We start from the raw sequence: 55,162 nt of genomic DNA on the forward strand, positions 1-55,162 counted from the left end.
CGCCTGCACCACGGCAGCCGCGACACCTACTGCGCCGCCGCCCCCGCCTACCGTGCCGCCGCCCGCCGCATCGCCGGCGTGCTCGCCGACCGGTACGCCGAACACCCGGCCCTGGCCATGTGGCACGTGCACAACGAGTACGGCACCAGCTGCCACTGCGAACACACCGCGGCGGCCTTCCGCACCTGGCTGGCCCACCGCCACGGCGACCTCGACGCGCTCAACGCCGCCTGGGTGACCAGCTTCTGGAGCCAGCACTACTCGGACTGGGCCCAGATCGGCACCCCCCGCGCCACCCAGTACCTGGCCAACCCCGGCCAACTGCTCGACTTCCGCCGGTTCTGGTCCGACACCCTGCTCGCCGCCTACGTCGAGCAGCGGGACCTGCTGCGCGCCGCCAACCCCCGGGTGCCGATCACCACCAACTACGTCCTCGGCGACTGGGTGCCGGTCGACCATGCCCGCTGGGCGCAGGAGGTCGACCTGGTGGCGATCGACCACTACCCGTCGGCCGTCGACAGCGGCGCCGAGGAACAGACCGCGCTCGCCGCCGACCTGGCCCGAGGCTGGGCCCGACACGCCGCCGGCGGCGGATCGCCTGCCTGGCTGCTGATGGAGAGCGCCGCGAACCAGATCTACACGCGCCGGCGGATGCACACCAAGGAACCGGGCCGGATGATCCGGCACAGCCTCTCCCACGTCGCGCGCGGCTCGCGCGGGGCGATGTTCTTCCAGTGGCGGGCCCCGGCCGGCGGGGCCGAACGCTTCCACGCCGCGCTGGTGCCGCACGCCGGCCCGGACAGCCGGGTCTTCCGGGAGGCGGTGGAGTTCGGCGGGACACTGGAGCGGATCGGCGAGTGCGACGCGGGAGCCGTCGAGGCCTCCGTTGCGATCGTCCACGACGCGGCCAGCAACTGGGCGTTGCAGCACCCCGGCCTGCCGTCCGAGGAACTCGACCACCAGGCCGAGGTCGCCGCCGCGCACCGGGCGCTGTGGAGCGCCGGGTACGCCTGCGACATGGTCGTCCCGGGAGACGCCGTCGAGGCGTACCGGCTGCTGGTGCTGCCCGCGCTCTACCTGGCCTCCGACGCCACCGCCGACTGGGTCCGCGGGCACGTCGCGCGTGGCGGACACCTGCTGGTGACCTGGCTCAGCGGCGTCGCCGACGAACACGCCCGGGTCCGCCTCGGCGGCTACCCGGGCGCCTTCCGGGACGTGCTGGGGGTCCGGGTGGAGGAGTTCCATCCCCTCGCCGACGGCGAGCAGGTGCCGCTGTCGCGGGGCGGCACCGGGCGGATCTGGGCCGAGACGGTGCACCTGGCCGGCGCGGAGATTGTCACCGCGTACGTCGGCGGGACGCTGGACGGCCAGCCGGCGGTGACCCGGCACCGGTCCGGCGCGGGCGCCGCCTGGTACGTCTCGACCCGTCCCGACGACGAGACGTACCGACAGTTGATGGTCGAGGCCGCTCGCGCGGCCGGCGTTCACCCGGTCTGCCCGGACGCGCCACCCGGCGTCGAGGCAGTCCGCCGCCGCGCCGGCCAGACGAGTTGGCTGTTCCTGATCAACCACACCGACCGGCCGCAACCGGTCCCGGCCGACGGGGTGGACCTGCTCACCGACACGGCGGTCGACGGCAAGGTGATGGTGCCGGCCGGCGGTGCCGCCGTAATCCGCGAGACCTGACCCCCGGGTCGCCCGGACGAGGTCAGGGCACCGCGACGGCGGCGCGGGAGCGGTCCGCGGCGATACGCACCGCAAGGCCCGCCAACACGGTGCCCATCACGTACCGCTGCGCCCGCGCCCACCCGGGCCGCCGGGTCAGGAACGCCGACACCGACCCGGCGGTCGTCACGATCAGCCCGTTGACCGTCAGCGCGACCGCGATCTGGGTGAGGCCGAGCAGCAGGCTCTGCACCGCCACCTGCCCGCGCGCCGGGTCGACGAACTGCGGCAGCAGCGACACGTACAGGATCGCGATCTTCGGGTTGAGCAGGTTGGTGACCAGACCCATGGTGAACAGCCGGCGGGGCCGGTCCGGCGGCAACGGCGTCGGCGTGAACGCCGAGCCGCCGCCCGGGCGCAGCGTCCGCCACGCCAGCCAGAGCAGGTACGCCGCCCCGGCCAGCTTAACCGCCGTGTACAGCGGTGGCACCAGCACGAACACCGTGGCGATGCCGGCCACCGCGGCCGCCAGGTAGACCAGGAAACCGACGGCCACCCCGAGCAGGGAGACGAACCCGGCCCGCCGGCCCTGGGTCACCGACCGGGACACCAGGTAGACCATGTTCGGCCCGGGCGTGAGCACCAGGCCCAGCGCCACCAGGCCGATCCCCGCCAGCGCACCCACCGTGACCATCAGCGCCCCCGTCCTCGTTGGGCGTGACCATAACCCGCCCCACCGCGGCGACCCGACAGCCAATTCGGGACTGCCGGCCCGGGGTGACGGTGGGTCACACTGCACGGATGTCGATGACGTTGCCTGTCCCGGCCACCGGGTCCACCCCCGCGCTCGTCCTGCGCCCGTGGCGGGCCGACGACGTCGAGGCGCTGGTGGCGGCGCACCGTGACCCGGTGCTGCGATCACATACCCGGCACCCGCTGCGGGACGCCACGGAGGCGCGCCGCTGGGTGATCCGCGCCGGCCAGGGTTGGGCGGCGGGACGCCGGTTCAGCTTCGCGGTCTGCGAGGTGACCGGCACCTCCGAGCGCCTGGTCGCCCACGTCCTGCTCAAGGAGGTCGTGCCCGGCCGGCCGGACGCGGAGGTGGGCTACTGGACCGCCGCCGACGCCCGCGGCCGGGGGGTGGCCTCCCGAGCGCTGGAGGCGCTCTCCGACTGGGCGTTCACCCGGTTCGCGGCCGCCGGGCTGACCCGGCTCGAACTGCTCCACCAGATCGACAACCCGGCCTCCTGTCGGGTGGCGGAGAAGACCGGGTACGCCTTCGTCGAGGTGCTGCCGGCCCGGCCGCCGTGGCCGTTGGACGGGCACCGCCACGTACGCCTGCGCCGTACACCTCCGGCCTCGACGGCTGCTCCGGCCTCCGGTCGCTGCCCCGCCCCCGCCGTCCCGTCGACGGCCCGATGACCACGAGCTGACGGCTGGCCTGCCGACGGTCAGGCCGGTGCCGGGCCGAGCAGACGCAGCAGCAGTCGCGGCTCGCCGGGCCAGGCGGCCAGCAGCACCTCACGGGGCACCTGCCGCCCGGCGTAGCGCAGCGCCAGGGCCACCACGACGATGTCGTCCAGCGGCCCGATGACCGGTAGGAACTCCGGGATGAGGTCGATCGGGCTGGCGAGCCACAGCCCGGCCAGCACGATTGCCACCCTGGCCCGCCGAGGCACGCGCGGGTCGGCGCGCAGTCGCCGCACCGTGGTCAGGCAGTCGGGGATGAACGCCGCCAGATCCCGCAGCACGCCCGGGGGCAGCCGCCGGGCGAGCAGCACCAGCATCGCCCAGCTGGCGACCACGCACCCCGTTGCCACACCGAGGCCCGCCAGCCAGTCCCGCATGTGCCCTCCTCCACCGGTCCCGGCCGGAATCTACGCCGTGTCCTCCCGTCCTTGGTCCGGCCGGGGATGCCCGCAGACCGCGGCGGTGCCGCGCGTCCCGGGTGGTGGCTACCGTGGGAGCGGGAGGTGTCGGGGTGAGCAGCGGCATAGAGGCGAGAGTCGAGGCGCAGATCCGCTCCGCGCTGGAGCGCGGCGAGTTCAACAATCTGCCAGGCGCGGGCAAGCCGATTCCCGGCCGGGATCTGCCCTACGACGAGTCGTGGTGGATCAAGAGCTTCCTGGAGCGCGAGGCGCTGCCGACCGACCTGCTGTTGCCCACGCCGCTGCAGTTACGTCGCAAGATCGAGAAGCTTCCCGACGAGGTTCGCGACGTGCCCACCGAGCAGGCCGTCCGGGCGGTCGTCGCCGACCTCAACGCCCAGATCGTCGCCTGGCTGCGCAACCCGGACGGGCCCCGTGTCGTCGTGCGTCCGGTCGACGTCGAGGACGTGGTACGGCGGTGGCGCGCACAGCGGCAGCCGCCGGCGACGGCACCGACCGCGACGACGACCGCGCCGCCGGCCACCGCCGCACTCGCCCGCCGGCGGTGGTCGTGGCGGCTGCCTTGGCGCCGCCGCTGACCAGCGGCATCGCGGGCCACGCGGCGCTGATGGACAGCACGCCTGACGGCAGCAAGATCTCGACCGGCCTGCTGCGGCGGAGGATCGCGGCCGAGGTCGGCCTGTGGCCTGTCACGGCATCGCTGCGACGTTCGGGATAAAGAGGGGGGACGCCCCGAGCAGGTTGTTGCTAGGGCTGGGTACGGACCATGCTCGCCGAGTTCCGCGCCGTTTCCCAGCGCCTCCCTCGCGGACCGCACCTCGTCCACGGCACCACAAAAATGGAGAGCGAGCGCCGCGCGATATCGCCTAGCCTCGCGAGGAGAACCACGCCCACCGGCACGAAGAGGAGACGGGTCATGAGGACATCCGGCGGTTTCCCCGGTTCCCTGTCTGTCTCCACCGCCGGAAAGGCCCTTCGTGCTAGGTCTGTTCGAAAACCCTGTTGATCCCTTCCCGACCGGCGACAACCGCACCCCGGCCGCCGACGTCCGACGGTTCCTCCTGACCGAACTCCGGCCGCTACGACCGGTCGTCGCCGCGGCCGTCGCCACCACGATCCTGTGCGCCGCGATCGAGGTGTGGCTCATCGGGTACGCCGGCCGCCTGGTCGACACGCTCGCCGCCGGAAGCCCGGACACACTCTGGGCCGACCACGGCACCGAGCTGCTCATCGTCGCCACGTTCGTACTGCTGATCAGGCCCCTGATCAATCTGGCCGGCGAGGCGCTGGACGACATCGCGTTCCGCGCCAACGCCCGCCCGCTCGCCCGCTGGCGGGCACACCGGCACGTGTCCAGGCAGTCCGTCGGCTGGTTCCGTGACGACCTCGCCGGACGGATCGCCAGCTGGGTCCGCGACGGCGGCGACGCCGCCAGCACCGCCGCGTACTCGGTCGTCCACACGCTGGTGTTCGTGATCGCCTACATAGCCGGCTCGGTGTGGTTGATGTCCGCGATCGACGTACGCCTGCTGCTCCCGCTGGGCGCCTGGATCCTGGCGTACGCGCTGCTCATGTGGTGGGCGGTGCCGCGCTACCGGCGCGCGTCGGAGCGCCTGCAGGACGCGGAGTCCGCGCTGACCGGCCTGCTCGTCGACTCGTACGCGAACGTCGACACGCTCGCGCTGCTCGGCGACCCGGACTCTCGTACCGAGCACGACCGCCGGGTGTTCGCGGCGGCCAGGCGCGCGCACCTGGACGTGCAGCGGGTCGAGGTGACGATCAACAGCAGCATGATGGCGCTCGGCAGCGCGCTGCTCGTCGGACTCGTCGGGTACGGGATCGCGCTCTGGCGTACCGATGCGGCGCCCATGGGTCTGGTCGCCGCCGCGCTGGCGCTCAGTTTCCGGATCACCGCCATGGCGGAGTGGCTGCTGGATGCCGTGTCGTCGTTGTTCGGCTCCGTCGGCGCGCTGCGACGGGCCCTGCGGACCATCGCGCAGCCGCTCGCGGTCGCCGACAAACCTCAGGCAACCCCGCTGCGGATACGGGGTGGAGCCATCAGCTTCTCGCAGGTCAGCCACCACTATGGCCGACGCGGGGGTGGGCTCGACCGGCTGAGCCTCGACGTGGCCGCCGGTGAGCGCGTGGGCATCGTCGGCAGGTCCGGTGCGGGCAAGTCCACGCTGGTCGGCCTGCTGCTGCGGTTCCATGACGCGGAGTCCGGCAAAATCATGATCGACGGCACCGACATCACGGACGTGACACAGGAGAGCCTGCGAGGCCATATTGCGATGGTCGCCCAGGAAGCCACGCTGCTACACCGCTCCGTGCGGGAGAACATCGCCGGCCCCGGCAGCGCCGACGACGCACAGGTCGAAACGGCGCTGCGCCGGGCATCCGCCGACGGATTCGTCGCCGCACTGCGGGACGCGGACGGCCGGACCGGCTTGGACGCGCACGTCGGTGAGCGCGGCGTGCGCCTGTCCGGGGGGCAGCGGCAGCGGATCGCACTGGCCCGCGCGTTCTACCGGAACGCGCAGATCCTGGTCCTGGACGAGGCCACGTCCGCGCTCGACTCCGAGGCAGAGGCCGCCATCCACGACACGCTGGACGAGGTGATGACGGGCCGTACGGTGATCGCGATCGCGCACCGGCTCTCCACCATCGCCCGCATGGACCGGATCGTGGTCCTCGACGCCGGCCGGATCGCCGAGCAGGGCACCCACGCCGAGCTACTGGGACGCGGCAGACGCTACGCGGACCTGTGGTCGCGGCAGTCCGGTGGATTCCTCGGCACGGCCGCCGGCCAGGATGGACACGGGCGCGTCCGACAGATCCTCGAATCCGAGGCCGAGCGGCATACCGTCGCCGGTCCCAGCGAGTCCCCAAGTCGCCCATGAGCTCTGACATGGGCCGGTAGCGTTACGGGATGTTGGCGCTGCCACAACTCCTTGCCGAGACCGGCTACCGCCCCGACGAACCTGTCGTGGTCGGCCTGGACACCACCAGCGCGATCGTCCTACAGGCGTCGGCTGGTGAACAGCTTGGGCCGGACACCCTCACCTACACCGCATCGCTGGCCAAGCAGTTCACCGGCGCGAGCGCCGCCCTTCTCGTCCAACGTGGGCTTCTTGATATCGATGCACCGCTGGCCCGTTGGCTACCGGAATTGCCCAGCTGGGCGCAGCACGTGCGCCTGCGCCATCTGCTGCACCACACAGCGGCACTGCCAGCCGAGTCCCAGATACGGGCTGCGTTAGCCACCGCCGGCCAGATCGACTGGACCAGTCAGGCGGTGCTCACCGCGTTGGCCACCTGCCTGACATTGCCCGGGGTCCCAGGAAGCGAACACGCGTACTCCAACATCGGCTACATCTGCCTGGCCGCGACCCTCGAACGAGCTACACAAGTGCCACTTTCGACGTTTGCGCACCAAGAGCTGTTCGCAAAGCTGAACATGACGAAAACCCGATTCTGGTCAGGGCCAGCACCCGCACCGCCGGGTGCGACGCCGTTTCCGGCTCGACCCGCACCATTGTCGGTCGGCGACGGCGGCCTGTGGAGCACCGTGGGAGACCTGCTGCGCTGGAACCAGGCGCTGCACACCGACGAACTCGGGATCTCCGCACTCCTGCACAGCACCGGCACCCTCGACGACGGCACTCCGTTAAAGTATGGATGGGGCGTCGCGGTCCGCGAGCACAACGGCTACACCGTTCACTCCCACGGCGGGGCATGGCCCACCCTGACCAGCAAACTCGTCCGGCTCCCCACAACCGGCCAGAGTGTCGCCGTCATCGCGGCGGCCGACGGCATCGAACGAATGGTCACCCTCACCGACCGCCTGCTGGACCTCCTGGCCGCCGACATCAGACGCTGAACCAGCACGCACACCACCAAGCTCAGAGTTTCCTCGAACCCAGGGATCCGTCAGCGCTGCCAGACACCACAGACACCCGGGTTGCCCCCGAAGGGGCGCCCGTAGCTTCCAGCGAGAAAACAACGCTAAGGATCTGAGCGGACGGTGCTGGACTGGGTGTTGCCAGCCGGTCACGATGGGGTGATGGGTGAGGTACGTCCGCGGTGGGCGAAGGCTGTCACCGGCAGAACGCGAACGTCGTCTGGCGCAGAGCGCCGCTGATGGCCCGTCCGTAGTTTTCAGACCAAAAACAACGCTAGGAACTGAGGGGGTTGAGGGAGTGTGTCGATTTCCGTGTTTGGGCCTGTGGTGTGATCGAGATTGTCAGATGGCGATCCGGTCGCTGTAGGCGAGGATCAGGGCGTTGAGGGCTTTGGCCCAACCGTGGACCCGGTCGGTGGTGCTGCCGCCGCCTCGGCGTTTCTGTTGGACGGCGAGGTAGAGGATCTTCATGGCGGCCTGCTCGGTGGGGAAGTGTCCGCGTCGTCGGGCGGCTTGCCGGAACCGGGCGTTCAGGGACTCGATGATGTTGGTGGTGTAGAGAACCTTGCGGACCTCGTGGTCGTTGTCCAGGAACGGCACGAACTGCGGCCAGGAGGCCCGCCACAGTTTGATGACGGCCGGGTACTGGTCGCCGAACTCGGCGGCGAACGTCTCGAAGCGGGCTTCTGCGGCGGCGACGGTGGGGGCGGTACCACACCCAGGTCAAACACGGAAATCTACGCAGTCCCGCCACCGACCGCTGCGGCTGACCGAGGTCGCCCCGGCAAACAGCTGATCACCTGGGTTGAGGAAGATCGGTACTGCGTCTAGCGGTAGTGATGATCTTGCTCGTTAGCCGATCGGCGTGCGTGATGCGCCGGGTGTCACTGCTCAGCTACCGTGACCGCGCCATGAGCGACACGGCTCACCAGCAGCGGCAGCGGGACGCCGAACGAGAGGCGGAACGAATCCGCAGCCTGCTCCGACAGCACGGCGGCCACGAGTACGACCCCAGCCGCGAAGAGGAACACTACGAAGGCGGCTTCGAGGTCGCAGTCGGGAAAATGGAGGCCCCCATCGCGTTGGCGGCTTCCAGTCGAAGAGATCTTCGCCGCTGTTGCCGACGATCCGTTCGACGAGTGGGTACAGAAGCCGCCAGACATCTTCCACCTCACCCAAGCGTGACGATACCTCCCGCGAGGTCGTTGCGCTAAGCCATGTCGAGCTGCCCCCGGAAGCACCCGCGATGAACGAAAGGCGTACGGCAGGCTTCTTCAGCACCAGGTCCAGCGTGACTGCCGCGGCCGATCGACAAGGTCTGGCGATGGTCACCAAGTACGAGCAGTTACTTCGGCAGCCACTTCGTCGCCGAACTCCGCCGTGGAGCAGCGTTTCGCTACCAGTTCCCGAGACGGTCACGTCACCTACATAACCGGCCCGGCCGGCCTGCGCTCTACGGTTCGATGAGTGCGGTGGAGCGCAGGAAGCGCACGACGGCAGCGGTTTCCGTGTCGACTTCGGTCTGGATCTGAGGTGGCCAGGGCTGGAACGGCTCCACCTGGATCGTGCGTCCGCCGGAGCGGCGCGTCCAGGTGGCGACGGCCAGGCCGTCGGCGACTACGGTAGCTCGGATGGTTCCGCCTCCGGGCCAGACCCGGGCTTGGTGGGCCGCGGGGACGGAGCCCTCGCGGGTTCGGGAGCCGGTCAGGTAATTGTCGTAGGCCGGGAGCAGACGTACGTCGGGCGTGCGGGGCGTGTCCAGGGGCTGGTGGCCGTGTCGGGCGAGCGCGGTCAATCCGGCGTCCGTGGTGATCGTGCCGGATTGCGCGAGTTTCTTCCATGTGCTGCGTGCCCAGGTGATGGGTAGCCCTGACCAGGCTGCGAAGTCTTCGACGCCTGCGGGCGCGAAGGCGATCAGGTAGCGGCGGGCAAGCTCGGCGAGGGCGGCGTCCTGCTCGAGGTGACTTCCGGTGCTGGGCAGCCAGTCGTCGAGCAGGACGTAGGTGGCGTCTGCGGCGCGCTGCGGGCCGTGGCAGATGATGCCGGCGAGTGCCGCGTGGCGGATCAAGTGGAAGGGCGCCTGTCCGTCAGGGGAAATGCCGAGGGCGGTGAGGTGTTCGGTCAGCTCGGCTCGAGTCAGCGGCCCGTGCGTGCCCAGTACGCGTCGGATCAGGTGGTCGGCGCGCTGGCGTAGGTCGTCGTCCAGGCCGAGCTGCTGGTAGCGGCGGCTCGTCGCCGCGAGGAAATGCGGGCCGAGCAGGCGCAGCGCCCAGCGGGCGTCCTCGCCGGGGATGGTGTGCAGGGTGCCGCGCATGAACCAGTTGCGGACGATGCTTCTCTCGTCCTCGTACGCGGTGCGAATGGCGCTGGCCGTGATGTCGCGGCCGCGCGCGCGGATGCCGAGGTCGGCTGCCGTGGCGTCCTGCGCTTGGATGGCGAAGACCCGCCGCACGACCGCCGCGGCGCAGTCCTCCCGGACGCCGTCGGCCAGTGCTTGCGCGCGGGCGCGCATCCGGCGGACGCGCTCCTGGTGAAGCATCGGATGCATCTGCTGCTCTGCGCCGTCAGGAGACGGCCGAGCCGAGAACGTGTGCGAGTTCGGCTGGGGCCGACAACATAGGCCAATGCCCCGTCGACAGGTCGAAACGCCGCCACGGCGGCTGGTTGAGGAACGCCAACATCGGCACCCCGGCGTCCAGCAGGTTCTTGAAGTCGTTGCAAGCGACCAGGACGCGGTCGACGTCTGGGCTGGGTTCGGCCGGGCCGGCGAGCCGCTGCTCGAAGGTGCCGAACGGCTGGGAGGTGGCACCTGCGCGCAGAAGCCCCCGCTTGTTCTCGTCGAGTCCGTAGAGGCTGCTGGACAAGCCCAGGACGTCAAAGGGCGGCATCGGCAGTCGCCACCCGTCGCCGAACTCTGCTACCTGCTGGCGCAGCTGGTCGACAGCCTCGGGTGGCATGAGGTCAAGCATGCACATGCCAGCGGCGAACGGGGCGCTGTCCACGTAGACCACACGCTCCAGCCGATCGCCAAGGCGCCCGGTGGCCCCGGTGACGGGAGCAGCTGCGTAGCTGTGGGCGACCAAAGTGACTTCGCGCAGATCGCGTCGCTCGACGAAGTCAGTGATGTCCGCAATATGGGTTTCCAGGTCCGTCTCCGGGGTGCCCCGGTCGGCGTACTCGCCGAGACCGGTCAGCGTCAGCGGCAGCGCCGTATGCCCGCGCTCACGCAGAGCCTGCGCGGTGTCTTCCCAGGCCCACGCGCCGAGCCAGGCGCCGGGAACGAGTACGAAGGTAGCCATGTGATCTCCCTGAAGTGAGGTGCCGCCGCGAGCGTAGGATCAATACAGGACAAGTTCCGCCCTGAAATGGTCGAGTGATCCATGTCGCATCCCCTCACCCGCGTATTGACCCTGCTGGAACTCCTCCAGTCGCACACGCGGCTTCCCGGCTCCGAGCTGGCCGATCGGCTCGGCACCGACGTCCGCACCGTGCGCCGGTACGCCGCGCACCTGCGCGAACTTGGCATCCCGGTGGAGGCCGAACGAGGACGCCACGGCGGCTACCGCCTGGCCCGCGGCTACCGGATGCCACCCTTGGTGCTCACCAACGACGAGGCCCTCGCCGTCGTCGTGGGCCTGCTTGCCGCTGAGCGGCTGGGCATGAGCATGACCACCCCCGCGAATTCGGGCGCACTGGCCAAGATCGAACGCGTCCTACCGCACAGCCTGCGGGAGCCGCTGGCCGCCATGCGAGAGACCTTGTCCTTCACGACGAACGCGGTGACCGCACAGGCACCCGAGACGAGTGTGCTGCTGGCCCTGGCCCAGGCGTCGCGCGCCCGCACCACCGTCGGCATCAGCTACCTGTCCTGGCACCAGGACCAGACCGAACGTGACCTCGATCCCTACGGCGTCGTCTTCCATCGCGGCCGCTGGTACGCCGTCGGCCGCGACCACCGGCACGACAGCCTACGGACCTTCCGCATCGACCGCATCGCATCAGTCACGACCCGCACGCAGACCTTCACCGCCCCCGACGACTTCGACCCCGTCACCCACCTGACCTCGGCACTGGCTCAAGTGCCCTACCGCTGGGACGTCGAGGTTCTCATCCACGGCCCGCTGGACGACATCGCCCGCCGACTGCCCCGCTCCGCCGTGACACTCACCGCAGACACCGCCGGTGTCTTGATGCACGCAAGGGCAGAGCGCCTGGACGGAATGGCCCACCTGCTCGCCTCCCTGGAATGGCCCTTCACCATCCACCGACCCGACGAACTACGGCAGGCCCTGAAGAACCTGGCCGACCAGCTCACAGCAGCCGCAGAGCGAGCACCGGGACAACCGTCGTAGCGGGATGCCGCGACCAGCTCACGCCCGAGCCCTGGCTCGATCATGAAGGTGCCGGAGCTCGGACAGAATCGCGCGATGAGCAGGCAGTCGCCGATCAACGGCACACGAGGGCGTCTCCCACGGGCGGATTGACAAACGAGCTGGTTGAGCTGGCCGCGACACGGCGGTCAACGCACCTGCTTCGGGTGGCGATCGACGCACCGGACACCGCCAGCAAGACAACCCTCGCAGACGAGGCGGCCGATAAGCTCACCGCGCAGGCGGCAAGGTGATCCGGGTCGGCGTCGATGGCTTCCAGCAGCTACGAGCCGTGCGACACCGGCGCAGCCTGCCCGCGGAAGGGGCTTCTACCAGGACTCGTTCGACTACGCGGCCCTACGCGGGTTGCTATTGGACCCGTTGGGCCGGGGCGGTAATCGTCGCTACGGACCAGATGCGACCAGTCGTTCGGTGGTCGGACTCCCAGGACGCTCGTTGGATCAGGGGAGCGGCCCGATGAGCTGCACGAACGCAGGTTGGAACAGTTAAAACTCTCCTGACCCTCAGCTCGGCCAGTTCGCTGTGCCTCGCCGCCTCGCTGATGGAAATTCTCGGCGTGAACTCGAAGTGGGGCTAAGTGGCGATACATGGGTGAGAGCCGGCAGGTATGGAGGGTCTGACATGGGGCGAACTGGTGGGTGTGCCGTACATGCTGGTTGATCAGCAGATCGTCGCAGAGCAGGAATCGGATGCCTGGTACGTGGAGGCTTCTCTGGTCGACCACTCCTTGTTCACGGTCCTCTACGACCGGCATGCGGCGGCCCTGTACCGGTACGCCCACGGGCGCGTTGGTGCCGACGTCGTGGACGACGTGGTGTCTGAGACGTTCCTGGTCGCCTTCCGCCGTCGTCACCGCTACGACGTGTCCCGGCCAGATGCGCGGCCGTGGCTGTTCGGGATCCTGACCGAGGAAATTTCGCACTATCGGCGGCGGGAACGGGCGCACTACCGGGCGATAGCTCGCTGCGGTCCGGTCGATGTCGCCCCCGATTTGGCAGAGCAGGCGGTGGCAGGCGCGGCCGCTTACGCGCTGCGGGTACCGCTGGCGCGGGCCATGGCCGACCTGCCGGCCAGAGACCGCGATGTCCTGCTGCTCATCGCGTGGGGTGGGCTCAGCTACGAGGAGACCGCCCAGGCAATCGGCATCCCGGTGGGAACAGTGCGGTCACGGCTCAGCCGTGCCCGACGCAAAGTCAGCAGTGCGCTCGGCGGCGACGACCCGACGCGCGCGGTGGAGGAGACGATGTGAACGACCGGCAGCTCATTGATCAGGTTAGGACGTTGCTCGAACCAGTGGAGCCGCCACCACACCTACGGGGCAAGGTAGACCGAATGATCGCCGGTACCGCAAGGCCGGCGGTCCTGGAGGCTTGCTACGGTCGGTGCTACGGCGACCGTCGGAGTGCTTGCGCTGCTGGTCAGCTCGGTGGTGAGCATCGATGGAAAACCGCCGGCTGCCACTGCCCAGGCAGCAGAGATCCTCCACCGGGCCGCTGACACTGCTCGGGCCGACCGGACTCCGGCCCCCCGCGGCGACCAGTTCATCCTGACCACGACGAAAGGCTTCGCCCCTGTCGCCGGACAAAACGAGCCCGCGACGACTCTCACCCGCTCGTGGAAGTCCGTCGACGGCACCCACGACAGCCTGATCTAGGAAAGCGACCCGCCGGCCGGCGGCCGGCAGTCAACGGTGATTCCCGGGTGCCGGAATGGGCGGGCCAAAGAGTGGGGGCCGGACGGCAGCCTGCTGAACGCCACCCGGCCATGCACGCCAACCCCGGCCTACCTGAAAAATCTGCCGACCGACGCCACCAGCATGCTCAACTATCTGCGGCGGATGAATGGCCGCACCACGGCGAGCAACGAAGAAATCTTCGCCAACATGGGTGAGCTGATCCGAGGATACTTGCCCGCACAATCGCGAGCCGCTCTGTACGAGGCGGTGACGAAGATTCCCGGAGTGGTGGCCTCTGGGTCCATGACGGACGCTGCAGGTCGGTCCGGCATCGCCGTTTCCCTCGTGGGGAACATCGACCGGTACGACCTGATCTTCGAGCCGCAGACGTACCGGTTCCTCGGCTGGCAAGTCGTACCGAAGGACGAGAGCCGTGGGCCAGTCCGATCACAGGTGATCTTGAACGTGACCGTCGTCGACCGTGCCGGTCAGGTCTCGAAGTACCCAGACTAGGCGTCGACAGCGCGCAGGGGGCGGCCGCCGGGGCGTTGGCCGCCCCCTGCTCACGCGCGGGGTCCCGGCCGACGGCGCGCGGAGTACAAGTCCGATCACGGCGGTGTCGGGGGTGTAGGACTGGTAGCTGAAGCCGGCGATCTGGCTTAAGGTGCCCGGCTCGGACGGACCGGCGTCAGTGGCACGCAGCGTGGCTAACATGCGGTCCCGGTCGGCGCTGGGGACGAACTGCTGCTCGATGGTGGGTTCCCAGTAGTTCCGGCCAAGGGAGTAGCTGGACCTCATGCCGATCTGCGCGGCGGCGATCAGGGCGCCTTCGGGGGTGTGCGCGAAGCCGGACGCGGTGGTTCCCGTGGCTCGTTTCGGGCCGGCGGTGGCGCTGACCGGCACGGCGAGCGGACCGACTAGTTCCCACCGGACGCCGGCCGGTGCGGTGGTCGGCACAGCGGTCGGCAGCGCCTGCGGGGCGCTGCTGTCAGCCGGCGTCGGGTTCGTCGGCGGCGTATCGCCACCGACGTTGTCGCCGTCATTTCCTCGGGGGAGCACGGCGATTAGTAGCCCGGCGACGATGACCACCAGGACCAGCGCGGCGGAGGCGATGAAGCCGGGTCGGGTCCAGGGGGCCGGTCGGCGAAGTCCTGGGTGGTAGACGAGCGCAACATCGGTGTTCCTCCTAGACGAGTAGTCCCGAAGTCAGGGGTCGATGTCTGGGCATGAGGAGAGGGCATCCAAGATCATGTTGTGACGCAAGACCTGGATACCCTCTTGACCGCACTGTACGTGAAGATCGACGACAGCATCCGCACGCCCCGGTGGCGTGGCAGGCCGCCGCTGTTGACCGACTCCGAGTTGGTGTGCCTGGCCGTGGCGCAGGTCCTGCTCGGCGCCCGGTCGGAAGCGCACTGGATCCGCTATGCCCGCATCCACCTGCGCGCCTGGTTCCCGTACCTGCCGCAGCGGCCGGGCTACAACAAGCGGCTGCGCGCCGCACTGCCGCTGGTCAAGAAGGCGATCCGGGACCTGGCCCGGGATAGTGACTTCTGGTTCGACAACCACTGGATCGTCGACTCCACCCCGATCCCGTGCGGCATGTCCCGCCCCACCACCCAGCGCTCGGACCTGGCCGGGTGGGCTGGGTATGGCTATTGCGCCTCGCACTCCCGGTTCTTCTGGGGGCTACGCCTGTACCTGGTGTGCACCCCGACCGGGATGCCGATCCTGTGGGCCCTGGCGAACCCGAAGATGGCGAACGGGAAGTCCTCGCCGCGATGGTGGACCTCGAGGCGGACGTGGTGGCCGAGCACGACGGGATCCTGCTGATCAGCGACAAGGGATTCGCGTCCAAGCCGTTCGAACGGCAGTTGGCCGAGCAGGGCATCTGAACTGCTCCGCCCGTCACGCAAGAAGGAGAAGGCCCGCTACGGCGAGGCGATACTCAAGAAGGTCCGCCAGCTCATCGAGTCGGTCAACGACACCCTCAAAGGCCAGCTTGACCTGGAACAACACGGCGGACGGACCTTCGCCGGCGTCGCCGTACGCGTCGCCCAACGCCTCCTCGCCATGACCGCCGCGATCTGGCACAACAACAAGACCGGCGCACCCGTCACCCGGTCACTGATCGCCTACGACCACTGACCGAACTTCGGAACAACTCGTCTAGGAAAACAGTGCCCGTACAGCGGGTTGCGGTCGTCGGCGAACAGCCGGTCGAGCCGGGTACGGGGGGATGGCCTTGTCCCGGGTTCGGGTGACCCTGCATGCGTTCCAGGCGCCGGCCGGGGTCGGTGGTCAACCAGTCCTGGCGGTGGCAGTAGACGCTGAACGAGGTCAGCGCGGACAGGCGCTTGTTCCAGGTGTTCGCGGCCCCCTCGCCCCAGCGGGCCATCGTCTGCTCGTAGATTTCCGGGACCAGCGCAGCAACCGGCAGTTGGTCGCCGGCGGTCTCGCGCAGCCGGCGCAGGGTCTCGGTGTAGGTGGCGCGGGTGGCCGATCGTCGGCGAAACCGGTCGAGGAACGCGTCGACGGCGACCACGAGCGCCACCGGGCGGCGAGCGGTCGGCAGCGGGATCACGGACACCTCGGCGGCTCCTTGCGGTGATGTGACACAGAATGGGGCCGAGTGGCCCTCGCCGTGGTGACGGCGTCCCGCAGGTAGCGGCGGATGGATCATTGGCTCTGTGACAGACAAAACGGGATTGCTCCCTCGAGGGGGAGAGCCGGCTGGGCCTCATCGATGGAGAGATTGAGCTCGGTGAGGAATGCTTTCGCTGCCGGGGTGAGCGAAGAGCGGTTCCAGATCAGGTGCTCGATGCGGGTGGGTGCGTCGCGGACCGGGACTGTGGCTACTCCGGTCAGGTGCGGGGTGTACATCGAGGCGAGCAGGGCGACGGCCAGGTTCTCCCGGATGAGCCGGAGCATCAGGACGTCGACTGTGGTGACCTCGAACGCGACGTCCCGGTGTACTCCCGCGGCGGCGAAGGCGAGGTCGGACTGAGCGCGCCCGGCTGTTCCCGCCGGGAGATCCACGAACGCCTCCGTGGCCAGCCGGGCCAAATCGATCTCGGTTTCCGCGACGAGCGGATGATCGGGGGCGACCACCGCTACCAACCGATCTTCGGCCAGCTGCTTGCTGCCGACTCCTTCGGGCCGCCTGGTCACCGGCAGGCCGAGGAAGGCGAGGTCGATCGCGCCGACCTTGACGTCTTCGATGAGCTGCTCGCTGCTGCCGACACGTAGGCCGATCCGGACCTGCGGGTACTTCTTGTGGAAGGTGTGCAGCGCGGATGGGATGTCGACCGCCGCGACGGTGGGGATCAATCCGACGGCAAGCCGTCCCCGAACCTCGCCGATGGTGGCGGCGACCTCGGCCGCGGCACGCTCAGCCGCGTCGAGGCACTGCCGCGCCACCGGCAGGAACGCCTGTCCCGCAAGAGTCAGCCGTACCCGCCGGCTGGTGCGCTCGAATAGCCGGGTCCCGAGTTCGCGTTCCAGTCGGGCGATCTGGTGGCTGAGGGCGGACTGCACAACGAGGCATCGTCCGGCGGCCCGCGTGAAGCTGTTCGTCTCCGCGACAGCGACCACGTACCGCATCTGCTGAAGTTCCATTTATCCATCTTGATTCACGATGGCTGGTGTGACAACGATGTGTTGGACTCATCGCTGCCGTGCGTCGAGGCTTGAACGCATGAACATCTTGGTTACCTCGGTGACCGCCCTCGCCCCTCTGGTGTGGGGAACAACCTACGTCGTCACCACCGAACTGCTGCCGCCGGGCCATCCGCTGTTCGCCGCGCTCGTGCGGGCGCTGCCGGCCGGGCTGATCGCGATCGCTCTCACCCGTACGCTGCCGCGGGGAACCTGGTGGCTGAGGGCCACCACGCTGGGGCTCCTCAACATCGGACTGTTCCTACCCCTGCTGTTCGTCAGCGCCGAACGACTTCCCGGTGGCGTGGCCGCCACCTTGGGCGCCGCGCAGCCGCTGATCGTGGCGGTCCTGGCTGTGGCAGTGCTGCGCCAGAACCCGTCGGCGTGGCACTTCGCCTGGGGGATCGTAGGGGTAGCCGGCGTCGGCCTGGTGGTGATCGGACCGGACGCGGGCTTCGACCCGGTCGGCGTCGCGGCCGGTCTCGCCGGGACGAGCGCGATGGCGCTCGGCGTGATCCTCACCAAGCGCTGGGGCCGCCCGGACGGGGTCGGCCCGACGGCGTACGCGGGCTGGCAACTCACCGCGGGCGGGTTGTTCCTGCTACCGGTGACCTCGATATTCGAGGGTGCCCCACCCGCGGTCGACGGACCCGCCGCGCTCGGCTACCTCTGGCTGGGACTGCCGGGCTGCCTGATCGCCTACATCCTGTGGTTCCGCGGCATCACCATGCTGCCGGTCACCTCCGTCGCCGTACTGGGCCTGCTGTCGCCGATGATGGCCGCATTGCTAGGCGCGGTGCTGCTCGACCAGTTGCTGAGTCCGACCCAACTGCTCGGCTTCGCCCTCGCCCTCGCAGCGATCGTCGCCGCCCAGCTCACCCCACGCAGCCTGAGTCAGCCCCCAACCCCCTCTGAAATGGATCAACCGTTGACTATCACTGTTGTCGGTGCAGCCGGGATGGCCGGATCACGCATCGTCGCCGAGGCCGGCCGTCAAGGACATCAAGTCACCGCCGTCCTGCCTGGTCCCCCGGTCGGACACCCTGCCTCCCGAGGTCACCGACGTTCGCGGTGACGCCACCGACGTCGAGCTCATGACCAAGCTGTGTGCCGACGCCGACGCCGACGCCGACGCCGACGCGGTCGTGGGCATGGGCGCCACCCGGCCGGCGCCTGGCGCGGAGCACACCGTCACCGCGATCACCACGGCCCTGCTCGACGCCGCGGCCGCGGCCGAGACACGGATCTTGTTCATCGGTGGATCCGCGCCGCTGCTGGCACCCGGCGACGGGCTCATGTTCGACGCTCCCGAGTACGTACCGTCGACCTGGCGCACCATCGCCGCCGCCAACATCGCGCAACTGGACGCCTGCCGCCCGCATACCGCCGACTGGGCCTACGTCAGCCCAGCGGCCCTGTTCGAACCCGGTGTCCGGACCGGCGGCTACCGTCGCGGCGCCACAACTCTCGTCGTGGCCCCGGACGGTTCGTCGCGCATCTCGGCCGAGGACCTCGCCGTCGCGGTGCTCGACGAGCTGGAGCAGCCGGCGGGGGAACGGCATTTCTCCGTCGGTTACCGACAGCAACGCACTCCTCCCGCCCGAGCGGGGGTGCGTCTCGCCGGAACGGCGATCCGTGAAGACCGCCGCGGAACGCGCTGTCGCACGGCCGGCAGCACAGCCTCCGGCGGCAGTAGCTTATCGCCGAGCCTCACCGGCCAGATGTGCGCCAGGACCTCGCCGTCGACGTCGCGACCGGTCCGGCGCAGGGCGGCCACGCCGAGGGCGTCATACTCCGTCGACCAGCAGACGATCGCGTTCGTGGCCAGTGTGAGGCACCACATCTGTTCGGTCTGCTGCTCGTGGTGCCGGCGTCGCAGCGCGCCCTCGCCGGCGTACGCGAGGAAGCGGCGCAGAGCGTGCAGGTTCTCGCCCTTGTTCAGCTGCCGGGCGTTGCGCTGCCGGTAGGTCTCGTCGACCAGGTGGCGGGCGGAGTAGACGGTACGGCGCAGCGCCCCGTACTCCTCGAGCGCGGACGTGAGCGCGTTCTGCTGCCGCTTCGACGAGCACAGCTTCCCGACGACCAGCGCCGCAGTGGCGTGCCCGCCCTGCACGAACGCGGCGACCCGCGGCAGGTCGTCCCACATGTTCGTGATCAGGTCCAGGTTCGCCACCCCGGCTTCGACGAGAGCCCCAGCTCAACGGTTGTCGCCGCTGCCGCCCAGCACGCCACGGCCCTGGCGGCTGGCCAGCTTGGCCATGTTGGCAGTCGCGATGTCGTCCAGCGAAAGATCGAGATAATCGGCGAGCACCGCCACGTACCAGAGCACGTCACCGAGTTCCTTGGCGATGTCGGCCCGGTCGATCCGCGACTCGTCGCTGTCGAGGTCCCGAACCCACTTCTTGAACTTCTCGGCGATCTCTCCCGACTCGCCGACCAGCCCGAGCACCAGGTGCAGCAGCTCGTTCTTCTTGTCACGCGGAGCGGCAGTACGAAGGGCGCCGCGCTGATACTCGTCCAGGTCCATGGCGGACCAGTATGTCGAACCCCTCATACGAGTTCGACCACGACGCCCCGCCACGAGCCCTCCGCACAGGGCAGCGCCCTCATCGCGCCCATCAACCTCGCGTGGGATCCCGCCACCGGGCTCGCCACCCAGGCGCAAGACTCGCCAGTTTGCCTGAGAGGCGTTCCAGTTTGGGGGGCCGGTGAGATCGGCCCGCATTATTGAATTATCGATAACACTAATCCATCAACTCTTCCGGACCTAGCGGACATATCGGTGCCACACCATAATGACTGTTCTGTTGCAGTCCGCAGCGCGAGGGCCGCAGAGGAGAATGGGGCACCTGTCCTGGGCTGGCGAAGCTGATGCGGTCTGCCCAGATTCCTCGGGCGCACGGCTTCGATCGATGGACACCCCGGCGTGGCGCGTTGGTGGATGTCGAGATCGACGCCGACCGCCTGTGTAGCAGCGGGGCCGGCGGTGCTGGGCTGCGCCGCAGGGCAGCGGTCCGCCGGAGCCGTTGATGCCGGCGCGGGAACAACCGGCCCGGTAGCCCGGTGCGCTGCAGGTAGAGCCGAGCAGCGCGAGGTGGCTGCAGTCGTCGAGCAGCGCGGTGCGCACGGCGCCGCCCTTGTCGAAGATCCAAGCCGAGGAACGGTTCAACGTGCTACTTGGTGCTACCGTATAGCGGTACTCGGTAGTACGAGGTACCGGGGGATCGAAGAGGAGCCGCGATGGACGACCTGACGGAGATGCTCAAGGGCACGCTCGAAGGCTGCGTGCTCGAGATCATCGGCGGCGAGGAGACCTACGGGTACGCCATCACGCGTCGATTGAACGAGCTCGGCTTCACCGACGTCATCGAGGGGACGGTGTACACCATCTTGCTGCGACTGGAGCGGAACGGACTCGTCGAGGTGACGAAACGACCGTCCGAGGTGGGCCCGCCGCGCAAGTTCTACGCGCTCAACGACGCCGGGCGTGAGGAGCTCGCGAGGTTCTGGGCGAAGTGGCAGTACGTCTCGTCACGCATCGACAGGCTCAAGGAGGGCGGGAGATGAGCTTCTGGGAGACCATCACAGGCAGCGATCTCACCAGGGAATGGAAGGTGTTCGAAGCCCGGGCAGAGGAATTGCCGGGCGACTACCGGGCAGCGTGGGAACAGATCAAGGTGCATCTGTTCCGCTACGCGGGCTTCACGGGTCGCAACCTGATGCCGATCGTCGACGCCGCCCTGGGGCTGCTCGAAGAAGCATCGGCGGACGACCGGAGCATCCACGAGGTGCTCGGCGACGACATCCCCGGCTTTTGTACGGCGCTCGCCGGCGGAGAGGGAGCCCGGACCTATCGCGACCGGTGGCGCGAGCAGTTGAACAGGAACCTGGCAAGGAAATTGGGCCGGCTGGGAGGCTGACGTGGGCATCCAAGACATCATCGAGGGCAAGAAGCAGTGGTGGGCGCACGCGGCTCGGGTCAAGGCGCTCCCGCCGGACTACCAGATCGTCTACAAGGAGGTGCAGAGGTACCTGTTCAAGGTCGGACCGATCGACCTGCCTGACGGGCGCCTGCTCCCCGGGATCGTCGACTTCTTCGAGGAGGGCGTCGCGGCCGGCAAGGGCGTTGTGGAACTTATCGGCACCGACGTCGCCGCCTTCTGCGACGACCTGGTCAGGGACTCACGCACCTACGCGGACGTCTATCAGGAGTCCATCAGCGGGAACCCCGGCACCGACGAGAAGTAACACCCGCCGTCATCATGCCAGCGGGCACAATCCCGCACGCGCCTGGCGAGCTGGGTACCCGCCGGCCGAGACCGCCGACGGGCATCTCGTGCTTGCTGCGGCCGGGAAGGGTTCACCGCAGAGCCCCGCAGGTGAATGTTGATCGTGGTTGGGCCTGCACGGGTACGGTAAGCCGGTCGCTGGCAAGCCGGGAAGAGGACGGGTAGAGGAAGATCAGTGAGCGATTACGGGACGGCCTGTGGAGGATCCGGCTCGCGATCGCCGGGGGTGCCATCGCTTACCGGCCGCTCGCAACTCGCCAACGAAGCCACGCGCGGGCGAGGCTCCATACCCCTGGAACAGCTGCCCCACCGGCTCGCCGAGCTGCCCGGCGACGTCGAGGTCGTCGCGTACTGCCGCGGCGCGTACTGCGTGCTTTCCCATGACGCCGTGCGGCTGCTCACCGCCAGCGGTCGCCGCGCCGCCCGGCTGGTCGACGGCATGCTCGAGTGGCGCCTGGCCGACCTGCCCGTCGCCGCGTGAGCGACTCCGTCGTGCTCGACGGCGGCGACCGCCGCTGCGTGCAGTTGCTCATCGAGCTGCGCCGTCTCACCCTCACGGTCGAGGCCGGTACGCTCATCCACCTCATCGCCACCGACCCCGCCGCGCCGCTGGACCTGCCCGCCTGGTGCCACCTCACCGGCCACACCTACCTCGGCGCGGTAGACGGCCGGCAGCGCCCCACCATGCGATACACACCGCCGCAGCACCGGCAGCACACATCCGAACCGACCGTGGCACGCCCCGCCGGCCACGCCGTGACCGATCGTCGGCCGGCCCGCCGATCCCGGAAGGCGGCGGGGTGTCCGTCCCCATCCGAAGGAGCGTGACCGGTGGCATCCACCGCGTGGGAGCCGACTGAGCCCGACGGCGTCGTGGCGAATCCGTTGGAACAGCTGACGCTCGAGCAGCTGCGCACCAGGACCAGCATGAAGTGGACCGCCTACCCGACCGACGTGTTGCCGCTGTGGGTAGCCGAGATGGACGTCCTACTCGCTCCTGCGGTGGCCGACACCCTGCACCGCGCTGTCGCCGCCGGTGACACCGGCTATCCCAGCGGGCACGCCTACGCCGACGCGCTGGCCGGCTTCGCCGCGGACCGCTGGCAGTGGGACGGGATCGCCGTCGAGCGCACCGCGATCGTCGCGGACGTGATGGTGGGCATCGTCGAGACCTTACGGTTGCTCACCGATCCCGGCGACGTAGTGGTCGTCTGCGCCCCGGTCTATCCGCCCTTTTACGCCTTCGTCACCCACGCCGACCGCCGTGTGATCGAGGCGCCGCTCACCGTCGGCGGACGGCTCGACATCGACGCGCTCGCCGACGCGTTCACCGCGGCGCGCCGGCTGTCGCAGCGTCCGGTGCTGCTGTTGTGCAACCCACACAACCCGACCGGCGCCGTGCACACCAGCAGCGAGTTGATCGCCGTCGCCGCCTTGGCCCGCCACCACGGGGTGCGGGTCGTCTCCGACGAGATCCACGCGCCCCTGGTTCTTCCCGGCGCCGAGTTCGTCTCCTACCTCAGCGTTCCCGGAGCCGAGGACGCGTTCGCGCTGTTCTCCGCCTCCAAAGGGTGGAACCTGGCCGGGCTGAAAGCCGCCCTGCTCGTCGCCGGGCCCGAGGCCGCCGCCGATCTGGCTCGCCTGCCCGAGGAGGTCAGCCACGGCCCCAGCCACCTGGGCATCCTGGCCCACACCGCAGCATTCACCCACGGCCGTACGTGGCTCGACGCCCTGCTCGCCGGTCTCGGCCGCAACCGCAGCCTGCTCGCGTCACTGGTGACCGAGCATCTGCCGCAGGTCGACATGATGCACCCGCAGGCCACCTACCTGGCCTGGCTGGACTGCCGCCGGCTCGGCTTGCACTCGAGCAACCCGCAGAACGGGCCCGGTGTGGTCAGTGAACTAGCCGGGCCCGCCCGGATGTTCCTCGACCAGGCCCGCGTCGCGCTCAGCTCCGGACACGTGTTCGGCACCGGCGGCGCCGGCTTCGTCCGGATCAACTACGCCACCTCACATGCCATCCTGCACGACGCCGTGCAGCGCATGGGTGCAGCCGTCGCCACGACCCAGACCAGATAGGGCTAACCGACCACGGACCCCGTCGCCGCAGGCGCCGCGTACGACGCCGCCGACGGCAACGAGACGGTCCCCACCGTCCACGTCGCCGGGCAGTGGCTGGTCAACCCCCGCGCCACCATCGTCGAACACCTCGCCCGACGCTGACTCATCCGGAGCGAACCAGACTTGCATCCTGTACCCGGGTACAGGCTTACCGTCGTGGCATGACCAGCGATGACCCGGCGTGGGCGCCCGAGGCGTGCACCCTACCGACCGTGGACCGACCGCTACGGCTGGCCGAGTTCGATGACCTGTTCGCCGCCGCCCTGCACCGGCAGCAGCGGCTCTCGCCGACGGCACTGCGGTGGCATCTCGACCCGGCCGCCGAGGCGACCGCCCGGGATCTGACCGACCGGGAGAGTTCCTGCTGCTCCTTCTTCTCCTTCACCTTCACCGCGGACGGCCCGGTCCTGCGGCTGGACGTCGAGGTGCCGGCCACGCACGTCGACGTCCTCGACGCGCTCGCCGCCCGGGCGGCCGCGATGGTGCCGGCGTGAGCGGGCTGCGCAGCAGCCAGATCGCCACGGCGGCCGGGGTCAACCTGCAAACGCTGCGCTACTACGAACGCCGCGGCCTGCTGGCCGAGCCGCAGCGCAGCCTGGGCGGGCACCGGCTCTACCCACCGGAATCCGTCGCCCTCCGGTGGGTGCGGCGGTGGGACCTGCGGATGCTGACCCGCTGGTGTGCTGCCACAACCCTATGATGATCATTCGGTCCATCCTGCTGTTCGTCGTCGCGGCGCTCGCCGAGATCGGCGGCGCCTGGCTGATCTGGCAAGGCGTACGCGAGCACAGGGGCTTGGTGTGGGTCGGCGCCGGCATCGCCGCCCTCGGCGCCTACGGCTTCGTCGCCACCTTCCAGCCCGACCCCAACTTCGGCCGGATCCTGGCCGCCTACGGCGGCGTCTTCGTCGCCGGCTCCCTGGCCTGGGGCATGGTTGTCGACAAGTTCCGCCCCGACCGGTGGGACATCATCGGCGCCGTCATCTGCCTGCTCGGCGTCGCCGTGATCATGTACGCCCCACGCCACGCCGCAGCTGACGGCGGCTGGGGGTCACTGTGAGCCCACCCGCACACCCCTGCCGTTAGTACAGCATCGGATGTACTGTCTTGGATGTGGAGACGTTGACGTACGGGCAGGTGCTGGCTCGCTTCGGCCATGCCCTGTCGGATCCGACCCGGGCGCGGCTGCTGCTGGCGCTGCGCGATGGGCCCGGCTATCCCGCGCAGCTGGCTGAGCTGCTGGGCACGACCCGGCAGAACCTGTCCAACCATCTCACCTGCCTGCGCGGCTGCGGCCTGGTCGTCGCCGCGCCCGAGGGCCGGCGCACCCGCTACGAGCTGGCCGACCCGCGGCTGGCGCACGCCCTGGGTGACCTGCTCAGCCTGGTTCTCGCGGTCGACCCGGCCGCGTGCACGGACTCCGACGTGAAGGGCTGCTGCTGATGGGCCTGCCGCTGATCCAGCTGGCCCCGACCGGTCCCACACCGGCGCGGCGCGCGGTGCTCGCGCGGCGGGTGCGGCTGTTCGTCGCCGCCACGATCACTTACAACGTCATCGAGGCGGTCGTGGCGATCACCGCGGGCACCCTGGCGTCGTCGACGGCGCTGATCGGCTTCGGCCTGGACTCGATCATCGAGGTGGCCTCGGCGGCGGCGGTGGCATGGCAGTTCGCCGGCCGCGACCCCGAGGCCCGCGAGAACGTGGCGCTGCGCATCATCGCCGTGTCGTTCTTCGCCCTCGCCGCCTACGTCTCCGTCGAGTCGGTGCGCGCCCTGATCGGCGGCGCCGAGGCCGAGCACTCCTCCATCGGCCTGGTCCTGGCCGCGGTGTCCCTTGCGGTGATGCCGGTGCTGTCGTACGCGCAGCGCCGCGCCGGTCGCGAACTCGGCTCCCGCTCAGCGGTAGCCGACTCCAAGCAGACCCTGCTGTGCACCTACCTGTCCGCGGTCCTGCTCGTCGGCCTGGCGGTCAACAGCTTGTTCGGCTGGTCCTGGGCCGACCCGATCGCCGCCCTGGTCATCGCCGCCGTTGCGGTCAAGGAAGGCCGCGAGGCCTGGAAGGGAGACAACTGCTGCGCCCCGAACGCCGCCCTGCACGCGACCGCGAGCGCCAGCACCGCGAACGTCGCCACCGGTGACGCGCCGGCTGAGACGGCCGCCGCCGGTGAGGCGGACGCGTGCGGCTGTCGCCCCGGCTGCTCCTGCTGCGAAACGCCGTCATGATGCTGCGCCGGATGCCCGAGCCGGTGCGCGCCGCGTTCGCGGCCGAGTTGCACACCGCCCGCACCGCCGCTGAACCGGCGAAGGCGTGGCAGGCCGCCGAACGCGCGCACATCCTGTCGCAGCCCTGGCCGTGGCCGCACACCGTCACCCACGCCGTCATGCTGCGCCGCGCGCTGCGCGAACGCGATCCGGTCGAGGCCGTCGGACAGGTCATCCGCCTCGCCGTCGCCGGGCCCGGCTCAGCGGCCGGGCGCTATCCGGCCGGCAACACCGGCCGTGCCCGGGTGCCGCTGACCGCGCCGATGCCAATCCCCGTCGACCTAGCCGCTGTCCTCACCGGCGCCGCCATCGCCACCCCCGCACCGGCCGCCGGCTCGGCCTCTGCCGTCGAGGGAGAACGTCGTGGGTGACGACTGCTGCGGCGGCGACCGCGGCAGCGACGACGACACCGTCTCGACCCGCACCGTCTGGATCATCATCGGCGTCGTCATGCTGATCGGCTGGGGCGCCCTGGCCGGCATCCTGCTCACCTGACCCGTGACCACCGGCGCCGACAGCTACGGCCGGACCGGCGAGCCGGACGCTTGCGGCACAGCTGCGTCGCCGCGTAGCTCCAGCCGCTTGGTCATGTTCAGCTTGACCTCGCCGTACGGGGCGACGTGTGTCCAGAACAGCGGGGTCAGCCCACGCCGGTCCTCCGGGGCGAGCGCGTCGGCCCAGCCGGGTTGAGCCAGCACGTCCTGCACGAGCAGGGTGTTGACGTAGGCGACGGCGGCCTGCAGGACGTGCAGGCAGGCCACGGACAGTTCCTGTTCGTCGCGGCGATTGGTGGCGATGTCGCCGCCCTTGCCGTAGAACAGCACCTGGTTGCCACCGTTCCAGCCCTCGGCCACGTTCAGTCCGTCATGGATCTCGCGTTGCAGATCCCGGTCGCGCAGGTACCGGGCCACAAAGGCCGTCTTCACGGCGCGGCCGACCTCCAGCATCGCCTGGTACGTGGGATGGGAGGCGGCGCGGGTGAAGCGGCGCAGGATGGCCTCGGTCGACGCGGTCCCCGTGCGGATCGCGGTCGCGTACTTGATTATCTGGTCGTACTGCTCGGCGACCAGATCCCAGCGGATCGCGCGGCCCATCATCGCCGGCGCCAGCCCCGGCCAGGCACCGGCCTGCCCAGCGACGGGGCGGTAGAGCTTGACGTGGTTGATCCGCTTGATCCGCGGGTGCAGGTCGAAGCCGAGCAGCCGAGTGATCCCGAAGCCGATCTCGGACTGGCCGTGGCTGTCGGTGTAGTTCGCCTCCACCTGCATCGTGGTGCCGTGGCGCACCGCGCCCTCCACCATCGCCGCGACCGCGGCATCCCCACTCGGTCGGCGCCGCGCGGACGAAGTCGAGCAGGGACCGCTGGGAGCGGGCAGGCAGGTGCTCGTGGTGGACCCGGCTGTCAGTTTCCGAAGTCGTGTGCACGGATGTCCGAAGTTCTCTGCACCCAACCGCGAATACGCTGGTCGGCCGTACAGAGGACTTCGGAAGCTGACACCAGCCACAGTCGCATCAGTTCGACTTCGGCGGTTCACGGATTCGCCGGCTACTCGGTGCCGCGAATGAAGTCGCGGATCAGCTCGGCGGTGCGTTGCGGTTGGTCGCGCATGACCCAGGTGCGGCTCCGTTCGATCAACACAACGCGAGCGTCGGGCAGGGCCAAGGCGAGGCGTTCGGCATGGCTGACCGGGAAGAGTCTGTCATCGGCGGCCCATGCCACGAGGGCCGGTTTGGTAAAGCCTGCGAGTTCCTCGGCGATGTCGCACAGGAGGTTCCGTTCGCCGAGAGAGGCGACGAAGGCGCGGGTGTCGCGCCGGATGCCGCTGTCGGAGAAGTAGGCGGCGATCCAGTCGTCGATGAGGTGGTGCGGAAGTGGCTCGTGGGTCAGCCGGCCGTAACCGCTGGGCAGACGACGCGGGGCCCGTGATCGTAGTGGCACCAGGATGACGCTGAGCACACCCACTCTGGCCGCAGGAGCCAGCATGCGGAAGATCGGGGGCGGGAAGTTGTCGAACGCCTCGCAGCTGGTGAGGACGAGACGGCCGATCCGCTCGGCGTGCCGGACGGCGACGATCTGGGCGATGGCACCGCCGGTGTCGTTGCCGACGAGTGTCACTTGGCGCACGCCGAGCGCCTCGATGAGGTCGGCGACGACCTGACCGACGCCCTTGATACTCAGATCGACGTCAGGGCGCATCGGGGCGCGATGTGCACCGAGCGGCAGATCCGGGACGATGCAACGGAAGTCTGGGCGGAGCCGTTCAACGAGCGGCTCCCAGACTCGGCCGTCCTGGAGGAGACCGTGGAGAAAGACGACCGGTTCACCGCCGCCGGTGTCGCGGTATCGCAGGGCGCCGGCTGGCAACGTCAACTCGGCCATGAGACTCTCGTATGCAATCCATACAGCATGTACGGAATTTACATACAGTCTGTATGTAGAGCAAGGGGTGTGTTGATGACAGGTGGAACGAAACACGGCCTGCGGTCGGCGGCGACCCGGGACCGCCTTGTGGCCGCAGCCCGCGTGCTCTTCGCGGAACGCGGGTACGCGGGCGTGGGCACCGAGGAGATCGTCGCGGCGGCCGGCGTGACCCGCGGCGCGCTCTACCACCAGTTCCGCGACAAGGCGGACCTGTTCACCAGCGTTGTCGAAGCCGTGGAGGCCCGGATGATCCAGCAGGTCGCCGAGGAGGTCGGCCACCATGTCGAGGATCCGGTCGCCGGACTGCTCGGTGGGGCCAGGGTGTTTCTCACGGTGTGCGCGGAACCTGAGGTTGAACGCATCGTCCTGCGCGACGCCCCCGCCGTGCTGGGGGCCGTAGCCTGGCGGGAACTCAGCAACCGCTACAGCCTCGGCCTCATTCAGCAAACGCTGCGCAGCGCGATGGAGGCCGGTGCGATCACCCCTCAGCCGCTGGCTCCGCTCGCGCATGTGCTTATGGGCGCCCTCGACGAGGCGAGCCGGTACGTTGCGACGGCCGATGATCCCGATTCCGCGCGGCAGGAGTGCCTCCACGCTCTCGCCCAGATCGTCCACGGGCTCCGAAGCGCGTCCACTCACCACCCCGACATCGCGGCGTGAACCGGTCACGGTCAGCACTCCACCACGGCGGGGCAGCAACAGGTACAGAGGACACCTCCGACGCGGAGGCGCTGTATCGGCGGGCCGTCGACTGCGGCGCCACCGACGCGCTGCGAGAGCTGGCCCAGTTACGGGAACAGGCCGGGGACACCGCCGTCGCTGATCGGATACGGAGGTTTGGGCTGACAGGAGCCGGTGTCGTCGCGGCCGAATTAGATTTCAGGTCGTAAACCTGCGGGCAGGTGCCTGGCTGGGGTACGGGCCAAACGACGGGTAGTGCACACGACTTCGGAGCAACCCGATGTCCGAAGTCGTCTGCACACGGGCCCTCCACCAGGGGACCCCGTGCAGACGACTTCGGAAACTGACACTGGCCGCGACCGCAGATTAGGTCGTCCCGGAAACCCTCGTTTCCGGGACGGCCTCCGCGTGCTCGGCTCCGAACCTTGCAACCGGGTCGGGCCGAAGCGCGCCGCTGCCTATCAGCCCGCCGCAGTGGTCCGGAACAGCTGGACGACTCCGGTGATGTTGTCCTGGCCGTGCCCTTGGCCGATCGCCTGCTCGTAGGTGCCGGCGGCGGCGTGGGTCAGGGGAACGGTGCAGAGGCGCGAGGCGGCGTCTGCGGCGGCGTATTGCAGATCCTTGGCTACCAATTCGATGGGGAAGGCGGCGGGGAAAGTGTGGCCGAGCATCGCGGTGGCGGCGGTGGCTACGGCCGGGCTTGCCACTGGGGTGGCGGCGAGTACCTCGATGGCGCGGGCCGCATGCAGGTCGGTGTCGTGTAGTGCGCCGAGCAGTTCGGCGACGGCGGCGATCTGGACGGCGAACAGGGAGTTGACGAGTAGCTTCATCTGCGAGCCGGTCCCGGCCGGTCCCATGTAGTGCACGGCGGCGCCGATCTGTCGCAGCACCGGCTCGACCCGGTGTGCAACCGCCGGCTGCCCGCCGACGAGGAAGATCAGTGTGCCGGCATCGGCCTGGGGGCGTGAGCCCAGCACCGGAGCGTCGAGGAAGTCCACACCGCGCTGTGCACACCGGCCGGCGAGCTCGGCGGCGAAGGCCGGGGTGACGGTGGAACAGTCGACGGCGACCGTGCCCGGCGCTATCGCTGCCAGCGCGCCGATGTCCGGGGCCAGCCAGACGCTGCGGCCGGCGTCGTCATCGCGCAGCATGCTGATCACGAGGTCGCGCTGCTGCGCGGCTGCCGCTGGCGTCGACGTCGAGGTGGCGCCCGCCTCGACCAAGGCCCGAGTCGCCTCGGCCGTGCGGTTCCACACGGTGAGGTCGTGTTCGCCGGTGGCGAGCAGTCGGCGGGCCATCCGCGAGCCCATCGCGCCCAGTCCCAGGACAGCGATCTTCATTCATGCTCCTACGTAGGTCATGTGGTGGTGGGCGGTGCGCAACGATGTTCAGGCGCCCATGGTGGCGAACGCTGCGGTGAAGGCCTGCGGGTCGCGGTTCCACAGTTCGCCCATGTGCGCGGACGTCGGGTCCGGGTAGATGTCCTGGTCTCCGGCGGCGAGGCCGTCGCAGATCGCGTCGGCGACGGCCCGCGGCGCCGCTTTGGGCGCGTCCACACCGGCCAGCATGTCGGTGTCGATACCGCCGGGGTAGACGCCGTGCACGCTGACCCCGGCTCGGGTCAGTGCCGGTCGCAGGGCGAGGGTGAGCGAGTGCGCGGCGGCCTTGGACGCCGAGTAGCCCGCCATCGGCGGTGCCGGCGCGTACGCCAGCAGGGTGAGCACGTTGACCAGCGTGCCCTTGTTCTCAACCAGCACCGGGGTGAACGCCCGGATCATGTCGTAGAGGCCGGTGAAGTTGACGGCGAACTCCCGGGCCAGCCCGTCGGGGTCAGCGTCCAGGGCCGCAGCGAAAGCCGCCGCGCCGGCGTTGTTGATTAGTAGGTCGGTGTCGGCAGCGATGGTGACGAGCTGCGCGATGGCGGCCCGGTCGGTGACGTCGAGGGCGACGGGCGTGATCCGCTCATCGGCGCGGACCGTGCGCGGGTCGCGGGCACCCGCGTAGATACGCGCGGCGCCACGCTCCAGCAGGGCGTCGACGAGGGCGCGGCCCAGGCCTCGGTTGGCTCCGGTGACGACGGCGGTGCTTCCGGTGATCTCCATGCCTGTAACCCTGCCGCTCATCGCTGAGGTAATGAATGCCTGCGCTACTCGATTGTTTGTCCGTCAGTCTCAACGCACCCGATGGCTTGCCTATCACGGCCCTACGCTGTACGGGTGGATGTTCTTGGTGACGTACTGGCGCTGGCGCAGGTCGACGCGAGCCTCATGGCGACCTTCGACGCGCGAGCCCCCTGGGCCATCGAACTGCCGGCCCGCCACGGTGCCACGTTCCACGCCGTGGTCGCAGGCACCTGCTGGTTCACCGCCGACGGCGCGCCGGCGCGCCAACTGGCCCCGGGCGACCTCGTGCTGCTGCCCGCCGGCGCGCGCCACCAGTTGTCCACCCACCCGGGCCTGCCGACGCGCCGTTTCGACGAAGACCTCAAGCGCAGCCTCATCCGACCCGACGGTGAACTGGTGCTCGACGGGCCGGGCGCACGGACCCGGATCCTGTGCGCGGGCTACCACTACGCGACCGACATTCCCCATCCCGTGCTGGGTCTGCTGCCGCCGGTACTGCACGTTGCCACCGCCCAGCCGGAAAGCGGACCATGGCTACGCACGGTTCTCGACCTGCTGGCCCACGAGACCCGCAGCCGCGCCGCCACCGGCTCAGGCACCGCCGCGCTGCGCCTGCTTGACCTGCTGCTGATCCACGTCGTCCGGGCATGGCTAGACACCGAAGGTGACACCATGGACGCCTCGTGGCTGCGCGGCCTACGGGACCCGCTCACCGCTCGCGTCCTGGCCGTGCTGCACGAGCGACCCGGCCACGACTGGACCCTGGACACCCTCGCCGCGAAGGTCAACGTCTCCCGCGCCACCCTCGCCCGACGGTTCACCCACCACGTCGGCGAACCCCCACTGACCTATCTCACCCGCTGGCGCCTCGACGTGGCCGCCCGCAAACTACGCGACACCACCCTCCCGGTCGCCGCCATCGCCCACGACGTCGGCTACACCTCCGAATTCGCCTTCAACCGCGCCTTCACCCGCACCCACGGCCAACCACCCGGCCGCTACCGCCGACACGCCACCACAAAAGGGTAACCACCAGACGGCAAGCCTCCGAGCTACCCACCTCTTAGCGTTGGTTTTTCGCTGGAAACTACGGACGGGCCTCCGGTGTCGACGCCGAGGCGCACCCGCCGGCGGTGAGGACACCGGCCACCGCGACTACGAGCAGGCGACACTTCACGAGGAAGTCCCTTCAACAAGAATCGGGCCGACTGCCGGTCAGGCGTCGCCGAACGTTGAGGGAGCCTGGCGCGGCGGGGTGTCCTTGACGAACACGACTCCGTCGATCCTGGTCAGGTGGTCCGGGTCCAGCGGGATGTAGCCGAACCAGGGGGACACGCGGGGCGTGGGCCTCACACCGCCGAGGGCGGCGGCCAGCCGGCGGGCGTCGACGAGGTAACGGTCCTCCGGCAGCGCGTACAGAAGCCCTTCGATGGTGTCCGGGGGTGGGGTGTCCACACCGTGGTGGCGGATCGTGCCGAGGGCCGTGGCCAGGAAGGCGTACCCCTCACCCAACCGGGCGCTGACGAGCGCCCCTGCGCTCCACCATTCCAGCGGCCGGTCGCCCATCCGCATCGTGCTCCTGTCCCGCTGGAGATGGCTGTTGTGGGCGTGCACCAGCGTCGGGCCCCGCTCGGCGATGGCGAGCAGGTTGGCGGCCATCATCGAATCCCGCACGCTCAGCAGCCGCGCCATGCGGCTCGGTGACGTGTCGGCCATCGCAGAGTGGTAGCGCAGCAGGCCGGTCGCGGTACGCGCGTACAGGAGCGCCCGCTCCCGGTCGTCCTCGGAGGAGGCCGCGATCAGGTGCGGCGTGTGCGCGTCGAGCAGCGCCACCATGTCGTCGGCGAGCAGTCGCAGCTGTGTGGCCTCGGGTGTCTGCCCCGCGGACTGGCACGGGTCCATCATCGCCGCGGGGTTGGTCCACCGGTCGTCGGCGCCGAGCAGGCGGTCGAGCGTCTCCCCGGTGCAGGGGAGCAGGTCGGCGTCCACCCGGGCCGCGAGGTAGCCGTGGAGTGCGGTGAGGGACCGCCGAGGGCTCGCGGCGTGGGTGATCTCCAGTGGGCCGTCGAAACCGGCGAAGCGCAGCCGCTCGGCGGCAGGCCGACCGTCGTTGTACGCGCGCATCCAGCGCACCAGCTCACGATTGCCCGTGAAGGCGCCCCACCCGTGGCTGAATCCGCGTTGCATGACCTCGTCGAGGGTGCCCGTGCCCGAGGTGACGTAGTCGTCCACGACCAGGCCCGTCACGCAGTCGCTCTCGATCGCGATCGTCCGGTAGCCCCCCTGCTCGACGAGTTGCCGGAAGAGCTCGTTACGCACGTCGAGCAGGACGTCCTCGCCGTGGGTGGGCTCACCCAGGGCGAGCAGCCGCGGCCGGGCCGGGAGCAGTACCAGGAGGCTGGCGGCGTCGACGGCGTGGGTGGTGTCCTTGATACCAGCAGTCATGCGTTCAACGGTATCGTTGAACCATCGGTTGAACCCTCCCGGCGATATTGGCAGGACATTGCGGCGGAACCTTCAAGACGGCGGACGGCTCAGGCCGGTTGACCTGGCGCGCGGGCATGGTCTGTCGACGCAGGCGATTAGGAACTACGAGGCGGCCGGCATCCTTCCGGGGGCTGAACGCACCCCCACCGGGTACCGCGTCTACACGCCGTTGCACGCGAGGGCCCTGGACGCGTTCCTCGCGCTCGTGGCCGGACACGGCCACCCGACGGCCACGTCGATCATGCAGGCGATCAACCGGGACGCGGTCGAGGCGGCACTCCGGCTCATCGACGAGAGCCACGCCCAGCTTCTCGACGCCCGCCGCACCCTCCAAGCCGTCGAAGCCGCGCTTCGCGACCTCGCGCCCGTGCCGCAGGAACGCGGCGGAACGTTCGTCGGTCCGCTGTCGAGTAGGCTCGGCATCCGCCCAGCCACCCTGCGTAAATGGGAACGCGCCGGATTGCTCCAACCCCTCCGCGACCCCCGGACGGGCTACCGGGTCTACCGCGCGGCCGACGTGCGCGACGCCCTGCTGGTCCAGCAGCTCAGGCGGGGCGGCTACCTGTTGGAGCAGATCGCCCCGCTGATCGCCCAGGTCCGCTCCGCCGGAGGCGTCGCACCGCTTGGGTCGATGCTGCGCGACTGGCGCACCCGCCTCTCGGCCCGCAGCCGCGCCATGCTCACCGGCGCCGCCGCACTCGACGCCTACCTCAACTGCCGAGCAACCCCGTCCGGAGGCAGGCCGAGTACCGACGCGACCGCTTCGTCAATCGCGGACGCGATTCGGCCGCTCAGCAGCTTCCGCTGACCGTCGCGACACCAACTCCGATCGCTTTCGACCTTCGGCGTCATCCACCGTCTACCGGCACCTGGCGAGGTACGGGTCCCCTGGCCCGTTCGCCACGTCCACGACGGAGAGCGTGGAGCAGCGGACCGATCGGCCCCGCCCTGCACAATCCGATTGCGGCGACGGCGGGGGCCGCCTAACCTGCCGCGGTGCTGATCAGGGAATTCGACGAGGTTGACTGGCCGGCGGTGCGGACGATCGTCGAGGAGGTCGTCAGGGCCGGTGGCACCTTCCCGTACGACCCGGCATGGCCCGCCGAGGTGCTGCGGGAGGTGTGGGTGGAGGCCGCGCCGGGCCGTACCGTCGTCGCGGTCGACGGCGACCGTGTTCTCGGCACGGCGAAGATGGGCCGTAACCGTCCTGGCCCCGGCGGGCACGTCGCCACCGCCAGCTTCATGGTCGCGGCGCACGCGCGGGGTCGGGGCGTGGGCCACGCGTTGGCCGCGCACGCGCTGGCCTGGGCCCGCGAGCAGGGGTATGCGGCGATGCAGTTCAACGCGGTGGTCGAGGGCAACGAGGCCGCGGTGGGGCTGTACCGGCGGCTCGGGTTCGCCGTGATCGGCACGGTGCCGGAAGCCTTCGCCCACCCGACCCGAGGGCGGGTGGGCCTGCACGTCATGCACCGCTTCCTGTGACTTGAGCTGGCAGGATGGGCCGGTGGGCACGTGTGGCACGCCCACCGTCACACCGACGGTTCTTCCTGGTCCTTCTCTGAGCGTCACCGGGCCCCCGCCGTCAGGTCGGCGTCGGCGGGGGAGCCGGCCCGCCAGGTGAGCCGGCGGACACTGGGCACGGCTGCGGTGCCGGCGCAGGCGACCCCGACGAGTACCGCTGCCCCGATCAGCGGCGCGGGGGTGCCCCAGGCCCGCGCGGCGAGCGGGGCGACGGCGTAACCGAGCGGCATCGCGCCCAGCGACACCAACCAGTCGTACGAGGTGACCCGGGCCAACACGTGCGGCGGGAACTGTTCCTGCACCACGGTTTCCCAGATCGGGTTGAGGAAGCCCAGGGCCGCCAGCGCCAGGCCGTACGCGCCGATCACCACCGGTGCGGGGGCGGCCAGGGCGAGTAGCAGCAGCGGCGCCGCGTACGTGGCCAGGGCGAGGTTGCCGACGAGGACGGGCCTGCGGGGGCGTACCCGCGCGGCGAGCAGTGAGCCGGCCAGCAGCCCGACCGCGCCGGCCTGGAGCAGCAGGACCCAGACGCCTTCGCCACCGAGGTGGCCGACGGCGACGGCGGGGCCGAGGGTGGTCAGCACGGCGGCGGCGCCGTTCCACACGCCGTGTCCGACGAGGCTGGTCCAGTACCAGTTTCGGTCGCGCACCTCCCGCCAGCCGCGCGCCAGGTCGTCGCGGATCGACCGGCGTGGCACGGGCACGTGCCGTACCCGGACGAGCGCCAGCAGCATGGCACTGGTCGCGAAGGTGAGCGCGTCGAGGACGAACGCCCAGCCGGGGCCGGCGCCCCAGATGAGCAGGCCGGCCAGGGCGGGTCCGGCGAGTCGACTGATGTTGGCGGTGACGCCCATCAGGGCGTTGGCGCGTTGCCGGGCGTCGGCGTGAACGGTGCCGGCGACCAGCGGGGAGGCGGTGGGGATGGCGAACGCCGAGGCGGCTCCGCCGACTGCGGAGGCCACCGCGATGTGGGTGAGGGACGGGCCGGCGTGGAGTAGTTCGACGCCGATGGCCAGGTGGGCGGCGCACCGTACCAGGTCGGTGGTGAGGGCGACCCGGCGTGCGTCGAAGCGGTCGGCCGCCACGCCGCCGAGTGGTAGCAGCAGCAGCCGGGGCACCATCGCGCAGGCCAGCACCACGGCCAGTGCGCCGGTGGAACCGGTGGCCCGCAGGATCGCCAGGGTCAGGGCGGCGGGCACGACGGCGTCGCCGAGAGCGGAGATGGTGCGGCCCAGGAAGAGCAGCCGGAAGGCGGGGAGCCGCAGGGGTGAGGTCACGGCCCGAAAATTTACTTCGACACCGAACCTTTCGCTACCGATTAATTCGGTGCCGGCGTACAGTCTGCGCATGTCCGAGCACGACCGCACCGACCAGCACGTCGCGCGTTGGCTGCCCGTGCTGCCCGATCTGGATCCGGACGTCGAGGGTGCGGTCGTGCGTATGTCGGTTCTCACGAAGCACCTGCGGGCGGTCAAGGATCGATCGCTGGCCGACCGGAACCTTCCCGCCCACGAGTACGACACCCTGCACGCGCTGGCCGGTCGGCGCGGTCGGGCCGCGCCCACCGAACTCGCCGACGACCTGCGGATGGCCCCTGCCTCCGTCACCGCCCGGGTCGACGCACTGCTCCGTCGCGGGTTCGTCCGCCGGGTCCCGTCGGCGGTGGACCGTCGGCGGGTCGACGTCGAGCTGACCGAGGCGGGCCGCGCCGCCTGGCAGGCGGCCATCGCGGTGGTCGCGGGGGAGGAGCACCGGCTGCTCGGCGTGCTGACCGCCGATGAGCGGCGGCTGTTGGCCGACCTGCTGCGCCGGGTGGCGCGGGGCGCCGAGCGTAGGTAACCCTCGGTGGCTCCCGCGGCGCTGCGTGACGGCGTCACGGCTCGGACCACGTGGCGGTGCGCCGACGAGGGCCGCCCGCGACCACGGCCTCTGCCGGCGGGTCGGCCTCCTGTCGGCCAGCCGTCGAACGATCCGGTCCGAGACGATCTTGTTAGCCTTCGAGCATGACCTCGTGCGCTCCGGGCGGCGGCCCCGACCTGATGTTCCTGCTCGCATGGGCCAGCAACGCGCTCATGGCCGAGCACGCCGCCGGCGTGGCGCGGATGGGCATCTCCCCACGGGCGCACTGTGTGCTGCTCAAGGCGCGCCCGGGCGGGCTGACCCAGCGCCAGATCGGTGACCTGTGCGGCATCGACAAGACCACCATGGTCGTCACGCTCGACCAGTTGGAGGCTGCCGGTCTGGTGCGTCGCCGCCCGTCACCGACCGACCGCCGTGCCCGGCTGATCGAGGTCACCACCGAGGGAGAGCGGGTGCTCGGCCAGGCGCAGGAGATCGCCGCCAGGATCCAGCAGGATGTGCTGTCGGCGCTGCCGGAGGCTGACCGCGAGGTGTTCCTGCGGTCGATCAACAGCCTGGTCGCCGGCCGGCTCGCCGGTGGCGGGTGCGGCCCGGGGAGCCGGCCCGCCTGTTAGTTGGGAGGAAGATAGTACTGAACAAGACTATCTGATACGGTCGTATGCGTCTTCCCCCGACCGAGGAGCACGCATGACCGTGATCGCCCACCCCTCCACCGCGACCCCGTCACTGCGCCGCCGCGCGCTCGGCGTGGCCGCCGCCGTCCTGGCCCCCGCGCTCGTCTGGGTGATCGGCGCGATCGCCGGGGTCGACTACACCGTCGAGAACCCGGGGCAGCCGGCCTTCGTGGTCGGCCTCGCGCCCGTGGCGATCTTCTCTCTCGGCTCGGCGCTGGTCGGCTGGCTCGGGCTGGTCGCCCTGGAACGCCTGGCCCGTCGCCACGCCGCCACGACCTGGATCGTCCTCGCCGTGGCGCTGACCCTGCTCTCCCTCCTGCCCGTTGTCGCCGCCGAGGCCAGCATCGGCGCCAAGGTCGCGCTGGGTGTCGCGCACCTGGCCGTGGCCGCGCCACTGATCACGTTGCTGCCCACCCGCTCCCGCTGAACACGGCACGGTGCGCCCCTGTCCCCGCGGGGACGCCTGGCGCCGGTGGTCACGACGGTCGCCGGCGCCAGAACGTGCGGGACCAGGCTCGCGCACGTGGACAGAAGGGCCCGCCCGTAGTTTCCAGACCAAAAACAACGGTAAGAACTGAGGGTTGATCAAGCTCTGTCCTGAGCCCTAGCGTGCCGTCCGTTTGGTGACGGTCGATGCTCAGGCGGTGGGTTCGTGGCGACTCAGGATGTGTTCTCGGCGGAGGAACTGGCGCGGCTTCGGGGCTTCCCGGAGATCAACCGGGCTGAGCTGATCCGGTACTTCACGTTGACCGGTGCGGACGAGGCGTTCGTGCGCCAGTTCCGCACTGGCCGCAACGTGCTGGGTGTGGCGGTCCAGCTGTGCTCGCTGCCGTGGCTGGGGTTCGTGCCCGATGAGGTGGCGTTGGCGCCGGATGCCGTGGTGGGCCGGTTGTCGCAGCGGCTCGGGATCGCGATGGGTGAGTTGCGCGGGTACGGCGAGCGGGAGCAGACCCGTACGGATCATCTGCGTGAGGTGGCCGGTTACGCCGGCTGGCGGTCGATGAACACCGCCGAGTGGAAGGACCTCGACGAGTTCCTGTTCGCCAGGGCGATGGAGCATGACTCGCCGAAGCTGCTGTTCCGGTTGGCCTGCGAGTACCTGCTGTCGTCGCGGGTGCTCCGGCCCGGGGTGATCCTGTTGCTGCGGCGGGTGGCCGCGGCTCGGGCTCACGCGAGGACGGAGACCTGGTCGCGGGTGCGGCATCTGCTCTCTGACCGGCGGTGCGCTGAGCTGGATCTGTTGCTGGTCCCGGATGCCTATCTCGGCCGGACGCCGCTGGCGTGGCTGGGTGTGGGGCCGACGTCGTCGAGTCCGGCGGCGGTGAAGGCGGAGTTGGAGAAGCTGGCCTATCTGCGGCGCCTGGACGCGCACACCGTGGACCTGTCGATGCTGCCGGTGGAGCGGCGCCGGTTCCTGGCCGGGGTCGGCCGGCGGTTGACGGGGCAGGCGTTGCAGCGGCGGGAGCCGGAGCGCCGGTATCCGATCCTGCTCACGCTGCTGTCGCAGTCGGCCGTCGATGTGCTCGACGAGACGCTGCTGCTGTTCGACCAGGCGATCAGCGGCCGGGAGGCGGCGGCGAAGCAGAAGGTCGCCGAGGCCTTGGCCGAGCGGGCCAAGGGCGGCGAGAACCGGCAGGCGCTGCTGGACGAGATCCTGACCATCGTGCTCGATACCGGGATCGGTGACGAGCAGATCGGCGGCATGTTGCGCATGAGCATCGGCCTGGACCGGATGCGCGCCGCGTGGGCTGAGCGCCGCGAGCGGCTGCGCCGCGATCACGGTCAGCTGAGCATGCTGGATGCGTCGATGTCGTACCTGCGCCAATTTGCCCCGGCCGTGCTGGCCGCGGTCGGGTTCGACGGTGGGCCCGGCACCGAGCAGCTGATGCAGGCCGTGGGGATCCTGACGGGTCTGTACGCGGCCGGTGCCCGCAAGGTGCCGGCCGACGCGCCGGTCGGGTTCGTGCCGGTGAAGTGGGCCGGCTACCTGGTCGCCGCGGAGCAGGCCGGCGACGTTACTGCGTATCGCCGGTACTGGGAGCTGGCCGTGCTGGTGGGCCTGCGTGACGGGCTGCGTTCCGGTGATGTGTTTGTGCCCGGGTCGCGCCGGTACGCCGATCCGGCGTCGTTCCTGCTCACCCCGCAGGCGTGGGCGCCGCAGAAGGTGGAGTTCTGCCACCTGGTCGGCAAACCGGTCGAGGCCGCCGACGCGCTCGCGGCGGCCCACGACGAGCTGCACACCGCCCTGGCCGATCTGGAGACCCAGCTGGCGAAGGGCAACCCGGGCGAGGTACGACTCACCGACGACGGCGAGCTGATCATCCCGCCGCTGACCGCGGAGGACGTACCCGCCGAGGCCGATGCGCTGCGCGCCGAGCTGGCCGCGATGCTGCCGCGGGTGCCCATCGCGTCGGTGCTGGTGGAGGTCGACGCGCGGACCGGTTTCACCGATCACCTGGTGCATGCCGGCGGGAAGGTCGCCCGGCCGGCCGAGCTCAAGCGCAACTTGATGTATGTGATCATCGCGGAGGCCACGAACATGGGCCTGTCCGCGATGGCCGAGTCCTGCGGCGTGCCGTACGACGTGCTCGCCTGGACCGCCGAGTGGTACTTCCGGCCCGAAACCCTGGAGGCGGCCAACGCCGCGGTGGTCAACTACCACCATCTGCTGCCGCTGACCCGGGCGTTCGGCTCGGGCACCCTGTCCTCCTCGGACGGGCAGCGGTTCCCGGTCAAGGGCAAATCCATCACCGCCCGGCACCTGTCGCGGTACTTCGCCCGCGGCCAGGGCGTCTCCACGTACACCCACGTCTCGGACCAGCACTCGACCTTCGACACGAAGGTCATCGTCGCGACCGCGCCGGAGTCGCACTACGTGCTCGACGGACTGCTCGGCAATGAGACCGACCTGCCCGTGTTCGAGCACGCCACCGACACCCACGGCGCAACCCTGGCGAACTTCGCCCTGTTCGACCTGGTCGGCAAACAGCTCTCGCCGCGCATCCGCGACCTCGGGAAGATCACCCTGTACCGGACCGGGCCCCGCGCTGACTTTATGGACCGCTACCCGCGCGCCGGGGCGCTGCTGACCCGGCGGCTGAACCTGGACCTGATCACGGACATGTGGGACGACCTGCTGCGGGTCGCCGCGTCGGTGCAGGGCGGGCACGCCACGGCGGCGCTGGTGGTCGGGAAGTTGTGCTCCTCGAAGCGGCAGCAGAACGCGCTGACCAGCGCGATCAAGGAGTACGGGGCGCTGCGCCGCACGGTCTACGCCACCCGATACGTGGCCGACGAGACCTACCGGCGGCGCATCGCCCGGCAGCTGAACAAGGGCGAGAACCTGCACGCCCTGCGCCGCTGCCTCGCGTACGCCGGCGAGGGCGCGTTGCGACGGCGGCACCACGAGCAGCAGAGCGAGCAGATGTGGTGCCTGACCGTGGCCACCAATGCGATCGTCTGCTGGTCCACGGAGTACCACGGTCTCGGCGTGGCCGCCCTGCGCAGAGGCGGCCGCGACGTCGACGACGAGGTCCTGGCACACATCTGGCCGACCCACCATGAGAACGTGCACTTCTACGGCACCCACTCGGTCGACATCGACGGCGAGCTCGCTCAGCTCGACACCGACGGCTACCGGCCGCTACGGCTGATCGAGGCCACCTCGGCACGACGCTAACCACGGGCTGGTGAGGTGACGACGACGTCGTCGGTGACGGTGGTGGGGGAAGTACGTGTTCCGCGACGGTGATGGCAACGAGATCGGCATCGGCGGCGACGTCTCCGCTGCCGGACGGTGACTGGTCGCTCGCCGCAGTGCCTACTGCCCGGTAAGTGCCTGTCTCGCTACTCCCAGAGCGGGTTAGGGGCCGGTTCTACGCTCGCGGGATGAGTGGGATCGAGGACTGACTCTTAAAGTGACGCCGTGAGAAACCAACCAATCCGTGACGCCTACTCGTACATGTCGGAGCAGTACATCGCCTTGTTCGATGGTGACTGGCAGGCCCACGCGGACGACGCGGCCCTCGTCCGAGGTCACCTCGTCGGTCTGGACGGCACGGTGCTCGATCTCGGTTGCGGCCCCGGCCATTGGAGCGCCTACCTGCATTCGCTCGGCGCCGACGTGACCGGCGTCGACTTGGTCCCCGAGTTCATCGACTACGCCCAGACCAACTTTCCCGGGCCAGAGTTCCAGCTCGGAGAGATGACCGACCTGGACCTTCCCGCCCATTCGGTGGCCGGCATCCTCTCCTGGTATTCAACCATTCACATACCGCCACCGGAGCTGGACGGTGTGCTAGCCCGGTTCCGCCGGATGCTGACCCCTTCCGGGAGGCTAGTAATCGGCTTCTTCGACAGCGACGACGGGGTGGCCGCGTTCGATCACAAGGTCCACACCGCATACCGCTGGCCTGTGGACGAGTTCTCCGCCCGCCTGAGAGAAGCCGGTTTCACCGAACTTCAGCGTCTTAGGCAGCAGTTTCCGGGCCGCAAGTGTGCGGCCATCGCCGCAGCAGCCGCTGCGTCATAGTGGCCGACTGACCAGCCCTGCGGCCGACGCGCATGCTCGGCGGCGACTGCTGCGCGCCGACGGTGCGGTCACCTCCGCGGTGGCGTTACTTCATCACGCGTCCCCGGCGGGCTGGTAGAACGCGGTGGTGGCCTCGACCGCGGCCGCGACTTGGCTCGGTTCGCCGCCGCCGGCCAGGTGGGCCTCGCCCCAGGCGGCGGCGCTACGCCGGCTGAACTCGCGGCCGGCGGGCGATGCCCTGAACTCCTCGTGGTCAAGGACCTCGCCGTCGCCCAGGAAGCCGGCGAGGGTTAGCAGATGCAGGTCCCAGCCGACACCGCCGGCACCGGGACCGTAGGTGGGGAACATAGGTTCTCCGATGGCGGCAGCGTGGACCAGTTCGAACTCGGTGTCTCCGGCTGATCCGGGAGACAGTCGCACCTCGACCTCGCTTGTGCCGGGCCACTCGTCCGCGCCGGGCCCGAACATCCAGGACACCCGCAGCAAGCGCGGCGGCTCGCACCGGAGGATCTCGCCATGCTCGCCGCCGTCTAGCTCGAATGTCCCGCCGAGGCGAAGGTCGCCGGTGACCGGCTTCATCCAGCGACTCAGTCGCTCGGGGTTGGTGATGGCGTCCCACACGTCATCGAGGTGCGCGTTGTAGCGACGCCTCAGCTCCATCGTGTATGCCTCACCGGCGGGCAAAGTCGCCGTGCCCATCTTCCGGCGGGCCGCGGACAGCTCGTCGAGAACATCCTTCATCGTCATGCTCCGTTCGGTAGGGAACCCCTCGTGCCTACGCTTCTTCGTTGGGCCCGCCAGGCTCGTCGTTGGCGGGTTTCCGGGTCATACGCCTGCCGCGGGCGAGCTCGGTCTCCAGTGCGTCTAGTCGCTGGTCCCAGAGCCTGCGGAACCGGTCCAGCCACGAGTCAACCTCGCTCAACGGCCCGGCCTCCACGGCGTAGAACCGACGAGCCCCCTCAGCCCGGACCGACGCGAACCCGTGCTCACGGAGAACCCGCAGATGCTGGGAGACAGCCTGCTGCGACAGTGCGAACTCGACCCGGATCACATCTGTGATTGCGCCAGCGGTCTGCTCACCGTCGGCGAGCAGCTCCAAGATCCGCCGACGCACCGGGTCGCCGAGGACGTCGAACGCGTTCACGACCACATCTTACCATGGTTCACTTGTACAAGCCGACAGTGGTATTCCCCCGAGAGGCTTTCGCGGTATCGGCATCGAAATCCTCCTCGACGAATTCCGGGCACAACCGCCTCTTCCTGGGCGCGACAGCGCTACCGGACGCACTAGGCAAGTCGCCTGCTCCTGCAGGCCGTCTGTGACACAGAATCCCGTATTCTCTGTCATAGGGTCGACGATCCACCCGCCGCCACCTGCCGGACACCGTCATGGCGCAAAGGGTGACTCGGCCACATTCTGTGTCACATCGCCGCAAGGGGCCGCCGAGGTGTCCGTGATCCCGCTGCCGACCGCCCGGCGCCCGGTGGCGCTCGTGGTCGCCGTCGACGCGTTCCTCGACCGGTTCCGCGACGACCCCGCCACCCGCGCCACCTACATCGAGACCCTGCGCCGACTGCGCGAAACCGCCGGCGACCCACTGCCGGTCGCCGCTCTCACCCCGGAGCTCTACGAGCAGACGATGGCCCGCTGGGACGAGCGGGCCGCGAACACCTGGAACAAGCATCTGTCCGCGCTGACCTCGTTCGCCGCCTACTGCCGCCGCCAGGACTGGCTGAGCACCGACCCCGGCCGCCGTCTGGAGCGGCGCAAGGTCACCCGGATCCGAGACAAGGCCATCCCCCGCACGCGGCTGGAGCGGCTGTTCACCGACGACCGCAACCCGCTGCGCGAGCGGGTGCTCTGGCGGATGCTCTACGAGACCTGCGCCCGCGCCGAAGAGATCCTCGGCCTCGACGTGCCCGACCTCGACATGGAGTTCCGCCGCGCCCTGGTCACCGAGAAAGGCGGCGACCGCGCCTACGTCCACTGGGAGACCCCCACCGCCCGCCTGCTGCCCCGGCTACTGGCCGGCCGCACCGCCGGCCCGGTGTTCCTCGCCGACCGGCGCGCACCCGCCGCCGGTCGCCGCGCACCAGCCCTGCGCGACATCTGCCCCGACACCGGCCGCGGCAGGCTGTCCTACCCGCGCGCCGAGTACCTGTTCAAACAGGCATCCCAGCTCCACGACCCCCACGGCACCGGGTACACCCTGCATCAACTGCGCCACTCCGGGCTGACGCACCTCGCGGCCAAGGGCCGCAGCGCCGCCGAACTCCAGGCCAAGTCCCGCCACCAGCACCTGGCCACCCTCGGCATATACGTCCGACTCGGCGAGGAGACCTCCGCCCGCATCACCGCCGAAAACGACGAGCACCACCGCCGGCACCGGCGCTGATCCCGCATCCCACGTACCGGGATCATGAAAAGCGGCGAAGCGCCTCCCGCGCGACCCGCCACTCTGGGGCCGGCGTCCCTGGTACCGGCCTAGATCAACTGCTTAGCGTTGTTTTTGGTCTGGAAACTACGGGCGGGCCAGAAGGCGACGACGGAGGCGCCTGCGCCGAGAAGCTTCTCCCGTCGGGTTGACGGCGGCCGCTACGCGCGCTACACATGAGGAGGAAGTTGAGTCCCCCAGGCTCAACCCGAAAACCTTCGGCCCGAGGAACCGAGGAGGCACGACCAATGTTGATGCGTACCGACCCCTTCCGTGAGATCGACCGGATCGCCGAGCAGTTCTTCGGCACCACCAGCCGACCGGCCATGATGCACATGGACGCCTACCGCGACGGCGACCACTTCTACGCCGCGTTCGACCTGCCCGGCGTCGACCCGGACAGCATCGACTGCACGGTGGAGCGCAACGTGCTGACCGTGCGCGCCGAACGTCGCCGCCCCACCAACGAGAAGGTGGAACTGGTCGCCGCCGAACGCCCGATGGGCACCTTCACCCGGCAACTCTTCCTCGGCGACACCCTCGACACCGACCGCCTGGAAGCCGGCTACGACAACGGGGTGCTGACACTGCGCATCCCGATCGCGGAGCGGGCCAAGCCGCGCCGGGTCACCATCACCGCGGGTGGCAACAGCAACGGCCACAAGCAGCTCACGGCGTGACCGCCACCACGACACCGGTCACCTGACCGACACCGACCGTACGTCGGTGCAGGTGTCGATGCTGACCCGCAGCTGCTGCGGCCAGCGCTGGTGGCACATCGACACCGTATGTCCACCGGGTCATCCTCGCCGCGCACTGCCGGCTCGGCGAGGATGACCGGGACCGGCTGGCGGACGCCGGCCCCGCTGATTCCAGGCCGGGCGAGAACTCAGGCGCGCCCAGCCGACGGTGGGGTCGGGCTGCCGGCCGGCTCACGCCTCCCTGGGCGCGCCTCGTGGTGAAACACCACCGCACCTGGGAACCTTTTTCACATGCGTTCCGACCTTGTCCTGCCCGCCACCGCGAGCCGGCCGGCGCTGCCGAGCGCCCCGGTCGACTTCACCGAGGCGTGGCTGCGCAACCGGCGGCTGTCGGAGCACACCCGCGACGCCTACCGGCGGGACATCGCCGGTTGGCTGGCCTGGTGCGACGGGCGGGAGCTGGACCCGCTGGCAGCCAACTTCCTCGACGTCAACGCCTACGCTCGGCAGTTGGAGTCCACCGTGGGCGCGCGGAGCGGCCGCCCGCTGACCCCGGCGACCGTCGCCCGCAAGCTGTCCGCCCTGTCCAGCTGGTACGAGTTCCTGGTCAGGCTGCGGGCGGTCGAGGCGAACCCGGTCTCCGGCGCGGACCGGCCCCGTGTCGACCGGGACCACTCGGCCACGGTGGGGCTGACCCCGGAGGAGGTGGACGCCCTGCTGGCCGCCGCCGATGCGGACACCGGCCCGACCGCCGCCCGCAACCGGGCCGCGATCGCCCTGCTGGCCGACCTGGGGCTGCGGGTCGGGGAACTGGTCTCACTCGACCTGGCCGACCTCGGGGCCGAGCGGGGGCACCGCAGCGTGCGGTTCGTCGGCAAGGGCGGCAAGCCACGCCGCCGGGCGCTCACCCCGGGCACCGCGTACGCCCTGGACGCGTACCTGGCTGCCCGGGCCGCCGCCGCGGCAGTGCCGGTCGAGCGGCTCACCGGGCCGCTGCTGGTCACCGCGACCGGTGCGCGACTGGACCGGCACTCGGTGTTCCGGCTGGTCCGCCGGCTGGCCATGGCGGCGAGGATCCCGGCGGCGGCGAGGTTGTCGCCGCACTCACTGCGGCACGCCTTCGCCACCACCGCCCGCGCCGAGGGTGTGCCGCTGGAGGACGTGCAGGACGCGATGGGCCACGCCGACCCGCGCACCACCCGGCGGTACGACCGGGACCGGCACAACCTCGACCGCGACCCGGCGTACGTCATCTGGGCGGCCCGCGCCCGCCGTCGCGGCTGAGGCGGCCGGGCACCAGCGGCGCCGGGATGATCGACTCCTGCACCGACACCTGGCACGAGCGACAGAGTGAGGCGTCACGAACCCGACGGCGGCGAGGGCGGCTGCTCGTGATTCTTCGATACCGCCTCGGCTCAGTTGTGGGTAGGTTGAGGCGGCCCAGTGCGCGGCCACGGGGGCTTCGTCAGGTGACCGTTCCTGGGTGGCGCTGAGCGGACAGGGGAGGCCCTCGGATGAAGATCGTTGCGTTGTCCTGCACGCAGAAGCGTCTCCCATCGCTGACCGACGCGCTGCTCGACGCGGCGATTACCGGCGTCGTCCGGGAGGTCAGTGACGCGGAGATCCAGCGGATTCGGTTGATCGACCATCGCATCGCGATGTGCGAAGGCGAGGACACCTGCCTTGATCCCGAGGTCGGCCGGTGCACGCTCGACGACGACTTCGAGCATGTCGTCGATCTGGCCGAGGGTGCGCAGGCGATGCTGCTCGCCATGCCGGTGTACGCGGGAAACGTACCCGCGGTGCTGAAGATCTTCCAGGAACGCTTGAAGAGCTTCATGAACGCCGGGCAACGCCCGTTCGGCAACCTGCTGGTGGGGACGATCGTGCATTCGCGCACGATGCTGACCGAGCCTGCACTGGGATCGTTGTTCCCGTGGTACCTGCGCCTACGGAACAAGAACGTGGCGTCGGCGTGCTTCACCCAGAACGATCATCAGGACCTGACCCGCACCGCGGCGCTCGACCTGTGTGTGGCCGTTGGCCGGCAACTCGGCATGACGCTCGACGGCAGCCGGTCGCCGGCCAACGGCCGCACGGCACTGCCACTGGTTCAATCACCGGCTCGTCCGCGGTGCGGTGACCCGGCCGCGTCCTCTCCTGGAGCGTGCGGAGATTCCGCGCGCCAGGTGCACCCGTCGCCCGCCTGTTCGCACGACACCGTGACGTCCGGTTCCACGTAGCGGTCGGCGATGGCGGTGTTGAGTGCCTGGCAGTACGGGCACGGTGACGAGAAGGTCAGCACGACGCCGGCGAGAGCGGCCTGTTTGCGGTACCGGAGGATCCCACAGTCGGCGTTGCGCAGGACGGTGCCCGAGGGCTGGGGCTCACTGGTCACTGCCGAGTCGTACAGCAACAGCTGACGCTGCAGCCGGGTCATGAAGTGATCGGAGGCGGATACCCCGGCGGGCCGTTGCGCCTGCAGCAGCTCCGCGGTGATGCGAGAGTTTGCCTGGATCCACGCCGCCAGACCTTCTTCGCCGTGCTCTCCCAGGATGAACTCCTCTGCGGCCGCCTGGGCCTCGAAGAACCGCTGGCGCCACAGGTCGACCTTCTCGGCAGGGTCGAGGGGAGACGGTTCACTGGTCATGGTCCGCCTCCCCTCCGGTGGCGCCGTCCAGCTCGGCGAAGACCTCCTGGGCGACGCGCAGCCCGTTGTTGGCGACCGGCCAGCCGCCGTAGTAGGCGAGCTGAATGATGACTTCGACGATCTTCTCTCGCGGCATCCCGAGGTGCAGGGCGGCACCGATGTGGCCGCGCAACTCCCAATCGGTCCGCGCCAGCGTGACCGCGGTCAGCGCGACCAGTTCGCGCTCCTCGACACTCAGGTGCGGGCGGGTCCAGATCTCACCGAACAAGTGGTCGACAGTGATCTGCAGGAACTCCGGGTAGGAACCCGGGCGCGGTGCGCGGCCGAAGACCTGCTGGAACATGGCCTCACCCCGCTCATGTCGGGCAGACGGCTGATTCATCGATCAACTCCTTCGTGTTGGCCGAACAGGTGTCAACGTCCACGACGCCACGAAGGCGACGACCAGCAGCGCGGCGCCGCTGCCGAAGGCGGCCGGAACACCCACCCGCTCGGCGACGAGCCCAACGACGACCGGTCCGACCACGGCGTCGACATGACGCAGCCGCCAACGACACTGAGGACGCAGACCTCGCGAGGGAGACTCGGCGGGGCGGCGGCAACGGGTGCGACGCTGCCAGGGCCGGCCGCCGTCACTGTCCGGTCACAGGATGATGCTGAGTTTCCCGTGCTCGTACAACGTCTCGTGGTCGAGCACCACGACCCGTCTCCGGACCCGGAACGACTCACCCTCGACGACGAGCTCGAACCGGCATTTTCCGACGTAGGCGTCAGAGCGCCCGTGCCCGAACCGGTACACGATGACATTCGCCGCCACCTCGAGGTGCGTGCCCAGATCGGTCAGGATCTCCACGTTGCTGATCATCCGATTCGTCCGCGACCGAGGGTTCTCGCACCACACCTCACCGTTGAGGAGTTGTTCGATCCGCTGGCGTAGCCGGGCAGCATCGTCGTCGATGAGCCCGAGCGCGTCGGCCGTCTCGCCGCGGACGTCGGTGGCCGGCACCGAGTAGCGGATGTCGTCGGTCAGCATCTCGTCGTACCACTCGAGCAGGCGCCACTCGTCGAGCAGCCGCGCCTCACGGAAAAGAAACTGGCTCACCCTGTGCCACAACCGCACCTGGGCCGCTTCGTCGACCGTCAGCTCGGTGGTCATCGTGGTCCTGCCCCTTGCATCTCGGCCCGGTGAGCGGCCTCGAGGTGACCGTCGTCGCCGTGCATCAGCCGGTCCCACTGCCGCCAGAACTCGCGGGCGGGAAGTTCGTCGGTCGTCTCCGGGATCTCCTTGTTCATACCGCGTGACAGATCCGAGTAGCGGACCGTGCGGTTGAGATAACCCCGCTGGCACGACTCGACGATCTCGATGTCGTCGGGAGTGGCGAAGCCGGCGGGACCGAGGAACGTCAGGTAGTGGCTCTTGCGGAGCTTACGGATGTCGGGATCCTCGTCCTTGGGGGCCAGGGCGACCGAGGTGATGGCCAAGTGGCCGGCGCCGACCGGGTCGATCTTGCGTATCGTGATCGCGATCGCGTCGATGATCATCAAGTTGGGGAAGACCATCAGCGCACGATTGGTGCCGGTGATCCGTTCGGCGCGTTCGGCGCCGAATCGGTCGACGAACCGTGCGGCCGTCGCCTCGATCCGCGGCCGGACCTCGGCGCCGAACATCGGCGTCCAGTAGGCGAGCGGTCGGGCTGCCGCCGGTGGCAGCTCGTTGGCTCCATGCCCCAGTCCGAGGGCGCGGCCGAAGCCGCCTCGTCGTCGTGGTGGCGCCGACCCCAGCGACTCCATGTAGCTGACGTAACGCTTGTGCAGGGCTCGGAAGTGGTAGATGTCGACGCTGTTCTCCATCATGAGCTTCCAGTTGGCCCGAGCCCCGTGGAGCTGCGCACCTTGGATCACCTCCATCCCGACCTCGGACTGGTCGTCGATCAGATCGAGGTACTCCGCCGCACCCGCCAGGTACTCGGTCAAGGTGCGCGGCTGCTCCGGATCGAAGGTGACGAACACGAAACCGCGGTAACTGTCACTACGGTGCTGCGCCAGGCCGAAGTCCGCCTTCCGAAAGCCTGGCCCGTACCCGTCCGGGATCGGGACCCCGACGAGATCGCCCTGGGTGGAGAACGTCCAGTCGTGATACGGGCACCGAAACGATCTGGCCTGCCCGGCCGACTGCGAGCAGATCAGAGCCCCGCGGTGGGTGCAGCTGTTCGCGAACACCCGGATCACCCCGTCGGACCCGCGTGCCATGACCACCGGGCGCCCGCCGACGTCACGTGCCACGTAGGAGCCCCACCCGGGCACCTCCGATTCGTGCCCGACGTACAACCAGCAGCGATCGAAGATCCTGGTCATCTCCCGTGCGGCCAGGTCGTCGTCGGTGTAGGCGCGGCGATCCACCCGGAACGAGAGGCGCTCAGGATCATCGACCACGATCGGGTCACCCACCGGCCGCTGCAGTTCGATCGTCACTGCTCCCCCTTTCGCTGTAGCGTCTCGACCGTGCTGATGACCAGCTCGGCCGTGCGGACGGCAGAATCGCCGCACTCCGGCTGCGCAGCGCGCAGCCGGGCCCGGTAGTCCCGGGCGGGATCGAGCAGATCGGTGACGGCGTCAGCGACCGCCTGCTCGGTGACGCCGGCCGGCTCCAACGCCGTCCCGAAGCCCGCGCTTCCCACGAAGTACGCCTGGATAGGCTGATCCACAGCCAGCGGGATCACCAGCATCGGTGTCGCCGCCCGGATCGACTCCGCCACGGAGTTGTACCCGCCATGGGTGATGAACGCGTCGGCGCGCTCGAGCACCTCACGTTGCGGCAGATACGGGGCGGTGAGCACTTCGTCGGGCAGCGCGAGCTCCTCGGCGAGATCTCCTACCGCAGCGATCACCTGTGCACCGGTCGCCGCCGCCCCGGTGATCACCGTGCGCAGCAGGTCCGGCCGCCGGTAGAAGATCGTGCCGAAGGAGACGTACACCACCGGGCGGTCCGGGTCGATCCGATCCAGGCCCGAGAAGGCGACCTCGTCGCCGCGGGTCCCCGCCGCACCCGGCAACCCGACCAGCTGCACACCGTCGTCGGTGACCGCGTCGTCCCCGACGAGAGCCGGAATCGTCGGCATCACATTGAGAATCGGCGAACGCGCCGAATGAGTCCGGCTCGACCACAACACCCCGTGTTTGGTCAGATAGTCGCCGACCTGCTCGTCGTACGGCCAGCGACCTCGTCGATGCTCGCGTGGGCATACTCCACCCAGGTTGGCCCAGATCATCCCGAACGGCACGCCGGAGGCGTGTGCGCCGACCATGGCCGACGCCGTGACCGGCAGCGAATCGACGAGCACGAAGTCCGGCGCCGTCGCACGGAGCGCGTCAGCTGTCTGGTCTGCCACCGGCGACGACTGGAGCATCGGGCCGATCTTCGCCGGGTCGCCGCTCCACGGCGCCATCTCGACCTGCCCGATCGCGTGGACCTGCACCTTGCCCAAGGCCTGGCGGCGCTGCTCGTCGAGCGCGCCACCGTCCGCGGACAACAGCAGCAACGCAACCTCACTGCCGGCAGTTTGGAGCGCATTGACCACCGGAACATACGGGTTCAGGTGACCATGTTGAGTCGTGGTGAGGAGGGCGACGCGCATCAGATCTCCGATCCATCGAAAGAAGACGACCAGGCCGACTCAAGATCTGACTCTGGATGGACCACAGCAGCCACGACCGCGACACCCCCACTGCCTTCAGAAACGAGTCGAGACGGCGACGCACGAACGGCAGAACTCCGCTTCCGGACAGGCGAGAACGCCCGGCAGGCGAAAGGGACATCGGCGTCCAGGTACTGCTATAATGATCTACGCATTCCCCACCATCGCTGAGGGGACACATCGGTCGACGCTACTCGGAACAACCTCGAAACAACCGGGTTCACCACCTCGCCCCAGGCAGTTTCGCAAAGCCTGCCGGGATGTGCAATCGATGTCAATGCCTCGCAATTGTCAATGCCACCACCCTGCTGGACGCAACTTCGACCGTGCTCTGCCTCGGCCTCCAACCGGCGCCGCGCCGACTCGGCGTCGGCGGGCCGACGTCCGGCCCTTACCAGTGAGAATCTGGCCTAACGGGACTTCTCCGAGCATTAGCCCTCAAGGGCCACGCCATCCAGAATGTCGCGGAGCGCCCGGATGTAGAGGTCTCGATGAGCTGCGGCGGTGAGCCGCGGCCGGGCGCGTCGCCCTTCTTGGTCATATCGAGTGCCGTCGAATCCCAAGCCGTCGCACGCCGACAATCTATGCAGTCACGACGAAGGCCGTTCAACACTCGAGACGGCCGAACGGCCTTTCGCGACCCTCTGTCACCAGCAGCCCCGCCGACCCTATGTCCGTCCGCTGGGCATTCGACGCCCGACCGGGAGGATTCTCGGATCACCGCCGGCATGGTCGGCGGCCCCGGCCCGACCTGGGCTCACCAACCACCTTCGGTTCCCTACGTCCTCGACCCGGAGTGGCGGGCCAGGGCCGGTAGTGGTGCCTCGCACCGCTACCGGCGTACCTGACACCTCCTGCCAGGTTCAGGGTTTCCGGCGGCGGTGGTTGTCGTACTTGCGGACGGCGAACGCGTACGCCTCGACGAGCAGCTCCCGGACCAGGTCTGCGGTGTTCTCGCCGGGGGCGACCACGCACACCCAGTGCTGCGGCGCGTACACCGGGTGCGGCAGCAGGGTGTCCACCGCGTGGTGGTCCACGTCGACCGGGACGGTGGGAAACAACTGTGCGTACCGGTCCCGGGTCAGGCCGACGCTGAGCCGCCACGCGCCCGGTCGGTCCAGGGCCGAGAAGTTGTCGTACTCGTGGTCGCCGGTGACGATCGTGGCGAACGGCATCCGCCGCACGTCGGGCAGGTCCCGCTGCGGGTCGTAGATGAAGAAGGTGTCGCCGTGGGCCTCGGGCGCGTCGACCCCGGCGAAGGTGGCGTGGATGTAGCGGATCATCTCATCAGCGGTCATGCTTCAATTTTCTCTCTGAAGCTCCTTATGAGACTTGACTCGAAATGCGCGCACAGCTACCAGTTCAGGTCCCAACTGCGGGGAAACCTGTCAGCAGAGCGTGTCGAGGTGCTCGTGCGCCTCGGTGGCGATGTCCTCGTGCCGCAGCCACCGCCGCGCCCACAGCCGGGCGGCCACCTCGGCCCGCCCGTCGCCCCACGCGGCCTGCTCCACCAGCAGCGCCGCCGCCAGCGCGTACGCCATCCGCAGCGCCAACCCCCGCGCCCCGGCGACCACCGCGACGGCCTGCGGGTCGGCGCTGGCCTCGGCGAGCCCGTCGCGCAGCTCCCGGGTGACCGTGGCGAGGCTGTCGGCCAACGCCGGTGACAGCGGGCGGGCCAGGTCGATGGCCTCGGCGAGCCGGCGCAGCAGTGGACTGCCGGCGTCCTCGCGGGTCACCGCGCGCAGCACGTCCACCGCGAGCACGTTGGTGGTGCCCTCCCAGATCGGCAGCACCTGCGCGTCGCGCAGCAGCCGGGGCACGCCGGTGTCCTCGACGTACCCGGCGCCGCCGAATGCCTCCACGTACTCGCTGGCGGAGGCCACGGTGAGCCGGCCGGTGGCGAGTTTGGCCAGCGGCGCGACCACCCGCAGTTCGGCGGCGGCGGTCGGGTCGGCCCCGACCTCCACCCGGCCGAGCAACGCGAACGCGTGACCGGCGAGCACGAACGCGCCGGCCGCGTCGACGGCGAGGGCACCCAGGGTGGCTCGGTGCAGCGGGTTGTCCGCCAACGCTCCACCGGCCACGTGCCGGACCCGCGCGTACGCCCGAGCCCAGGCCAGGCCGCGTCGCATGCCGCTGGCCGCGGCGTTGGCGTTGTGCACCCGGGTCACCACCACCAGGGTCATCGCCCGGGCCAGGCCGGGCGCCGCAGGGTCGCCCAGCGGCACCGCGTACGCGTCGTGCAGCCCGATCTCGGCGGTGGGCAGGGCCCTGGTGCCCAGCTTGTCCTTGAGCCGGTGCACGGTGACCCCCGGGGCGGGGGCGTCCGCCGCCACGGTGGCCCCCGCCAGGGGTGAGTCGGCGGCGTAGCGGGGGACCAGGAACGGCGCGAGCACCCGGCTGCCCCGGCCGGCGCCCTCAGGACGCGCCAGTGCCACGGCCACCGGCGCGTCGGCGGCCGAGCAGAACCACTTCTGCCCGGTCAGCCGCCACGACCCGTCGGCGGCGGGCCGGCCGGTGGTGGTGGAACGGGACAGGTCGGAGCCGCCCTGCGACTCGGTCATCCACTGCCCGGACACCACCGCCGTGGCCGGGTCGGTGGAGGTCAGCCGGGGCAGCCAGGCGTCGCGGACGCCCGCGTCGACCTCCGGCAGGCTGAGCAGGGCCGCCGCGCCGTCGGCCATCGCCACCGGGCAGGAGAACGTCGCCGACTCCGGGGCGTACAGGTGCAGCAGGGCGTGCTGCACGACCCGGGTCGCCGCCCCCCACGTGCCCCGCGCGGACTCCAGATAGGGCAGGGCGACGACGGCGTGCCGGGCGGCAGCGGCGCGCTGGGTGCGCCACCCGGCGGAGGTGTCGATCCGGTCGACCCGCGCGCCCCACGGGCCGTAGCGGACCAGGGTGGGCGGGTGCGCCTCGGCGTCGGCGTGCGCGGCGCGCAGCGGGCCGGTCACGTCGGTGGACAGGTCGGCCAGGCGGTGACGCGCGGCGGCGTGCCCGGCCGGGCCGAGGTGCCGCTGCAGCCAGGATCGCAGCAGCGGGTCGTCGGCGTACGGGTCGTCGCCGGGGACCGGTGCCGGCTGCACGTAGCGGCTCATCCGTCGCTCCTTCTCCGGGTGTTCGCCGACGGTAGACGATCGCGTGGGCGGCGCGACAGCAGCGATGTGCCTGCGGGAGGGCACAACGGGCGCATACGGTCGCAGGTGATGGGCGGCGAGCAGGGATGGACCCGACCGGCCCGGCCACGCCGGCCGGTGCGGACCTCTCTGCTGCTCGGTGGCTTCGCGATCATCCTGTGCCTGGTCGGGGTGGCCGGATTGGGCGCGTGGAACGTACAGGTGGTCACGGGGGCCAGCGGCCCGGTCCGGCAGACCGTTGACGGGTTCCTGCGAGAGTTGTCCGCCGGTGAGGTCGAGCGGGCCTACGACCGGCTCTGCGCGCGGGCCCGCGAGCGGTGGAGCGAGGTCGGCTTCACCGGCTGGGTGCGTACCCCGCCGGTGGTCACCGGCTACGAGGTTCAGCGCGTGTCGGTGC

At 69.9% G+C, this 55,162-nt stretch carries 59 protein-coding genes and 5 pseudogenes (1 of these 64 cut by a window edge); 38 read left to right on the plus strand and 26 right to left on the minus strand.

The window, feature by feature from the left end; genetic code table 11:
• A partial coding sequence (locus tag E1193_RS05930; protein ID WP_132181034.1) for a beta-galactosidase occupies positions 1–1,686 on the plus strand: 1,686 nt, incomplete at its 5' end.
• A gap of 22 nt (positions 1,687–1,708) precedes the next feature.
• On the opposite strand, the gene E1193_RS05935 is transcribed toward E1193_RS05930, so the two are convergent.
• The gene (locus tag E1193_RS05935) at positions 1,709–2,359 is read right to left on the minus strand and encodes a LysE family translocator (protein ID WP_132181036.1); all 651 of its coding nucleotides are present in this window, start codon (positions 2,357–2,359) and stop codon (positions 1,709–1,711) included.
• A gap of 107 nt (positions 2,360–2,466) precedes the next feature.
• Here E1193_RS05935 and E1193_RS05940 point away from each other — a divergent pair, with 107 nt between their 5' ends.
• Positions 2,467–3,087 carry a GNAT family N-acetyltransferase gene (locus tag E1193_RS05940; RefSeq protein ID WP_132181038.1) on the plus strand — a complete coding sequence of 207 codons (621 nt, stop codon included), beginning with the start codon at positions 2,467–2,469 and terminating at the stop codon, positions 3,085–3,087.
• Between the two features lie 29 nt (positions 3,088–3,116).
• Here E1193_RS05940 and E1193_RS05945 read toward each other — a convergent pair whose 3' ends face one another.
• The gene (locus E1193_RS05945; protein ID WP_132181040.1) at positions 3,117–3,512 is read right to left on the minus strand and encodes a DUF1232 domain-containing protein; all 396 of its coding nucleotides are present in this window, start codon (positions 3,510–3,512) and stop codon (positions 3,117–3,119) included.
• A gap of 134 nt (positions 3,513–3,646) precedes the next feature.
• On the opposite strand from E1193_RS05945, the gene E1193_RS05950 reads away from it, so the two are divergent.
• The 3 genes from E1193_RS05950 (at position 3,647) to E1193_RS05960 (ending at position 7,434) form a co-directional block, all read left to right on the plus strand.
• Positions 3,647–4,132, plus strand: coding sequence for a DUF1992 domain-containing protein (locus E1193_RS05950; RefSeq protein ID WP_132181042.1), 486 nt, complete (start codon positions 3,647–3,649; stop codon positions 4,130–4,132).
• 399 nt (positions 4,133–4,531) lie between these two features.
• Positions 4,532–6,454: an ABC transporter ATP-binding protein gene (locus tag E1193_RS05955; RefSeq protein WP_132181044.1), complete on the plus strand. Its 1,923-nt coding sequence runs from the start codon at positions 4,532–4,534 to the stop codon at positions 6,452–6,454.
• A gap of 29 nt (positions 6,455–6,483) precedes the next feature.
• Positions 6,484–7,434 carry a serine hydrolase domain-containing protein gene (locus E1193_RS05960; protein WP_132181046.1) on the plus strand — a complete coding sequence of 317 codons (951 nt, stop codon included), beginning with the start codon at positions 6,484–6,486 and terminating at the stop codon, positions 7,432–7,434.
• A 363-nt stretch (positions 7,435–7,797) separates the two neighbouring features.
• Here E1193_RS05960 and E1193_RS05965 read toward each other — a convergent pair.
• The 4 genes and pseudogenes from E1193_RS05965 to E1193_RS05980 form a co-directional block, all read right to left on the minus strand.
• A pseudogene (locus tag E1193_RS05965) lies at positions 7,798–8,115 on the minus strand (transposase); the annotation flags it as partial.
• 224 nt (positions 8,116–8,339) lie between these two features.
• Positions 8,340–8,618: a hypothetical protein gene (locus E1193_RS05970; protein ID WP_132181048.1), complete on the minus strand. Its 279-nt coding sequence runs from the start codon at positions 8,616–8,618 to the stop codon at positions 8,340–8,342.
• Positions 8,619–8,908: 290 nt separating this feature from the next.
• Entirely contained in the window at positions 8,909–10,003 is a 1,095-nt protein-coding gene (locus E1193_RS05975) for a winged helix DNA-binding domain-containing protein (RefSeq protein ID WP_132181050.1), read from the minus strand.
• Positions 10,004–10,019: 16 nt separating this feature from the next.
• Positions 10,020–10,754 (minus strand): alpha/beta fold hydrolase, encoded by a 735-nt coding sequence (locus tag E1193_RS05980; RefSeq protein WP_132181052.1) that lies wholly within the window; start codon positions 10,752–10,754, stop codon positions 10,020–10,022.
• 81 nt (positions 10,755–10,835) lie between these two features.
• Between E1193_RS05980 and E1193_RS05985 the strand changes: the two genes are divergently transcribed.
• From E1193_RS05985 to E1193_RS32420, 4 genes are all read left to right on the plus strand, one after another.
• Complete coding sequence (locus tag E1193_RS05985) at positions 10,836–11,807, plus strand: YafY family protein (RefSeq protein ID WP_007073636.1); 972 nt, start codon at positions 10,836–10,838, stop codon at positions 11,805–11,807.
• Positions 11,808–12,453: 646 nt separating this feature from the next.
• The gene (locus E1193_RS05990) at positions 12,454–13,095 is read left to right on the plus strand and encodes an RNA polymerase sigma factor (protein WP_243707312.1); all 642 of its coding nucleotides are present in this window, start codon (positions 12,454–12,456) and stop codon (positions 13,093–13,095) included.
• Between the two features lie 153 nt (positions 13,096–13,248).
• Positions 13,249–13,500, plus strand: coding sequence for a hypothetical protein (locus tag E1193_RS05995; protein ID WP_132181054.1), 252 nt, complete (start codon positions 13,249–13,251; stop codon positions 13,498–13,500).
• 36 nt (positions 13,501–13,536) lie between these two features.
• Complete coding sequence (locus tag E1193_RS32420) at positions 13,537–14,034, plus strand: CU044_5270 family protein (RefSeq protein WP_207922581.1); 498 nt, start codon at positions 13,537–13,539, stop codon at positions 14,032–14,034.
• Here the strand turns inward: E1193_RS32420 and E1193_RS06005 are convergent.
• Positions 13,969–14,610 carry a hypothetical protein gene (locus E1193_RS06005; RefSeq protein WP_243707313.1) on the minus strand — a complete coding sequence of 214 codons (642 nt, stop codon included), beginning with the start codon at positions 14,608–14,610 and terminating at the stop codon, positions 13,969–13,971. The genes E1193_RS32420 and E1193_RS06005 overlap by 66 nt on opposite strands.
• A gap of 165 nt (positions 14,611–14,775) precedes the next feature.
• On the opposite strand from E1193_RS06005, the pseudogene E1193_RS06010 reads away from it, so the two are divergent.
• A pseudogene (locus E1193_RS06010) lies at positions 14,776–15,669 on the plus strand (IS982 family transposase).
• Here E1193_RS06010 and E1193_RS06015 read toward each other — a convergent pair.
• Entirely contained in the window at positions 15,638–16,111 is a 474-nt protein-coding gene (locus E1193_RS06015; protein WP_243707314.1) for a hypothetical protein, read from the minus strand. The pseudogene E1193_RS06010 and the gene E1193_RS06015 sit on opposite strands and share 32 nt — an antisense overlap.
• A gap of 89 nt (positions 16,112–16,200) precedes the next feature.
• Positions 16,201–17,139: a LysR family transcriptional regulator gene (locus E1193_RS06020; protein WP_132181056.1), complete on the minus strand. Its 939-nt coding sequence runs from the start codon at positions 17,137–17,139 to the stop codon at positions 16,201–16,203.
• Positions 17,140–17,218: 79 nt separating this feature from the next.
• Here E1193_RS06020 and E1193_RS06025 point away from each other — a divergent pair, with 79 nt between their 5' ends.
• Positions 17,219–18,253 (plus strand): EamA family transporter, encoded by a 1,035-nt coding sequence (locus E1193_RS06025; protein ID WP_207922582.1) that lies wholly within the window; start codon positions 17,219–17,221, stop codon positions 18,251–18,253.
• A gap of 498 nt (positions 18,254–18,751) precedes the next feature.
• Here E1193_RS06025 and E1193_RS06035 read toward each other — a convergent pair.
• Together E1193_RS06035 and E1193_RS06040 are read right to left on the minus strand one after the other, a co-directional pair.
• Positions 18,752–19,375 (minus strand): annotated as a pseudogene (locus E1193_RS06035) (Tn3 family transposase); the annotation flags it as partial.
• Entirely contained in the window at positions 19,376–19,705 is a 330-nt protein-coding gene (locus tag E1193_RS06040) for a nucleoside triphosphate pyrophosphohydrolase family protein (protein ID WP_132181058.1), read from the minus strand. It abuts the pseudogene before it with no gap.
• Between the two features lie 713 nt (positions 19,706–20,418).
• Between E1193_RS06040 and E1193_RS06045 the strand changes: the two genes are divergently transcribed.
• From E1193_RS06045 to E1193_RS33675, 13 genes are all read left to right on the plus strand, one after another.
• The gene (locus E1193_RS06045) at positions 20,419–20,745 is read left to right on the plus strand and encodes a PadR family transcriptional regulator (protein WP_132181060.1); all 327 of its coding nucleotides are present in this window, start codon (positions 20,419–20,421) and stop codon (positions 20,743–20,745) included.
• The gene (locus E1193_RS06050; protein ID WP_132181062.1) at positions 20,742–21,098 is read left to right on the plus strand and encodes a DUF1048 domain-containing protein; all 357 of its coding nucleotides are present in this window, start codon (positions 20,742–20,744) and stop codon (positions 21,096–21,098) included. The genes E1193_RS06045 and E1193_RS06050 overlap by 4 nt, the downstream gene beginning before the upstream one ends.
• Before the next feature lies 1 nt (position 21,099).
• Positions 21,100–21,426, plus strand: a complete 327-nt coding sequence (locus tag E1193_RS06055) for a DUF1048 domain-containing protein (protein ID WP_132181064.1) — start codon at positions 21,100–21,102, stop codon at positions 21,424–21,426.
• A 267-nt stretch (positions 21,427–21,693) separates the two neighbouring features.
• Entirely contained in the window at positions 21,694–21,948 is a 255-nt protein-coding gene (locus E1193_RS06060; RefSeq protein WP_207922583.1) for a rhodanese-like domain-containing protein, read from the plus strand.
• Complete coding sequence (locus E1193_RS06065; RefSeq protein WP_132181066.1) at positions 21,945–22,295, plus strand: sulfurtransferase TusA family protein; 351 nt, start codon at positions 21,945–21,947, stop codon at positions 22,293–22,295. The genes E1193_RS06060 and E1193_RS06065 overlap by 4 nt, the downstream gene beginning before the upstream one ends.
• A 3-nt stretch (positions 22,296–22,298) precedes the next feature.
• The gene (locus tag E1193_RS06070; protein WP_243707316.1) at positions 22,299–23,546 is read left to right on the plus strand and encodes a MalY/PatB family protein; all 1,248 of its coding nucleotides are present in this window, start codon (positions 22,299–22,301) and stop codon (positions 23,544–23,546) included.
• 203 nt (positions 23,547–23,749) lie between these two features.
• The gene (locus E1193_RS06075) at positions 23,750–24,082 is read left to right on the plus strand and encodes a hypothetical protein (RefSeq protein WP_132181068.1); all 333 of its coding nucleotides are present in this window, start codon (positions 23,750–23,752) and stop codon (positions 24,080–24,082) included.
• The gene (locus E1193_RS06080; protein ID WP_243707317.1) at positions 24,079–24,288 is read left to right on the plus strand and encodes a MerR family DNA-binding transcriptional regulator; all 210 of its coding nucleotides are present in this window, start codon (positions 24,079–24,081) and stop codon (positions 24,286–24,288) included. Before E1193_RS06075 ends, E1193_RS06080 begins: the two co-directional genes overlap by 4 nt.
• On the plus strand, positions 24,285–24,647 hold the full coding sequence (locus tag E1193_RS06085) for a YnfA family protein (protein WP_132181070.1): 363 nt from the start codon (positions 24,285–24,287) through the stop codon (positions 24,645–24,647). Before E1193_RS06080 ends, E1193_RS06085 begins: the two co-directional genes overlap by 4 nt.
• 47 nt (positions 24,648–24,694) lie before the next feature.
• On the plus strand, positions 24,695–25,030 hold the full coding sequence (locus tag E1193_RS06090) for a metalloregulator ArsR/SmtB family transcription factor (RefSeq protein WP_132181072.1): 336 nt from the start codon (positions 24,695–24,697) through the stop codon (positions 25,028–25,030).
• Complete coding sequence (locus E1193_RS06095) at positions 25,030–25,809, plus strand: cation transporter (protein WP_132181156.1); 780 nt, start codon at positions 25,030–25,032, stop codon at positions 25,807–25,809. The genes E1193_RS06090 and E1193_RS06095 overlap by 1 nt, the downstream gene beginning before the upstream one ends.
• On the plus strand, positions 25,764–26,219 hold the full coding sequence (locus E1193_RS06100; protein WP_207922584.1) for a DUF3703 domain-containing protein: 456 nt from the start codon (positions 25,764–25,766) through the stop codon (positions 26,217–26,219). The genes E1193_RS06095 and E1193_RS06100 overlap by 46 nt, the downstream gene beginning before the upstream one ends.
• Positions 26,212–26,343 (plus strand): hypothetical protein, encoded by a 132-nt coding sequence (locus tag E1193_RS33675; RefSeq protein WP_279433297.1) that lies wholly within the window; start codon positions 26,212–26,214, stop codon positions 26,341–26,343. The genes E1193_RS06100 and E1193_RS33675 overlap by 8 nt, the downstream gene beginning before the upstream one ends.
• 23 nt (positions 26,344–26,366) lie before the next feature.
• Here the strand turns inward: E1193_RS33675 and E1193_RS06105 are convergent, their stop codons facing one another.
• A complete protein-coding gene (locus tag E1193_RS06105; protein ID WP_207922585.1) occupies positions 26,367–27,149 on the minus strand; it encodes a Tn3 family transposase in 783 nt (260 codons plus the stop codon).
• A 245-nt stretch (positions 27,150–27,394) separates the two neighbouring features.
• Entirely contained in the window at positions 27,395–28,228 is an 834-nt protein-coding gene (locus tag E1193_RS06110; protein ID WP_132181074.1) for an alpha/beta hydrolase, read from the minus strand.
• A gap of 75 nt (positions 28,229–28,303) precedes the next feature.
• On the opposite strand from E1193_RS06110, the gene E1193_RS06115 reads away from it, so the two are divergent.
• On the plus strand, positions 28,304–28,930 hold the full coding sequence (locus tag E1193_RS06115) for a TetR/AcrR family transcriptional regulator (protein ID WP_132181076.1): 627 nt from the start codon (positions 28,304–28,306) through the stop codon (positions 28,928–28,930).
• 497 nt (positions 28,931–29,427) lie between these two features.
• On the opposite strand, the pseudogene E1193_RS06120 reads toward E1193_RS06115, so the two are convergent.
• Together E1193_RS06120 and E1193_RS06125 are read right to left on the minus strand one after the other, a co-directional pair.
• Positions 29,428–30,291, minus strand: a pseudogene (locus E1193_RS06120) (NAD(P)-dependent oxidoreductase); the annotation flags it as partial.
• 48 nt (positions 30,292–30,339) lie between these two features.
• A complete protein-coding gene (locus E1193_RS06125) occupies positions 30,340–31,053 on the minus strand; it encodes an SDR family NAD(P)-dependent oxidoreductase (RefSeq protein ID WP_132181080.1) in 714 nt (237 codons plus the stop codon).
• Positions 31,054–31,134: 81 nt separating this feature from the next.
• Between E1193_RS06125 and E1193_RS06130 the strand changes: the two genes are divergently transcribed.
• Positions 31,135–32,103, plus strand: coding sequence for an AraC family transcriptional regulator (locus E1193_RS06130; protein WP_132181082.1), 969 nt, complete (start codon positions 31,135–31,137; stop codon positions 32,101–32,103).
• A 186-nt stretch (positions 32,104–32,289) separates the two neighbouring features.
• Here the strand turns inward: E1193_RS06130 and E1193_RS06135 are convergent, their stop codons facing one another.
• On the minus strand, positions 32,290–33,519 hold the full coding sequence (locus E1193_RS06135) for an erythromycin esterase family protein (protein WP_132181084.1): 1,230 nt from the start codon (positions 33,517–33,519) through the stop codon (positions 32,290–32,292).
• Positions 33,520–33,577: 58 nt separating this feature from the next.
• Between E1193_RS06135 and E1193_RS06140 the strand changes: the two genes are divergently transcribed.
• Both E1193_RS06140 and E1193_RS06145 read left to right on the plus strand, forming a co-directional pair.
• A complete protein-coding gene (locus tag E1193_RS06140) occupies positions 33,578–34,369 on the plus strand; it encodes a TioE family transcriptional regulator (RefSeq protein ID WP_243707322.1) in 792 nt (263 codons plus the stop codon).
• A 188-nt stretch (positions 34,370–34,557) separates the two neighbouring features.
• Positions 34,558–35,043: a GNAT family N-acetyltransferase gene (locus E1193_RS06145; RefSeq protein WP_132181086.1), complete on the plus strand. Its 486-nt coding sequence runs from the start codon at positions 34,558–34,560 to the stop codon at positions 35,041–35,043.
• 83 nt (positions 35,044–35,126) lie between these two features.
• Here the strand turns inward: E1193_RS06145 and E1193_RS06150 are convergent, their stop codons facing one another.
• Positions 35,127–36,359 (minus strand): MFS transporter, encoded by a 1,233-nt coding sequence (locus tag E1193_RS06150; RefSeq protein ID WP_207922587.1) that lies wholly within the window; start codon positions 36,357–36,359, stop codon positions 35,127–35,129.
• 70 nt (positions 36,360–36,429) lie between these two features.
• Between E1193_RS06150 and E1193_RS06155 the strand changes: the two genes are divergently transcribed.
• The 5 genes from E1193_RS06155 to E1193_RS06175 all read left to right on the plus strand — a co-directional run bounded on the left by E1193_RS06155 (position 36,430) and on the right by E1193_RS06175 (position 42,147).
• Entirely contained in the window at positions 36,430–36,921 is a 492-nt protein-coding gene (locus tag E1193_RS06155; protein WP_132181090.1) for a MarR family transcriptional regulator, read from the plus strand.
• A 164-nt stretch (positions 36,922–37,085) separates the two neighbouring features.
• Positions 37,086–37,556, plus strand: a complete 471-nt coding sequence (locus E1193_RS06160) for a MarR family transcriptional regulator (RefSeq protein ID WP_132181092.1) — start codon at positions 37,086–37,088, stop codon at positions 37,554–37,556.
• A 73-nt stretch (positions 37,557–37,629) separates the two neighbouring features.
• Positions 37,630–38,043 (plus strand): DUF6069 family protein, encoded by a 414-nt coding sequence (locus E1193_RS06165; protein WP_132181094.1) that lies wholly within the window; start codon positions 37,630–37,632, stop codon positions 38,041–38,043.
• A 225-nt stretch (positions 38,044–38,268) separates the two neighbouring features.
• Complete coding sequence (locus E1193_RS06170) at positions 38,269–41,295, plus strand: Tn3 family transposase (RefSeq protein WP_132181096.1); 3,027 nt, start codon at positions 38,269–38,271, stop codon at positions 41,293–41,295.
• Positions 41,296–41,577: 282 nt separating this feature from the next.
• Positions 41,578–42,147, plus strand: coding sequence for a class I SAM-dependent methyltransferase (locus E1193_RS06175; protein ID WP_120730846.1), 570 nt, complete (start codon positions 41,578–41,580; stop codon positions 42,145–42,147).
• A gap of 93 nt (positions 42,148–42,240) precedes the next feature.
• Here the strand turns inward: E1193_RS06175 and E1193_RS06180 are convergent, their stop codons facing one another.
• Together E1193_RS06180 and E1193_RS06185 are read right to left on the minus strand one after the other, a co-directional pair.
• Positions 42,241–42,894: an SRPBCC family protein gene (locus E1193_RS06180; RefSeq protein ID WP_132181098.1), complete on the minus strand. Its 654-nt coding sequence runs from the start codon at positions 42,892–42,894 to the stop codon at positions 42,241–42,243.
• A gap of 28 nt (positions 42,895–42,922) precedes the next feature.
• Positions 42,923–43,291 (minus strand): metalloregulator ArsR/SmtB family transcription factor, encoded by a 369-nt coding sequence (locus tag E1193_RS06185; protein WP_132181100.1) that lies wholly within the window; start codon positions 43,289–43,291, stop codon positions 42,923–42,925.
• 304 nt (positions 43,292–43,595) lie between these two features.
• Between E1193_RS06185 and E1193_RS06190 the strand changes: the two genes are divergently transcribed.
• From E1193_RS06190 to E1193_RS32935, 4 genes and pseudogenes are all read left to right on the plus strand, one after another.
• Entirely contained in the window at positions 43,596–44,543 is a 948-nt protein-coding gene (locus E1193_RS06190; RefSeq protein ID WP_132181102.1) for a site-specific integrase, read from the plus strand.
• A gap of 287 nt (positions 44,544–44,830) precedes the next feature.
• Positions 44,831–45,262 carry an Hsp20/alpha crystallin family protein gene (locus E1193_RS06195; protein ID WP_132181104.1) on the plus strand — a complete coding sequence of 144 codons (432 nt, stop codon included), beginning with the start codon at positions 44,831–44,833 and terminating at the stop codon, positions 45,260–45,262.
• 312 nt (positions 45,263–45,574) lie between these two features.
• Positions 45,575–46,567, plus strand: a complete 993-nt coding sequence (locus E1193_RS06200; protein ID WP_132181106.1) for a tyrosine-type recombinase/integrase — start codon at positions 45,575–45,577, stop codon at positions 46,565–46,567.
• Positions 46,568–46,797: 230 nt separating this feature from the next.
• Positions 46,798–47,166: pseudogene (locus E1193_RS32935) on the plus strand (NAD(P)H-dependent oxidoreductase); the annotation flags it as partial.
• A gap of 230 nt (positions 47,167–47,396) precedes the next feature.
• On the opposite strand, the gene E1193_RS32425 reads toward E1193_RS32935, so the two are convergent.
• The 7 genes from E1193_RS32425 to E1193_RS06240 all read right to left on the minus strand — a co-directional run bounded on the left by E1193_RS32425 (position 47,397) and on the right by E1193_RS06240 (position 54,726).
• Positions 47,397–47,933 (minus strand): hypothetical protein, encoded by a 537-nt coding sequence (locus E1193_RS32425; protein WP_132181110.1) that lies wholly within the window; start codon positions 47,931–47,933, stop codon positions 47,397–47,399.
• A complete protein-coding gene (locus tag E1193_RS06215; RefSeq protein WP_132181112.1) occupies positions 47,923–48,315 on the minus strand; it encodes a carboxymuconolactone decarboxylase family protein in 393 nt (130 codons plus the stop codon). The genes E1193_RS32425 and E1193_RS06215 overlap by 11 nt, the downstream gene beginning before the upstream one ends.
• Before the next feature lie 261 nt (positions 48,316–48,576).
• Positions 48,577–49,089: an aromatic-ring-hydroxylating dioxygenase subunit beta gene (locus E1193_RS06220; protein ID WP_132181114.1), complete on the minus strand. Its 513-nt coding sequence runs from the start codon at positions 49,087–49,089 to the stop codon at positions 48,577–48,579.
• A complete protein-coding gene (locus E1193_RS06225; RefSeq protein WP_243707320.1) occupies positions 49,086–50,405 on the minus strand; it encodes an aromatic ring-hydroxylating dioxygenase subunit alpha in 1,320 nt (439 codons plus the stop codon). The genes E1193_RS06220 and E1193_RS06225 overlap by 4 nt, the downstream gene beginning before the upstream one ends.
• The gene (locus E1193_RS06230) at positions 50,402–51,568 is read right to left on the minus strand and encodes a glycosyltransferase (RefSeq protein ID WP_132181118.1); all 1,167 of its coding nucleotides are present in this window, start codon (positions 51,566–51,568) and stop codon (positions 50,402–50,404) included. The genes E1193_RS06225 and E1193_RS06230 overlap by 4 nt, the downstream gene beginning before the upstream one ends.
• Positions 51,569–52,491: 923 nt before the next feature.
• Positions 52,492–52,926 (minus strand): DUF6194 family protein, encoded by a 435-nt coding sequence (locus E1193_RS06235; protein WP_132181120.1) that lies wholly within the window; start codon positions 52,924–52,926, stop codon positions 52,492–52,494.
• Between the two features lie 90 nt (positions 52,927–53,016).
• On the minus strand, positions 53,017–54,726 hold the full coding sequence (locus tag E1193_RS06240; protein WP_132181122.1) for an acyl-CoA dehydrogenase family protein: 1,710 nt from the start codon (positions 54,724–54,726) through the stop codon (positions 53,017–53,019).
• 108 nt (positions 54,727–54,834) lie between these two features.
• On the opposite strand from E1193_RS06240, the gene E1193_RS06245 reads away from it, so the two are divergent.
• A protein-coding gene (locus tag E1193_RS06245; RefSeq protein ID WP_132181124.1) for a hypothetical protein crosses the window boundary here: on the plus strand, positions 54,835–55,162 show its 5' portion. Its footprint extends 131 nt past the window's final position; only the first 328 of its 459 coding nucleotides appear in the window; it begins with the start codon at positions 54,835–54,837; its stop codon lies off the right edge, out of view.

Source organism: Micromonospora sp. KC606 (assembly GCF_004348675.1).
Lineage (GTDB): Bacteria > Actinomycetota > Actinomycetes > Mycobacteriales > Micromonosporaceae > Micromonospora.

Coding starts and splice junctions, on each gene's coding strand:
- E1193_RS05935 (WP_132181036.1), bottom strand. CDS start 2,359: ATGGTCACGGTGGGTGCGCTGGCGGGGATCGGCCTGGTGGCGCTGGGC.
- E1193_RS05940 (WP_132181038.1), top strand. CDS start 2,467: ATGTCGATGACGTTGCCTGTCCCGGCCACCGGGTCCACCCCCGCGCTC.
- E1193_RS05945 (WP_132181040.1), bottom strand. CDS start 3,512: ATGCGGGACTGGCTGGCGGGCCTCGGTGTGGCAACGGGGTGCGTGGTC.
- E1193_RS05960 (WP_132181046.1), top strand. CDS start 6,484: ATGTTGGCGCTGCCACAACTCCTTGCCGAGACCGGCTACCGCCCCGAC.
- E1193_RS05970 (WP_132181048.1), bottom strand. CDS start 8,618: ATGTCTGGCGGCTTCTGTACCCACTCGTCGAACGGATCGTCGGCAACA.
- E1193_RS05975 (WP_132181050.1), bottom strand. CDS start 10,003: ATGCATCCGATGCTTCACCAGGAGCGCGTCCGCCGGATGCGCGCCCGC.
- E1193_RS05980 (WP_132181052.1), bottom strand. CDS start 10,754: ATGGCTACCTTCGTACTCGTTCCCGGCGCCTGGCTCGGCGCGTGGGCC.
- E1193_RS05985 (WP_007073636.1), top strand. CDS start 10,836: ATGTCGCATCCCCTCACCCGCGTATTGACCCTGCTGGAACTCCTCCAG.
- E1193_RS05990 (WP_243707312.1), top strand. CDS start 12,454: ATGGAGGGTCTGACATGGGGCGAACTGGTGGGTGTGCCGTACATGCTG.
- E1193_RS06020 (WP_132181056.1), bottom strand. CDS start 17,139: ATGGAACTTCAGCAGATGCGGTACGTGGTCGCTGTCGCGGAGACGAAC.
- E1193_RS06025 (WP_207922582.1), top strand. CDS start 17,219: ATGAACATCTTGGTTACCTCGGTGACCGCCCTCGCCCCTCTGGTGTGG.
- E1193_RS06040 (WP_132181058.1), bottom strand. CDS start 19,705: ATGGACCTGGACGAGTATCAGCGCGGCGCCCTTCGTACTGCCGCTCCG.
- E1193_RS06045 (WP_132181060.1), top strand. CDS start 20,419: ATGGACGACCTGACGGAGATGCTCAAGGGCACGCTCGAAGGCTGCGTG.
- E1193_RS06050 (WP_132181062.1), top strand. CDS start 20,742: ATGAGCTTCTGGGAGACCATCACAGGCAGCGATCTCACCAGGGAATGG.
- E1193_RS06075 (WP_132181068.1), top strand. CDS start 23,750: ATGACCAGCGATGACCCGGCGTGGGCGCCCGAGGCGTGCACCCTACCG.
- E1193_RS06085 (WP_132181070.1), top strand. CDS start 24,285: ATGATGATCATTCGGTCCATCCTGCTGTTCGTCGTCGCGGCGCTCGCC.
- E1193_RS06095 (WP_132181156.1), top strand. CDS start 25,030: ATGGGCCTGCCGCTGATCCAGCTGGCCCCGACCGGTCCCACACCGGCG.
- E1193_RS06105 (WP_207922585.1), bottom strand. CDS start 27,149: ATGGTGGAGGGCGCGGTGCGCCACGGCACCACGATGCAGGTGGAGGCG.
- E1193_RS06110 (WP_132181074.1), bottom strand. CDS start 28,228: ATGGCCGAGTTGACGTTGCCAGCCGGCGCCCTGCGATACCGCGACACC.
- E1193_RS06115 (WP_132181076.1), top strand. CDS start 28,304: ATGACAGGTGGAACGAAACACGGCCTGCGGTCGGCGGCGACCCGGGAC.
- E1193_RS06125 (WP_132181080.1), bottom strand. CDS start 31,053: ATGGAGATCACCGGAAGCACCGCCGTCGTCACCGGAGCCAACCGAGGC.
- E1193_RS06130 (WP_132181082.1), top strand. CDS start 31,135: ATGGCTTGCCTATCACGGCCCTACGCTGTACGGGTGGATGTTCTTGGT.
- E1193_RS06135 (WP_132181084.1), bottom strand. CDS start 33,519: ATGACTGCTGGTATCAAGGACACCACCCACGCCGTCGACGCCGCCAGC.
- E1193_RS06155 (WP_132181090.1), top strand. CDS start 36,430: ATGTCCGAGCACGACCGCACCGACCAGCACGTCGCGCGTTGGCTGCCC.
- E1193_RS06160 (WP_132181092.1), top strand. CDS start 37,086: ATGACCTCGTGCGCTCCGGGCGGCGGCCCCGACCTGATGTTCCTGCTC.
- E1193_RS06165 (WP_132181094.1), top strand. CDS start 37,630: ATGACCGTGATCGCCCACCCCTCCACCGCGACCCCGTCACTGCGCCGC.
- E1193_RS06175 (WP_120730846.1), top strand. CDS start 41,578: ATGTCGGAGCAGTACATCGCCTTGTTCGATGGTGACTGGCAGGCCCAC.
- E1193_RS06180 (WP_132181098.1), bottom strand. CDS start 42,894: ATGACGATGAAGGATGTTCTCGACGAGCTGTCCGCGGCCCGCCGGAAG.
- E1193_RS06195 (WP_132181104.1), top strand. CDS start 44,831: ATGTTGATGCGTACCGACCCCTTCCGTGAGATCGACCGGATCGCCGAG.
- E1193_RS06200 (WP_132181106.1), top strand. CDS start 45,575: ATGCGTTCCGACCTTGTCCTGCCCGCCACCGCGAGCCGGCCGGCGCTG.
- E1193_RS32425 (WP_132181110.1), bottom strand. CDS start 47,933: ATGACCAGTGAACCGTCTCCCCTCGACCCTGCCGAGAAGGTCGACCTG.
- E1193_RS06215 (WP_132181112.1), bottom strand. CDS start 48,315: ATGAATCAGCCGTCTGCCCGACATGAGCGGGGTGAGGCCATGTTCCAG.
- E1193_RS06220 (WP_132181114.1), bottom strand. CDS start 49,089: ATGACCACCGAGCTGACGGTCGACGAAGCGGCCCAGGTGCGGTTGTGG.
- E1193_RS06230 (WP_132181118.1), bottom strand. CDS start 51,568: ATGCGCGTCGCCCTCCTCACCACGACTCAACATGGTCACCTGAACCCG.
- E1193_RS06235 (WP_132181120.1), bottom strand. CDS start 52,926: ATGACCGCTGATGAGATGATCCGCTACATCCACGCCACCTTCGCCGGG.
- E1193_RS06240 (WP_132181122.1), bottom strand. CDS start 54,726: ATGAGCCGCTACGTGCAGCCGGCACCGGTCCCCGGCGACGACCCGTAC.